The organism is Archangium sp., from assembly GCF_057119385.1.
In genome coordinates, this window is sequence record NZ_DBNGVP010000008.1 from 1 (window position 1) to 52,759 (window position 52,759).

A 52,759-nucleotide genomic window follows, 5' to 3' on the forward strand; every position below is an offset into this window, starting at 1 on the left:
AGTCTCTTTCTCTGTCTGCTCGCAAGTGGGGCCTCAAGCCGCGCGCGAGCGCCGCCTGCTCCGCCTGCTCCAAGTAGCGGAACACTGCAAGCTACCCGTCCCCGCCTCATTCGGCGTTTGGTGCTAGAGCAGCACCCCCGAGCGGACTTCAACCTGCGCTACCTGATCACCAGCGTGGGACATCATGGACACCAACCCCAGGTGCTGGAGGAGGAGGCGCAAGGGGGAGCCTTCAGCTACGGCAACTCCTTCACGTGCATGTCGGCCCAGGTTCCCTTCCGGCCGCCGAGGACGACGAACCGGCCCGTCGTGCGCGGAGTTCAGACAGCCACCGTCGTGGGCCCCGCAGGCGAGGAGATCCACGTCGACGAGCATGGGCGGGTGAAGGTGCAGTTCCACTGGGATCGGGAGGGCAAGCACGATGACAAGAGCTCATGCTGGGTGCGCGTGAGCCAGCCCTGGGGCGGCGAGATGTGGGGCGCCATGTTCATTCCGCGCATCGGCCAGGAGGTTGTTGTCGACTTCATCGAGGGAGACCCGGACCGGCCACTCATCACCGGGCGGGTATACAACGGGCTCAATCCCACGCCCTACCCTCTTCCCGAAGAGAAGACCAAGAGCACCTTCAGGACGAACACCTCCCCGGGTGGTGAGGGCTTCAACGAGCTGCGCTTCGAGGACAAGAAGAGCCAGGAGCAGGTCTTCATCCACGCGCAGCGCAACATGGATGTCCACGTCAAGAATGACTCCATGGAGAACATCCTGCACAACCGCCACCAGACCATCGGAAGCAACGGGAAGGATGGGAAGGTGGGTGACCAGAACGAGCTGATCTATCGGGACAAGAGCCTCAAGGTACACCGTCACAGCCAGGAGCACATTGGCGGGGATCTGAAGCTGCATGTGGGCGGTATCGACGGTGAGGGCAATCAGGACGTCATCATCGAGGCCGTGCGCAAGGAGAAGGTGGGTGCGGACAGCCACCTCACGGTGGGCGCCAACCGCAATGAGAAGGTTGGAGAGACCTGGTCCATCACCGTCGGGCAGGATCTCCAGGTGAAGGCGGGTGCCAACCATGCGCTGGAGGCGGGACAGGAGATCCACCTCAAGTCGATGAACATCATCATCGAGGCGGGCGCGGGACTGACGCTCAAAGGGCCAGGCGGCTTCATCACCATCGACGCGGCGGGGATCTCCGTCTCCGGGACGATCATCAACCTCAACAGCGGAGGCGCGGCCCTGAGCGGCAGCGGAGCCTCCCCCACCGAACCGGCGCTGCCCGCGGAGGCGCAACCCGTCGAGCCGACCCCCGCCGACAAGGGGCGTCCGTAAAACCCGGGAGGAGGCACGACAATGGCGAGGAAGAACGCGGTGGAGCGGCGGCTCGAGCTGCTGCACGACCAGTGGACGGAATTCGCCCAGCAACCCGAGGCACGCCTGCTGCGCTGGGTGGTGGAGCCGGACGAGGTGCGGATGGTGGAGGCCTTTGTCCGCAAGGAAGAGGATGAACGGACGGGGGAGTGTCCGGACCTCTTCATGCGATTTGACGAGCCCTTCGAGGACGCGGAGCGGTACGGGCACTCGCTGCGTGAGGCGATGGTGAAGCGGCTAGAGGAGAGCCGGGCCGGGTTGGAGAAGGAAGGGGCCGTGTGGCAATGCCCACCGGTGGTGGAGCGCGACACAGGCCTGGAGTCCTTCCTGCGGGCATGCGGCTCGCTGCGCCACCACTACGAAGGGGTGTGCGAGCATCTGGTGGCGGTACTGGTGCCGGCGCGGGTGGAGGAGGCGAATGCCTGGCGGAAGTGGCTCGGCGGCGCAGTGCAGCAGCTCCAGGGTCCGCACGTGCGACTGGTGGTGCTGGACGATGCGCGCACGCGGGAGCTGGAACCGCTGGCGAAGGACCTGCCGGGCAAGATCGTGACAGTGGCGGCGAGGCTGGACATGGCTCGGGCGATGGAGGAGCTGTCACAAGAAGCGGGACACCTGGACACGCCAGGAGGGCGCTTCCGCGACCTCCTCGTGCGCATGAGCACCGCGGCCACCAAGGGGGACGTGGGCAAGGTGGAGCGGCTGGGAGAGCAGGCCGTGGCACTGGCCAGGGAGCAGGGCTGGCACCCCCTCGCGGTGGCTGCGCACTTCGTGGTGGGCGGCGCGCTGCTGGGCACGAAGCGGCACCAGGAGGCGCTTGCCCACTACCAGAAGGCAGAGGATGCGGCGACCGAGGCCCAGAGCCAGGGAGACACGCAGGGAGCCATCCTCCGGCTCAAGTCGCGCATGGGGCGGGGCTGCGTGCAGGTCACGGCGGAGCAGTACCCACAGGCCGCCGTGCTGTACGAGGAATCGGCCCCCCTGGCGTGCGAGCTGAAGGATGCGCTCATGGAGCTGGAGTGCTGGCGCATGGCCAGCTGGTGCTGGGAGATGAGCAAGGAGTGGGAGCAGGCATGGGCCTGCGGAAGACGGGCCTGGGAGGTGGGCCTGGGCATGGAAGCGCGGGCTCGCGCGGGCTCGACGCTGCCCTTCCTGGGTGAGGCGCTGGTGAGGTTGAGCCAGCAGCGACAGGGAGAGAGCACCGCACGGCAGATGGAGTCGGAGGTGGTGTCGGTGCTGGGCGAGGACTGGCGGCCGAAGACGTCCGCCGTGGGAGGACAGCACGCATGATGCCCGCGGTGAAGCACCTGGATCCGGTGCTGGGAATCGATATCCACCTCATCATCACCCCGCCAGGCCCGGTGGTGCCCATTCCCCACCCCCACATCGGCCTCGTCTTCGATCCGTTCGACTACCTCCCGCTCATCGGCTCCACGGTCAACGTGAATGGCCTGCCGCGAGCGCAGGCGGGCACGGGAGGCGTCGCACTTCCGCCGCACTTCCCCATCGGTGGCGTCTTCGCCAGGCCTCCGGGCAACGAGAACGAAACCTTCATGGGGAGCTCCACGGTCGTCGTGGACGAGGAGCCCTTCACCTACATGATGCTGCCGGTGCTGAGCTGCCAGGACATCGGCATGCCCTCGCCGCCGCGCAAGAAGGGACCCGGGGCCAAGACGCTGCTGCTGCCCACGTCCATCGCGTTGTCCATTCCCGCGGGGCCACCGGTCATCGTGGGGGGACCGCCTACCATTTCCATGGCGGGCCTGCTCTCTCAGCTGGCGATCGGCGTACTGCTCAAAGGGCTGAAGAAGCTGCGCAAGTTGCAGAAGGCCAGCCGGAAGATGAAGGCCTTGTCCGAGCGCATCCACAAGGCGGCGGACAAGGTGATGGACAAGCTGGGGCTGGGTGAGCGCGCGCGCAATCGCGTTCACCGGGCCGTCTGTTCCTTGACGGGCCACCCGGTGGACATCGCCACGGGCAAGGTCCTGACGGAAGACACCGATTTCGTGCTCCCGGGGCCATTGCCCCTGGTCTGGCGCCGCGTCTGGTACAGCACCTCCACCCATACCGGCGAGCTGGGCCACGGCTGGCACCATTCCTACGATCTGGCGGTATTTCCCAGCGCGGAAGCCATCGTGGTGAGGCTCGATGACGGCCGGCACGTGCCCTTCGCGCCTCCGCTTCCGGGCGGCTCCAGCTGGAATCCGCAGGAGCGCCTCACCTTGAGGCTGGGGCCCTCCGGCTACGTGCTCCAGACCGACACGGGAGTCCGGTTCCATTTCCAATCCCCCTCCCCGAAACCACCAGAACTGGCGCCCTGGCCGCTCGTCCGCATCGAGGACCCTTGCGGCAATGCCATTTCCATCGAGCGCCAGTATGGCCGTATCTCGCAAATCATCGACAGCGCCGGACGAAGGTTGTCCTTTCAATGGGATGCCTCGTGGCGGATCTCCGCGATCCATGGCCCGGATCCCGCGAACCCGCAGCAACGCCAACCCCTGGTGCGCTACGATTACGACAAGGTCGGCGATCTCGTCGCCGTCCATGACGCGACCGGCGCCGCGCAGCGGTTCTCCTATCTCCATCACCTCCTGATCCAGGAGACCGGCCGGGACGGCATCTCGTTCTACTTCGAATACGATCGCCATGATCCCAGTGGTCGATGCATCCATACCTGGGGGGATGGGGGGGTCCTCGAGCGATGGCTCACCTATGATCTGCCGGGCCGGACCACGACCGTCCAGGACAGCCGGGGCGCGCGCACGACCTACGAATGGAACGAGCTGGGCCTCGTCACCCACCAGCTCGACGCGCTCGGAAACGAGCTCCGGTACACGTACGACCATGCCGGCGCCCACCTATCGCAGGTCAACGCCCTGGGTGAGCACACACACTACATCCGTGATGAGCACGGGCGGGTGGTCTGCATCGAGGAGCCTGCGGGAGTCACGACCCGCTTCACCTACGACGCACGCGGTGGCTTGACGGAGGTTCTCTCCCCGGACGGAAGCAAGAGGTGCCGCGCCTACGACGAACGCGGAAACCTGGTGGAGGAGAAGGAACCCGGAGGCGCCGTCTGGCGTTACGAGGTGGATGCACGCGGACTGCGCACCAAGGAGGTGGATCCCAACGGAAACACCTTCACCTACTCCTGGGACGCCGCGGGGGATCTGACTGTCATCCAGGACCCGCTCGGCCAGCGGACCGTGAGACACCACGATGCCCTGGGACGGCTCGTCAGCAGGAAGGATGCACTCGGCCAGGAGACGCGGTTCGAGTACGACGCGGCCGGCCGGCTGACACGCCTCGTGGAGCCAGGCGGCACGGTGCGGCTGTTCAGCCATGACGCCGCCGGACGCATCATCAAGCAGACGGACGCGCTGGGACACACCCGGCATCACCTGTATGGACCCCTGGGCCGGTGTGTCGCGACGCTGGACGAGACGGGCGCCCATACCCGGTTCGAGTACGACAAGGAGCTGGAACTCATTGGCATCCGCAACCCGGCCAATCACGAGTACCGGCTGCAACGGGACATCCTCGGCCGCATCGTCGAGGAGGACGCCTTCGGCCGGCGCCATCGCTACACGTACGATGGAGCCAACCGGCTCGTCTCCAGGACGGACGCGCGCGGCCTGAGTACCCGCTACGAACATGATCAGCTCGGGCGCTGCACGAAGCGGGTCCGCGACGACGGTCAGGAGGAGACCTTCAAGTACGATCTGGCCGGGCGCTTGCTCGAGGCCAGGAACTCCGCGACCCGGGTGTTGAGGAAATATGATGGAGCGGGCCGCCTCGTGGCCGAGCGCATCAACGGCGAGGAGGTCCGCTTCGAGTACGATGCGGCCGGCAACCGGGTTGCGCGTGGGTCATCGCTGGGTCACCGCCTGAAGCTGACCTATGACGCCTGTGGCCAGCTCGCCGAGGTCGCGGAAGCCAGTGGTCCCCTGCTCCGGATGCGGCATGACGCGCTCGGCCGGGAGAGCGAGCTGCGGTACCAGGGAGGAGCGGTCCGGCGCCGGGAGTACACCCCCGCGGGCCGGTTGCGCACCAGTGTCATCAGCCGGGAGAGCGAGCCGCTCACCTACTCCGCCTATTCCTATGACGCCGCCTCCCAACTCAAGGCCTTCGGGGATGAGGCCTCCGGAGGCATCCAGCTCACTCACGATGACACCGGCCGTCTGGTCCGCGCCCGCTACGCGGACCAGACCGAGGAGCTCTATTCCTACGATACCGCCGGCAACAGGCTCGGGGCGCCCGAGGGCAAGCTCCTCGCCGAGGGCCCCTGTGAGCTCACCCAGGAGGTCTTCCAGCTCCGGTATGACGAGGACGGAAACCTGACGGAGAAGCAGACGCCGAAGAGCAGGCTTTCCCATGACTACAATGCGGCGGGCCAGCTCAGCCGCACCGTGGTCACCCCTGCCTCCGGTAACAAGACGCAGGTGGAGTACAGCTACGATCCATTCGGGCGTCGTGTGCTCAAGCGCGTGCGGGAGGGCACCCAGGTCGAGGAGGTCGTGTTCCTCTGGGACGGGGACGTCCTGCTCGGCGAGAAGCGAACCGCCTGGCGTGAGGAGACGGAAGGTCCGGCGACGGGCTCCCCCCCGGCGGGAGGAACCCTCTCCCGGAGCACGCGGGAGTTCCTGTCACAACCCGGGAGCTTCGAGCCCCTGGCAGTCTTCGAAGCGAAGCAGTGCTACTTCATCGAGTCCGATGCGAATGCGACGCCGAAGCTGGCGATCGACACGGCGGGCCGCGTTGCCTGGCGGGCCGAGTTGTCTGGCTTTGGGATGGTACGCAGGCGCACGGAGCTCTCGGTGGATGTGCCGCTGCGCTTCCCTGGACAGTACGAGGATCGGGAGACGGGACTCTTCTACAACCGCTTCCGCTATTACGACCCGGCCCTGGCGATGTACATCAGCGCCGATCCGCTGGGCTACCAGGGGGGCTTGAACCTCTGGAACTATGTCCCAAGCCCGGCGGACGGCCTCGACCCGTACGGGCTGGTCCACGAGAGCACTCCCGGGTATTCCGTCTACGGCCTGTACGATCCACCCGGACCTCCCACGGAAAAGCCCTACTACATCGGCATCAGCAATGATGCCAACCGGCGATTGGATGAGCACATCGCCGACGGCCGGTTAGACCCCACGGCGCAGCAACGGGGCGGCGGACTCATCGAACTCGATGGCGGCGTCTCCTATGGTACCGCCCGTGGCTACGAGCAGGCCTATATCGATCACCATGGAACCCGGACGGGCGAGATCGGAGAACCTGTCTCCGCGAAGAACCGGGGCAACAAGCTCAATTCGTTCGTGGACAACCCAAACCGTCCTCCCGCCAGGCAGGCGCACTTCGAGCGCGCCCGCCAGGAGAAGATGGACAAGCTGGCGAAGAGCAGCACGGTGTGCAGTTGAGGAAAGGAGAGGAGTGACGATGGGATGGTTCGACTCCGCTGGACACGAAGGTGCCGTGCTGGGTGACGAGGTGCTGGATGAGACCTACGCATTCCTGCGCAAGCTGTCGCGGATGTACGAGGGGGCCCTTGGGCGGAAGATGACCTGCGAGGAGTTGCAGGTGCTCTTGGAGACGAGTCTGCGGGCCAATGCCGATGACACCCTCTTCTCGGGGTTCGAGGAGCGCAAGGTCGCCTCGGTCCAGATCAAGACCGCCAAACGTCCGAAGCGGCAGACGTACAAAGCCGGAGACGTGTTCGCCATTCCCCTGAAGGACGGGCGCTTCGCGTTCGGACGCATCATGGAGGCCGGAGGCTCCCACGGCGAGATCGTGGAGGTCTTCAAGGCCACCTCGCGCAGTGCCGTTCCCACCTCGACCATCCTTGAATCCGGACGGCTCTTCCACCCCGTCCATGCCAATGGCACACGGGCCTTCCGGGATCTGGCCTACCCGATTGTCAGCTCGGACCCGGACTATGCACCGGAGGACCTGGACAAGCTCGAGTTCCTACTGGGGGTTCCGGGTGACTACAAGATCAGGACCGGCTCCAAGTACCGCCCCGTCAGCAACGAGGAAGCAAAAGGAGTGGAGCGAGCGGGCCTCTGGACCCACGAATCCTTGACGGCGCGTGTGGAGGAGGCCCTGGACAGGAAGTGAACGGCGACTACCGGCCGCGAGCGGCGGGCAGCGCCGAGGCCCCACGCACCTGGGCCGCACCCGCCTCCAGCGCTTCAATCCGCTTGCGCTGACGGTGACGGAGGATCTTCTCGTAGGCCAGGTTCAGCTCGCGCATCTTGGCCTCGGAGCCACCGCGGTCCGGGTGGCGCTCGAGCGCCAGCTCGCGGAAGCGGGCCCGCACCACCTCGGGCGAGTCCGAGGGCGACACCCCCAGCACCCGGTACGGATCCTGGTCGTCGATGGCCGCCAGCCACGCCTCCAGCCGGTCCTTCACGGCCAGGAACTGGGCGTCCCCGTCCGTCTTCTCCTTCACCGGGTGGGTGCGCATCTTCGCGTCCGCGCGGAAGACGTCCGTGTAGACGCTGGAGACCCAGCGGTGGCACGAGCCGCAACGGAAGTACTTGACCCGTGGCCCCGAGTGGCCCGTCATGCGCACACCGCAGTGGGTGCACTCGACCTCCACGTTCTCCAGGGTCCGCCAGTTCCAGCTCGTCGCAGCCGCCGCGCTCATGGTGCTCTCGACCTCTCCGTTCAGGCGCTACAGGCCTGTAGTGGGTGTCAAGGTCCCACGATCCGATCTCCCGTCAAGAAATCTGCAACCAGACGGTCGCGCTGGTAGAAGCCGGGGGATGCTCGACAAGACGATCGCCTTCCTCGGCGCCGGCAACATGGCCGAGGCGCTCATCAAGGGGCTGCTGCGCGCCGGCAACGCGAAGCCCGAGTCCCTCATCGCCACCGGGCGCCGGGGGGATCGGCTGGAGACGCTCCAGCGCACCTACGGGGTGCGGACCACGACGGACAACCTGTCCGCGGTGCGCGAGGCGGACGTGGTGGTGCTCTCCGTGAAGCCGCAGGCGCTGGACAAGGTGCTCATCCAGGTGGCCACGGCGGTGGATCCGGGCAAGCTCATCATCTCCGTGGCGGCCGGCGTGCCCATCGCGGCCATGGAGCGGCGGCTGGGGGCCGGGGCGCGCATCATCCGCACCATGCCCAACACCCCGTCCCTGGTGGGCATGGGCGCCTGCGCGCTGTCCCCGGGCGAGCACGCCAGCGAGGCGGACCTGGCGGTGGCCACCCGCATCTTCCAGTCCGTGGGCACCACCACCGTGGTGGACGAGAACCTCCTGGACGCCGTCACCGGCCTGTCCGGCAGCGGCCCCGCCTACATCTTCCTCATCATCGAGGCCCTGTCGGACGCGGGCGTGAAGGTGGGCCTCCCCCGCTACACCGCGCTCAAGCTGGCCGCGCAGACGGTGTTGGGCAGTGCACAGCTGCTCATCGAGACGGGCGCCCACCCCGGGCAGCTCAAGGACCAGGTGACGAGCCCCGGGGGTACGGCCATCGCCGGCCTGCATACCCTGGAGGCAGGCGGGCTGCGCACCACCCTCATCAACGCGGTGGAGGCCGCCACCCGGCGGGCCAGGGAGCTGGGGGAGCAGTTCCTGGAGAAGTCCTAGGGCTGGCTTATACTGGGGGGCATGAAGATCACCCCGCTCGACATCCGGCAGAAGCGCTTCGAGACGGCCCTGCGCGGCTTCTCGAAGCGGGAGGTGGAAGCGTTCCTGGAGCTCATCGCCGGCGAGTTCGAGGAGGTGGTGAAGGAGAACATCGGCCTGAAGGAGGAGCTCAAGCGCACCCAGCTCAAGCTGGAGCAGCACCTGGAGCGCGAGCGCACCCTGCAGGAGACGATGGTCACCGCGCAGCGCATCAGCGAGGACATGAAGGCCGCGGCCAAGAAGGAAGCGGAGATCATCCTCGCGGACGCCGAGCACCAGGCGGAGAAGATCGTCCACGGCGCGCACCAGCGGCTGGTGCAGGTGGTGGAGGACATCAACGAGCTGAAGCGCCAGCGCGCCCAGTTCGAGTCCCAGGTGAAGTCGGTGGTGGAGGCGCACCAGAAGCTGCTGGAGACGTTCAGCGGCCGCACCTTCGCCGACAAGGACTACGCCCGCGTGGAGGACAACGTGGCGTACCTCACGCAGAAGAAGGCGCAGAACGCCGATTGACCCATGGGTGCTCCCTGGGTGAAGGAAGTGCCCGGCGCGGTGGAGCTGGCCGTGGTGGTGCAGCCGAGGGCCTCGCGCACGCGCGTGGTGGGCGAGCACGACGGCCTGCTGAAGATTCAGCTCGCCGCCCCACCGGTGGATGGCGAGGCCAACGCGGCGCTGCTGGAGTTCCTGGCGAAGCAGCTGGGGGTACCCAAGCGGCAGGTGAGCCTGGTGTCGGGTGACACCTCGCGTCGTAAACGGGTGCGAGTCGAGGGGCTTGGCGCGGCACACGCCGAGGCTGTTATGTCTGGAGCCACGTGAGGCTCCCATGCGCCACCTGCTCCTGCTCCTGATGCTGTTGCTGGCCCCGCTCGCGCGGGCGCAGGAGCTCACCCTCCCCACGCCGGAGGCCGGCCACGCCAATGGAGGCGTGGAGCCGGCGATGGTGCCCCTGCCCCGCCCGGCGCTGGTGGTGGGCGAGGTGGCCACGCCGCGCTTCCGGCTGCTCTACACCGTGAAGTCCGAGGGCTCCGCGCGCCAGCTGGCCGGCGGCATCGAGTCCATCCGGGACGGCTTCGTGAGCGTGCTGGGGCGGGACTGGCCGGGGGTGACGGAGATTCGGGTGGGCGTGGGCCGCGAGGAGTTCGAGGCGCTGGCGCTGCCCGGGGGAGCGCCTCCGGGCTGGGCGGTGGCGCTGGCGTACCCGTCGCACCGGATCGTCCTGCTCAACGCGCTGACGATGGCGGGCCCCGAGGGCATGGTGACGCTGCGGCACGAGCTGGCGCACGTGGCGCTGGGACAGCTGGCGCGCGGCTGGCCCCGGTGGTTCCAGGAGGGCCTGGCGCAGAACCTGACGGGCGAGAACTGGTCCATGACGCACTACGCGACGCTCTTCCGGGCGGTGAAGCAGGAGAAGGTGTTCCGCTTCGAGCACCTGTACGACGCGTGGCCGGACCTGCCGTCGGACGTGGAGATAGCGTACGCGCAGAGCGCGGCCTTCGTGGCGTGGCTGTCGGCGAAGTACGGCCCGGAGGGCATGGGCCGGCTGGTGGACGAGGTGGCCACGGGCCAGCCCTTCGAGCAGGCCTTCGGCAAGGCCTTCAAGTCGTCGCTGTGGGTGGAGGAGATGGCGTGGCGCGAGGGGCTGGCGGCGCGCTATGGCTGGCTGCCGCTGACGACGAGCTCCTCGCTGCTGTGGCTGGGGATGACGGGGCTGGTGGTGGCGGCGTACGTGCGGCGGCGCAAGCAGAAGGAAGAGCACCTGGCCGAGATGGAGGCGCGGGACGAGGCCGAGGAGGCGGAGCTGCGCGCGGCCCTCGAGGCGGAGCTGGCCCAGCAGCGCGCCCTGCAGATGCCCCCGCCGCCACAGCCGGTGGACGGGGTGGAGGGTGCGGACGCGCCGAAGCCGGCGGACGCCCTGGCCCCCGAGTGGAACGAGCCCGTGGAGCCGAGCGTGACGAACGGCCAGGAATTCGAGGACGACGAGGAAGGCGAGCCGCGTCCGCCCAAGCCGACAGTGCATTGAAACGGGGGCCGCGCCGTGTCCTTCCGGTGGGAAAAAACCTGCCCACGGAAGAGACCGCGCGCCCCACGGCCCTGCCCTTTGCGCGGGCTCGGCGAAAAAACTACAGCCCGCCGGGACTCCCGGCGCCCAGGAGCTGAGCCAAACGGCTGATTTCACTGTCCACGCGCGACGAGCGGTCGTTGGCAACCGGCTTGCTTTAGACGGCGCCACGAGAGCGGAGGGCAGCGGAATGGTGGAGCGGGCACGGCGGGGAGCAGGGGTGGCGAGGGTGTTCGCGGGGCAGCCGGAGCGGCTGGCCGCGGCATGGCGCCGGGTGCGCTTCGCCGAGGCGCGCAAGGACGGGGGGCCGCCGCGCAACCAGTTGGACAGCGTGGTGGAGCCGTTCATCCGCGAGGTGGGGAAGAAGCTGGAGGGCAAGGAAGGCAGCCCGTGGAGCCGGACGCGCGCGGTGCTGAGGCTGGCGCCGGGGCGTGGGGTGCGCGCGCTGCACGAGGAGTTCGCGGCGCTGCGCCGCTGCCTGGTGGACGCGGTGGAGGCGCTGGGGGGAGGCGACACGGAGCGGGCGGTGGTGAACCAGGCGCTGGACGAGGCGGTGGACTCGTCGGTGGCGCTGATGGAGCGCCTGGGCAATCCGCTGGCGCCGAGGCCGAGGGTGCCCTTCGCGGGCCTGGTGGTGCAGATCTTCGAGAAGCAGCCGGTGGCGATTCGCGAGCGGCCCTCGGTGAGCGAGGAGCACGAGCGGGTGGCGATGCATTGAGTTGAGGGGGGTGCCGACCCGTCCGGCTTGACTGCTCCAATGCTGGGAGGAGTCCGAGGGCCGACGGTTGAAGGGGGCGCGCTGACGGGCCAATTGGGGGGCCCGAGGCGCGAAAAGGGGGCGTGTTCCCGCGCGGGGGTGCGGTGAGCGCGCAAGGAGTGGCCGTTGGAAGCCGCGTGAATGGGGGTTCACGCGCCTCGACGGCCGGACGGGTCGGCGTTGTTCTCCGGGCGGACGCGTACGTCGGTATGCGTCCGCCCGAGTCTTTTCAGACTTCGCGGACGTCAGGCTTCACGGAGCCGGAGGCCAGTCATGCCCGCGCGCTCCATGGCCAGCTTGACGCGCTCGGTGAGGATGATGGCTCCCGTCCATCCCCAGGGACGGCAGATGCTGAGGTCTCCCATCCTGGCCGGGTCCACCTTCAATCCACTGACATTCTGATACTTGCCGACCAGTTCTGGCTCTCCATCCTCGGGCCTCCAGTACGACACCTCCTCGCATCGGGCGTCATCGATGCAACGGATGACGTTCAAGACATTGAGAATGAAGTAAGGCTCCGTGTGCCCTTCCACTTGAGCTGGAATGAATTGGACCTCGTTTCCAAGCTCCAGCTGCTCGAAGAGTGAGACGAAACGCTCGGTCACCACGGGCGTGGCAAGCTCGGTCAGACTGAAATCCAGCGGAACGCCGGGATGGGCGATGCCGAGAACGGGCCGCCCATCCAGATGAAGCAGTGTCCCTCTCTTGAATTGCCAGGGGTCCAACTTCCGCCCATGGTCATCAATGTCTGTCTGATACAACACCCAACGGCACGGCACACTCATTTCGTCCCACAGCTCGAAATAACGCGGAGGAGCGCCCATGGCTTGATCCTGACCGCTCAAACTCCCGTGAACCTGGTGCCGGTAATGGCCGCATCTTCCATCGCCAGTTTGATGCGTTCGGAAACAATGAGGGTAACCGTCCACCCCCATGGACGGAAGATGTTGGAATCTCCCACTTTCGTCGGATCCACTCTTAAACCTCTTATATTTCGATACTGGCCCAATTTGTCCGGGCGGTTGTCCTTGGGCAGCCAGTAGAGAACCTCCTCGCAGCGAGCATCGTCAATGCAGCGGATCACACGGAGGGCATTGAGCAGAAAGTAAGGCTCGGTGAAGCCATCCACTCGAGCCGGTATGAATTGCACCTCCTGCGCAAGACCCAGGTGCTCGAAAAGAGAAACGACGCGGCTATTGACCAACGGCACCGTCAAGCCAGTCAGACTGAAATCGAGAGGAGCTCCTGGGCGGACCATTCGCAGCACTGGCGCAGCCTCCAGCTTGATGACCTCTCCATCCTTGAATTGCCATGGATCTATCTCTCGCCCATGCTCATCTACGTCGGGAGCGCTCAAGTGCCACCGCCCAGGGACGTACAGGTCATCCCACAAATCGAAATATTGCATCGGAGAATTCATGGCTTTTTTGTGAGAAGCTTATTGAGCACCGATCCTGGCTTGCAGATGTCAGCTGCAATCTGATCGAGTTCCTCTACGATTTTGGCCCGGCACTCAACCTTGCCTCGGCATCTCCCAAGCGCAGTCTCCAAGCGAGTGTAGATTTCTTGGTGGTATGCCTCGGGATGTGGACCCTGATGGGCGATGAGATAAACGATATTCGCCGGGTCATCCAGGCTCATGGCAGCACGAGCGAAGAGAATCTCGAAGCGAGGCGTCCAAGGACCGCCGCTGACATCTGATATATCGTTCTTATTCGTGGCGAGGTGATGTGCCTTGGCCTCGCCTTTGTCCGAGGCATCCCGGCAGGCACCTGACGTCCGAGCGGAAGTGACTGCAGCAGAGACAGCGGTGGCCGCCGTATTCGCGGACACGCCCATGAGGACCACCGTGCCGTTCGCCACGTTCACCTGGGCACGGGTCCCCCCCCCTACTGAGAAACCGCCCCGAGCGCCCCCTCCCGCGAAAGCGAAGCGTGGAGGTGAAAAGCGTGCCCACATCCCGCCCTTTGGCACCTCCGGCAACCCCTTGGCCAGCTTCGCCCCGGCCACCGTCACCAGCACGCGCAACCCTACTCCCCCGATTGCCCTACCAAAGCGCTCGGCGGCGGCCTCGAGTTGCTCCTGCGTCCTCGCCGCCTCCGCCTCCCGGTAGAGGTTCAGGCATGCCAGACCCACGGTGTAGAGCTCCGCCGCGCTGTAAGTCAGCAGCAGGCCCAACGTGATGGCTCCAGCCAATGCCTTGCTGAACACTGGCTCGGGCGCGGCCCACGCCGCCATGTACAGCATCATGGACAACGCCATGGAATACGCGACGGTCGGTGAGCTGAGCAGTTCCACGGCCGCCGCGCGCACGCCCTCGTCCATGTAGCGAGGTGAGAGTTTGAGTGCATGGAACCACCGGCTGCTCTCGAGGGAAGACAGCAGCGGCATGGACGGAGGACCGTATAGCTGCGCGTATGCCTCACGCACACGTCTCTCCAGATCAGACAAACGTGCGCCTGGCGATGGTTCCGAGAAAAGGTCCACCGTCACCGTGGCCCGAGGACGTCCCGACTCAAAGGACCTGACCGACCGTGGCATGGGCATCTGGAATGCCGTCTCCAGGGCCTCCACGAATGCCCGTGCATCCTCCACTGCGAGCCGTGCCAGGGCCGGGTCCGGCCCGAGCGGCTTGAAGGTGAGCTCGAGCCCATGGCCATACGTGGGGCTGTGGTGTCCGCTGACCGCCACGCCCTCCAGCACGGAAAGGCGTGACTCGGATTCAGGTGAAGCGGCCCGGGCCCACCGCGGCACCAGCAACAGCAGACCCAGAGCGAGAACCAAACGCGGAGACATCAGTGCGCGTCCGCCCACGTCTTCCCCGCCCCCACCTCCACCTTGAGGGGCACCTTGAGCTGCATCACCGCGTTCATGCACCGGCGCGCCAGCTCCTTCACCTGCTCCACCTCGGCCTCCGGCGCCTCGAAGAGCAATTCGTCGTGCACCTGCAGCAGCATCTGCGTGCGCAAGCCCTGCTTCCGCAGTTCCTCGTCCACCGCCAGCATCGCCTTCTTGATGAGGTCCGCCGCCGTGCCCTGGATCGGCATGTTGATGGCGGCGCGCTCGGCCGCCTGCACCACCTGCCGGTTCTTCGCGCGCAGGTCCGCCATCGGCCGGCGCCGCCCGAAGAGCGTCTCCACGTACCCCCGCTCCCGCGCCACCCGCACCGTCTCCTCCAGGTAGCGTTTGATGCCCGCGTAGCGTTTGAAGTAGCGCTCGATGATGTCGCGCGCCTCCTCGTCCGGGATGTTCAGGCGCGTGGACAACCCGTACGAGCTCAGGCCGTAGGCGATGCCGAAGTTCACCGTCTTCGCCACGCGGCGCTGATCCCTCGTCACCTGGTCCTGCGCCACGCCGAAGATCTCCGCCGCCGTGCGGCTGTGGATGTCCTCGTCCCGGGCGAAGGCGTCGATGAGCACCGGATCCTCGGCGATGTGCGCCAGCAGCCGCAGTTCGATCTGGCTGTAGTCCGCCGAGACGAGCTGATTCCCCTCCTCCGCGATGAAGGCCCGGCGGATCTCCATTCCCAGCTCGGTGCGGATGGGGATGTTCTGCAGATTCGGATCCGACGAGGACAGCCGCCCCGTGGCGGTGGCCGCCTGGTGGAAGGTGGTGTGGATGCGCCCGTTCCTCGCCAGCTCCGGCAGCGTGTCCAGGTAGGTGCTCTTGAGCTTGGACAGCGAGCGGTACTCGATGATGGCGCGCGGCAGCGGGTGCACCTCGGCCAGCTTCTCCAGCACCTCCTGATCCGTGGAGGGGCCCGTCTTCCCGCGCTTGAGGACCGGCAGCTCCAGCTTCTTGTAGAGCACCTCGGCCAGCTGCGGGTTGGAGCCCACGTTGAACTCGGTGCCCGCGAGCGTGTGGATCTCCTTCACCTTCGCCTCGCAGTCCGCCCCCACCTTGTCGGAGATCTGCCGCAGCACCTTCACGTCCACCTTCACGCCGCGCGACTCCATGCGCGCGAGCAGCGGCACCAGCGGCAGCTCCAGCTCCCGCGCGAGCTTCGCCAGGCCCAGGGGCTCCAGCTCCTCCCACAGCCCGGGAGCCAGTTGCCGCGCCGCTTCCGCCCGGAGCGCGTACGCCAGCGCCACCTCCTCGGGTGTGTACTCCTTCAGCGCACGGGCCTTGCGGCCACTCGTGGTGGGCAGCTCGGGCAGGTCCACCTGGAGCCGCTCGCGGGCGAGGAACTCCACGCTGTGATCCCTCCGCGAGGCATCCAGCAGGTAGCTGAGCAGCTCGACGTCGTCCTCCCCTCCCCTCAGCTGGATTCCCTCGCGGTTGAGCAGCAACCAGAGGGCCTTGAGATCATGCCCGCCCTTCTTCACCGCCACGTCCTCCAGCACGCCCTGGAGCGCCGCCTTGAAGTCCGCGGGCCGCACCTGCTCCACGCCGAGCCCCTCGTGCGCCAGCGGCACGTAGCGCGTGGTGCCGTCCTTCAGCGCCACCCCCAGGCCCACCAGCGACGCGGCGAAGGGCAGACCCTCGTACGCGGGCACCAGCGTCACCGCGCCCGCCTCGCGCACCGCCGTGGCCAGCGCCTGGAGCGCCTCCTTCGTGGTGACGATCTCCGTCTTCGCCGGCAGCTTCGCGGCAGTCCTCGGAGCCTCGCTCGCGCCCGTGCCCTCCGCGGCGGCCTCTCCTCCCGTGGCGGCCTTCGGCGGCAGCTCGCGCAGCAGCGCGGAGAACTCCAGGTCGGTGAAGAGCTGGCGCAGCTGCTCGTCATGCGGCGGCTGGCGCTTCAGCTGCTCGATGGACACGTCCAGCTGCAGGTCCGTGCGGAACGTCACCAGGTCTCGCGCGCGCAGCAGGCTCTCGCGGTGCGCGGCGATGGCCTCGCGCATCTTCGGCTTCTTCACCTCGGAGAGCCGCTCGAGCATCGCGTCCACGGAGCCGAACTGCGTCAGCAGCTCCACCGCCGACTTGGGGCCGATGCCCGGCACCTTGGGGACGTTGTCCACGGCGTCGCCGATGAGCGCCAGGTAGTCGCGCATCTGCGTGGGCTCGATGCCCAGCCGCTCCTTCACCTCGGCGGGGTCCGTGTAGCGCTCGTTCTGCGGATCGTACAGGTGCACGTCCTTGTCGACGATCTGCACGAAGTCCTTGTCGCCGGTGACCACCAGGACGCAGAAGCCCTCGGCCGTGGCGCGCCGGGCCAGGGTGCCAATCACGTCATCCGCCTCCCAGCCGGCCACCTCCAGCACGGGCAGGTTCAACGCCTCCACCACCTGGCGGATGAAGGGGAACTGCTGCGCCAGGTCCTCCGGCGTCTCCTTCCGGTTGGCCTTGTAGTTGGGATCGATCTTCTGGCGCTCGGCGCGGCTCTCCTTGTCGAAGGCGAGCGCCACGTGGGTGGGCTTCAGCTCCTTGAGCGCCTTGAGCACCTGCCGGGTGAAGCCCAGGGTGGCGTTGGTGGGCACACCCTTGCGGTTCGTCAGGGGGGGAATCGCGTGATAGGCGCGGAAGATGAAGCTGGAGGCGTCGATCAGGACGAGGCGGGACGAGCCGCCCGGAGGGCTGGGAACCATAGGTCCCCGGCCATAATCGAGCCCCCGCGCCCTGTCCATGGCGGGGACGCCCTCTGGGAGCACCCGTCAACGCTCCCGGGGCGTCCCGGGGTTCAGCAGCCGTTCTCCTTCTTCGTGGCCACCACCTTCTCCTCGAGCCCGTCACCCGGCACGGCGAGGTCCAGCACGGCATCCAGATCCTCGCAGGTGGCGGCGGCCTTGAGCGCCTTGAGGCCACGCGTGGAGCAGCGGCCCACCTGGTAGTTCAGGTCCGTGTTGCCCGCGTAGAAGCGGAAGCCCAGCTTCCAGATGCGGCAGGCGCGGCGCTGATCTCCGCGCTCATCCCAGAACGTGCCCCGCGTGATGGCCTTGGAGGCCATGTCCTGCTGGATGTTGCGCTTGTAGAAGGACGGGCGGGTGTCGGCCATATCGCCCATCAGCCGCTTGTCCACCTCCAGCGCCTCCTGCAGGGGCTCGGCGGCCTTCTCCACGTCCTCGTTCTGCAGGTGGCCCTGGCCGATCTTGAAGAGCTGATCCACGTTGCTCACGTCCGTGAGCAGCTTGTCCGCGTCGTTGTGGTACTGGGCCAGCTCGTAGTTGGAGCGCAGCTTCTGCAGGGTGGCGACCGCCTCGCCCCCGCGTCCACTCCAGTAGTCCATCATGCCCGCGACCAGGAACTTGTGGGACAGGCGCTGCTTGAAGGTGTCCTCCACGATCTTCTTCGGATCCGGCGCGGCCTCGTCCTGGAAGAAGATGTCCGACACCGGGCAGAGCCACGGAGCGGCATTGGGCTCCACCTTCTTCCGGGCGATGAGGAAGTCCAGGTAGATCCTGTCCTTGGGCCGCCACTCGTTGCGCCCCAGCCGCTTCTTCTTCTCCAGCACCAGGTTGAAGCCGATGGGGGGCTCCAGCTCCTCGCGGGACATCTTCTGGCAGGCGAAGCCCATGTAGCGGCCGCACGTCTGCACCGCGGGAGCCCACTGGGCGTCGCGCAGGTAGCGCTTGCAGTCGTCCTCGGCGCGCTTCACCACCTGGGCCACCGCCTCCTGCACCTTGGGCTTGGCGCGGCGGAAGTAGGCGCTCTCCTTGGGAATCTTCTTGAAGATGTCCAGCGCCTCCTCCTCCTTCAGGCGCCCGAGGGCCTTCTGGCCCTGCACGTAGAGGTCGGCCGACTCCTTCTCCAGCTTGATGCGGCGCATCAGCGTGTTGGCTTCGGCGTTGATCGGATCGATGTCCAGCGCCTTGGAGCAGGCGGCCTCGGCCTTCACCCAGTCCGGCTCGCTGCCCTCCATGGAGGAGTAGGAACGGCACTGGCTGAGCGACTCCTGCACCAGCTCGGTGGGGCTCGGAGGCGGAGGAGCCAGTTTGGCGGGTGAGGTACCCGGGCCGCTCCCCTGGGTGCTCTTGACGATCCCCGCCACCAGCAGCAGACCCACCACGCTGGCGGCCACCACCAGCAGCCGCTTGCGCGAGGCCGGAGCACCTCCCGCCTCCGCCTCGGCCGCTGGCGCCGCCTCCGCGCCCGTGCCACGCCGCGAGGGCACGTCCCGCCCACGCCGCACGGGCAGGTGGGAGGCCCCGGCGGAGCCCTCGACCTCCACCTCCACCATGCCGAAGGTGATGACGTCGCCGGGCTGCAGCACCACCGGCTGCGTGCCCATGGGCTCGCCGTTGACCAACGTGCCGTTGGCGCTGCCCAGGTCGCGCAGCACCGCGCCCTCGGGCGTCTGCTCCACCTCGGCGTGCTTGCGGCTCACCGAGTCGTCATCCAGCACCACCGTGGCGGGCGCCTGGCGGCCCACCACCAGCTTGCCCTGCACGGGGTAGCGCTTGTTGGCCCAGGGCCCGGTGAGGCCCTTGAGCACCAGACCGCCCGTCTCCGCGCCCTCGCTCGCGCCCGGTGCCGCGGCGCCGGGGCTCCCGGGCCGGGGACGCTTCGCCAGGGCCGAGGGGCCTCCAGCACCCGGCGCGGGCCGCTTGATGGCGGGCATGGCCCGGGTGGCGGAGCGGGGCATGGGAGCGCCGCCACCCTCCTCCGCGGGCTCCGCCGGCTTGCGCGCGCCGGTGGTGCGCGGGCCCGCGGCCGCCTTGAGCCGCAGCTCGTAGTCGCCCAGCAGCACCTGGGACTTGGGCGTGAGCACCGTCATGCCGGTGATGCGCTGGCCGTCCACGAAGGTGCCGTTGGCGCTGCCCACGTCCTCCACCATCACCTTGCCGCCCTCCACGACGAAGCGGGAGTGGCGGCGCGACACACCGCCCTCGGCAAGGACCAGATCATTCTGGCCTTCCTGGCGGCCGATCTTCAGCTCACCGGAAAGCTCGTGCTCGCTCTCGCTGCCGTCGGGGTGACGGACGACCAGGGTAGGCATGGGGGCGTCAGTCCTCGCGGAAGATGCTCATGTTGACGGGGATGCCCTTGCGCTGCAGGTCATCGTAGAACTTCGGCACGAAGCCGCTGGCCACGTAGCGCCCGCGCACCTTCCCGTCTTCCGTGAAGCCTTCCTGCTTGTAATAGAAGATGTCCTGGAGGGTGACGATGTCCACCTCCATGCCGGCGATCTCCGTGATGAAGCAGATCTTCCGCGTCCCGTCCGAGAAGCGCGTCTGCTGCACGATGATGTGCACGGCGCTGGCGATCTGCTCGCGGATGGCCTTCACCGGCAGCTCCATGCCGCTCATCAGCACCATCGTCTCCAGCCGGGCGATGGCGTCGCGAGGCGTATTGGCATGCAGCGTGGTGAGCGAGCCGTCGTGGCCCGTGTTCATCGCCTGGAGCATGTCCAGCGTCTCGCCCGCGCGGCACTCTCCCACCACGATGCGGTCCGGCCGCATGCGCAGGCAGTTCTTCACCAGGTCGCGGATGGAGATGGCGCCCTTGCCTTCCAGGTTGGGCGGGCGGCTCTCCAGCTGCACCCAGTGATCCTGCGGCAGCTGGAGCTCGGCGGCGTCCTCCACCGTGACGATGCGCTCGTCCTCGGGGATGAAGGAGCTGATGATGTTGAGCGTCGTCGTCTTGCCCGAGCCCGTACCGCCCGAGATGACGATGTTCTTGCGCGCCTTGACGCACATCTCCAGGAACTCGGCCATCTGCGCCGTGACGGTCTTGTACTTGATGAGATCCTGGATCTTCAGCGAGTCCTTCTTGAACTTGCGGATGGTGATGCAGGGCCCCTTGAGCGCCAGCGGAGGGATGATGGCGTTCACGCGGCTGCCGTCCTTCAGGCGCGCGTCCACCAGCGGGCTGGACTCGTCGATGCGCCGGCCGATGGGCGCGACGATGCGTTCGATCACGCCGAGCACCGCCTGGTTCGAGCTGAACGTCTTCTCGGACAGGACGAGCTTGCCCTTGCGCTCGATGTAGATCTGGTTGGCGTGGTTCACCATGATCTCGCTGATCTCATCCGACGCGAGGAACGCCTCGAGGGGCCCCAGGCCCAGCGCCTCGTTGATGACGTCGGTGAGCAGCTCTTCCCGGTCCACCTCGGGCGGGAGCTCTCCGTCCGCTTCCATCTGATCGATGATGTCGCGGATGGCCTTCTCGGTGCGCCGCCACAGCTCGTCGTCGCCGAGCCGGTCCATGTCCATGCGGCGCAGATCGAGGTACTCGATCAACCGGTCGTGGATCTCCTTCTGGAGCCGGGTATAGGCCTCGAGCCGGGGGTCCACGCGCTTCTTGTTCTTGGCCAGCGCCGAGGCCAGCGAGGCCGGCATGCGCGCGTTGGCGGCCGGGGCCGGGGGCGGAGGCTCCGGCTCCTCCTCCTCGTAGGCGCCCTGCCCGCCGTCGTCGTAGCCCTGCTCCTCCTCGTAGTACTCCTCCTCGGGAGGCGCGGTGCGCGTCATGGAGCCCTGCTCCTCCAGGGGCTCCACGTTGATGATGTAATCGCCGATGAAGATCTGATCGGCCGGCTTCACCACCTGCGGACCGGCGATCTTCTTGCCGTTCACGAAGGTGCCATTCGTGGACTTCATGTCCACGACGATGAGCTTGCCGTCCTTTTCGACGATCTTCGAGTGGTACTTGGAGACGTTGCCCTTGGCGAGGACGATGTCATTGCCAGCGAGGCGGCCGATGGTGATCTCGTTCTTTTCGAACTCGATCTGCTCGGTACCTCCGCCCTTCTCCTCGAGCGTGACGAGAAACATGGCGCGGATGCTACCAAGCACGCACGTCCCCTCAAAGAGGAGGCAACGCGTTGGGCCAACAAAGCAGCGAGGCCGGCGCCCATCCCCTGGGGGACGAGGCCGGCCTCAAGCAGCCGAGCAGCCGTGCGGGCGCTCAGTCGAAGATGTTGAAGTTGACCTCGGAGCGGGCCTGCTTGTAGCGGCTCTTCACGTCCTCGATGATCGTCCGGATCTTGTCCGAGTCCGGGTTGACGATGCGGGGCGTGACGAAGATGACCAGCTCGCGCTTGGTGGAGTCGAACGCGCGGTTCTTGAAGAGCTCGCCGATGATGGGGATGTGACCCAGGCCCGGCAGCTTGGAGACGGCCTTCTGCTCGTCGTGGCTGAACACGCCCGACAGGACGATCGTCTCGCCGTGGCGCACGGTGACGTTCGTCTTCACCTTGCGGGTGCGGAAGCCGGGGATGGCCGAGGAGCTGCCGAAGGACACGGCCACCGAGGTGTCGATCTCGCTCGCCTCGGCCTCGATCTCCGTCTGGATGTTGCCGTTGCGGTCCGCGGTGGGGCGCAGGTTGAGGATGACGCCGTAGGGCTTGTACTCCACCGAGAACTGGTTCTGGGTGATGAGGGGGATGGGCACCTCACCGCCCGCGAGGAACTCGGCCTTCTCGCCGCTGGCGCACACCAGCTTGGGCTGCGCCAGGAGCCGGCCGTAGCCGTCGTTGCCCTGGAAGCCGATGGAGAAGTCCGAGCCGCCGACGATTCCCATCAGGCCGCTGCCCGAGCCGAACGTGCCGGGATAGAGGCTCTGGGTGAGCGAGGTGGTGGCGGACACGCTGCCGGTGATGTCGGTGGGGTACTTGATGCCGTAGCGGTCGCGCGAGTTGCGGCGGATCTCCACGAACTGCACCTCGGAGAGGATCATCCGCTTGATGCCGACGACGAGCAGGTTCTCCACCTTCTCGCCCACCGCCTTGACGATGAGCTCGGACTTCTGCAGGTCCTGCTGGCTCTCCACCGAGCCCTCCAGGAAGATGGTGGAGCCCACCACGTTCACCTGCACGTTGCGCAGGCCCGCCTTCTGGAAGGCCGCGGTGAGGTTCTGCGCCACCAGCTTCTTGGCGTTGGGCGCCACCTTCACGAAGCTCTTCACGTTCGGGTAGAGCGACACCACCTGATCGATGCGCTCGGCGTCGCCCGCGGTGTACGCCTGCCCTTCCAGGTAGATGCGGTCACCCACCATGCGCACGGACACGCCTTCAATCTCCCCGAGCAGCTTCTTGAGCTCGGAGATGACCTCGTTGGGGTCCTGCTTGCGCACGGTGACCAGGTAGCTCACGCGCTGGCCGGAGCTCTTCCAGACGAGCAGCGTCGTCTTGCCCTCGGCCTGGCCCTGCAGGAGGATCTGGTTGTTGCCGATGACCTTCACCTCGGCCACGCCCGGATCTCCCAGCGCGATGCGGGTGGTACCGGGCACGGTGATCACCTTCTGGGTGCCCACGCCGAGGTTGATGGTGCTGCTATCCTGGGCCCGAGCGGAGCCCGCGGCGAACAGGGCCAGCAGGGTGCCGAGCGCGGCCACCTGCGTGAAGCGTCCAAGCATCGTGAGAGTCCCTTCGCGTCGCATCCGAACTACCCCAGTTTGTCGTGCTGCCAGTACATGGCCCAGAAAGTACCCAGTGCGATCGCCACGCCGTAGGGGATGTGGTGCCCCGGTGCGCTGACCGCGCTCTCGTCCATCAGCCGGACCCGGACCGCCCACCGCCGCACCATGTGGCCCATGGTCTCCCAGACGGCGCCGTGCCACAGCAGCGTCACCACCGCCTGCAGCGCACCCGCCAGGGAGATGAAGGCCGCCGCCGCCATCACCGTGGGAAAGCCCAGCACCGCCCCTACCCCCGCCATCAACTTCACGTCGCCCCACCCCATCTTCCCGCCCCTCGCCGCCGGCACCAGCAGCAGCGCCAGCCCCAGCCCGGACACCACGCCACTCACCAGCCCCGTCTCCAGGCCGCCCACGCCCTCGGACCACAGGCGAACGCCCAGGGCCACCGCCATCAACGGGTACGTGACGACGTCCAGGATCCGGCGGCTCAGTACGTCCGTGGCCACCGAGATCACCAGCGCCACTCCCAGGACGGTCCAGAGTGCGATGTGAGAGGAAGTCATGTTCAATCCGCCTCTCAATCCGGAAAGAGGCGGATTTGGGAACTAAATCAGGGAGGGCCGCTCTCCGTCAATTGGCCAACAGCCCGGTCCCCGGCGCGGAAGCAGGCGCTCAGGCGTAGGAGAGCCGCACCCGCTCGCTGCAGATGAAGTACTCGTCGCCGTCCTCCACCTTGCGGCGTTTGATCCGCTGCTTGTTGAACCAGGTGCCGTTGGAGGAGCCCAGGTCCTCGATGAAGAAGTCGTCGCCCTCGCGGACGATGACGGCGTGCTCGCGGCTGACCTTGCCGGAGTTGATCATCAGGTCGCAGTGCTTGCCGCGGCCGATGACGAAGCGGTCCTTGGTGATCGTCTGCGGCTCGGCGTTGTCCATGGCGAGGATGAGCGCGGCACCGCCCGGCTCGTCCATGGGCTCGTCGTCCATGGGCTCGTCCTCGTCCATGGGCTCGTCCTCGTCCATGGGCTCGTCGGCGGCCATGTCCATGCCGGAGTCGTCCGAGTCCTCGGGGAGCGGCTCCTCGTCGATCTCCTCGCGGGGCTCGTTGCTCTTGCCCTTGATGAGGCGCTCGAGCTCGGCGGCGGTCTCCAGGACGCGCTCGGCGACCTCGCGGCGGGCGGGGTCGTTGTCCAGCGCGTTGGCGGGAGGACGCTCCTCGGCGGCGGCGGCGCGGGAGGGCCGCTGGGGGGCCGGGGCGGGCAGAGGGGTGTCGTCGCGGGGAGGAGGCGCCGCCTTGGCGGACGCGCCCCCGGCGACGGGCTGAAGCACGGGCGGAGCGGACTTGCTGGGGGCCGCGGCGGCCACGCGCGGGGCGGGCGCCTCGGAGCGGTCGTTCCGGGCCACCTCGATGAAGCCGTTGAGGCGGGCGAACATGAACAGCGCCTGGTTGATGAGCGCGTCACGATCCGAGCCCATCTGCTGGGCCATGTCTTCGTAGGTCTCCCACAAATGGTCGGCGATGCCGACCTTGCGGGCGGGGCGGGAGTTCTGGTCGATCATCTGTCTTGACTCGCTAATCCTGGTGCCCCGGACTCTAGCAGAGCCGCCCAGGGACGCGAAATCTCACCGGAACGTGGACAGGCCGTTGCTGTTGGTCACGCCCGCGGTAATGGCCGTCAGGTCCACCTCGAGCACCCCGTTGGCCGAGGGATAGGCGATGTAGGCGTAGTCCTTGTTGCCCACCGTCGCCTGCACCACGGGCCCGGGCAGCCGGAAGAAGAACAGGTCCTCCACCTGCGCCACCGAGATGAGGTACGGGAAGAAGTGGGAGTCGGTGGAGATGACGTAGCGCTCCCCGCGGACGAGGCCCCGGGTCGGATCGTCCAGGTTGGCCCGGGTGACGCGGAAGCGCAGCACCACGTCCTCGGTCTGCCCCTGATAGCCCGGGGGGTGGAAGAAGTACGGGCCCCGGATCTCATAGGGCTCACCCGCGGCCACCCGATCGATGTAGTCCTCACTGCCGCTGGAGAGCACGAGCGGCCTGGTGCCCGCGGCGCGGACCTGGAAGAACGGGAAGTCGGCGCACGCCTCCGGGAGCGCCCCCGAGGGGATGAGGGTGGCCCGGGTGCCGCCGTCGGCCGGTGGCACCACCGAGCCCACCGGCACGGCCGTGGCACACGTCTGCCCGCCCGTGCGCGCCGACAGCAGGATGATGAGGTCCCCGGGGAACACCACCTGTCCCTTGCCCACTCGCGGCACGAAGGGGACCTCGAACGCATCGTTGTTCTTCGTGTTGCGCTCCACGGCCTCCATCTCGGGCAGGAGCCCCTGGTACACCAGCACGTACGTCTGATCCCGGGTGACGCCGAACGTCAGATCCTGCTGGTCCCCCGTCGCCGTCGCGGTCTGGTTGACGAAGACGTCCGCGGAGGCATCCGAGGAGGCGCCCAGGTAGTTGATGAACGAGACGGTGGCGGTGACCGTGTTCTCCGTCTGCCCCTCGCCCCAGACGGCGTCGGTGTTGAGGTGCGTCAGCCTCACCGCGTCGAAGAACAGGATGGTCCCGTTGGAGAGCGGCACGATGCCCAGCACGGGCACGGTGAGGCCGCGTTGCCTGCGGGCGGTCACGGTGGGGTCGGGGTCCAGGCGATCCGTGGGCTCCCCCGCGTCGATCTGCAGGTTCCTGTCCGTGGCCAGCGACAGGCCCGTGGGCAGCCCGGTGCCCGCGCCGATGGGCAGCATGTCATACAGGCGCGCGGCATTGCCCAGCGCATCCCTGCCCGAGAGGTCCTTGGACACCTGGCCCGTGTCCACGTCCACGGCCAGTACGCCCGTGCACTGGAGCCGCACGCCGCAGTCGGACGGATCCAGGATGCCGAAGATGCGCGAGCCGGCTTCCACGACCTGGACCTCCGTCTTCCGCGTCGTGGCATCGAGCTGCCGGACCTCGGGGTATTCCACGCGTCCATGGGTGGCGAGCTGGAGCACCTGCGCGCCGCCGAAGTTCAGCTCCTGGACCACCGGGGAGGCCCCCTCCGTCCCCAGGTTCATCCTGTACACCCGACCCGCCCCGCCCCGCGTGGCGCGCGTGGCCACGGCGAGCACCCCGCGATGGGACACGCCCAGCGGGTTGGGCAGCACGAGGAGGGAGTTGACGGCCACGCCAGCGGGCAGCCCCTCCCCCGGCAGCGGCGTCGCCGTGACCGTTCCGGAGCCCAGGCCGTTCCGGGCCGGCAACTGCGCCGACCACAGCCGGGCCCCGGTGGTCTCCTGGGTCGCGAAGTAGAGCGTGGTGCCGCCGTTCTGCTCCTCGGGAGCCCTGGCCGCGAAGGCCGTCACCGGACCCTCCGAGGGGGAGCCCCCCGCCTTGGTGATCACCTGGGTGTCCAGCCGCCGCACCTCCTTGAGGACCTCGCGGTCCGCGTCCACGACGGAGATCAGCGTCGAGCCGCTGCTGCGCGCGAACACGAGCCGGCCGGACTGCTCCACCCCATGGCCGTCGTAGCGCACGTCCCGCGTGAGCGCCTGGGGCCGGGGCAGCACCGGGATGGCGAGCGGCTGCAGCGGATTGGGGGCTCGCAGGAACTTCCGATCCGCCAGTTCCTTCACGAGCGAGAGCACGCGCAGCTCGTTGTTGTCCGTCGAGGTGACGAACAGCAACTGCTCCGGCTCATCCCCTTCCTGCTCCGGCGGATAGCTGACCAGGGCCACGTCGTACGTGCCCGCCAGACCCGCGTTCTGTTCGAACTGCGTCTCCTCGGTGCAGGCGGACGACAGCGCCCCGGCCACCACCATCAACGACACGATCAAGCGCTTCACAGCTGCTCCTCCTGGCACTGCGCGGACTCGCCCTCGTCCTGCCGGACTCCCAGATGAGCCACCAACCGGGCCAGCTGCGGGCTGCCGAGCTCCTTGATGTCGATCACCGAGATGCGCCCATCCCCGAAGTTGCTGGCGAAGATGCGCGCCCCACCGCCCTGCTGCTGCACGGCGAGCCCGAAGGGCTGGGGCGACTGCGTGCCGTTGACCTCGCCCACCGCCACCTGCGCCACGACCTGGCCCACCTCGGGGTCATAGATGGCCACCACGCCGGCGTCGGTGCAGGACACCAGCACCAGCTCGCTGCGCGACTCGCCGCGAGACACCAGCTTCACCTGGGAGGGACCGTTGGGCAGGGGCACCGCGCCCACCACGGTGAGCTTGGGCGTGTTCGACGCCGTCTCGATGCCCTCCACGTTGACGATGAGCAGCGTATCCGGCTCGCGCACGGCCACGTACAGCCGCCGGGGGGCCGAGGGCGTCAGCGTGGACCGCGGGGTCAGTGCGAGCCCGCGCGCCTCCGACGCGGCGAAGCCCAGATCCAATCCGGGCTCGATGAACTGGTTGGCCTCCAGGTTCTGCTTGTCCAGCACGCGCACCAGCGTCCGCCGGGACAGCGTGGTATCCGAGATGCGGGTGTTGCTGAGCCGGCCCGTGAAGAAGACGTACCGCTCATCGGCGACCACCGAGTTGGTGCCGCCGATGGGGAAGCCCGCGAGGTTCAGGGGGTGGAAGTCCGCGCTGGAGAGGCCGGGCTCCTGTCCGGGCACGTCCACCAGGTACGACTCGTAGTTCGTCTGCGACCGCTGGGGCGAGTCCACGGGGTTCAGGTGGGTCACCCACACGCGCACCCCCTCCTTCCCCTCGTCGGGATCGGGGATGCCGGAGGTATCCACGGAGACGCCGAAGGGAGCGTCCGCGCGCGGCTGCCCCTCCTGGGCTCCCGCCACTCCCGAGGCGAGCGACAGGGCGCCAGCGGTGCAGTCGTTGCTCTGCGGGCTGTTCGCGCAGGTCAGCTGCGTCGGCGCCGTGATGTCCACGTAGTGGAGATAGTTTCCGTCCCCGCGGGTGGGGATGAAGAGCCGGGGCGAGGCATCCGTGCGCTCCCAGAGGGCCATCTCTCCCGCGAAGTTGTCGATGTAGCGGAACGACTCCGGGGCGACGTTGAGCTGTCCGAGCTCCGCCGTCTTGGCGGCAGGGTCGTACTCGCCGAGGGACTTCAAGCCATCGCCGCCGGAGCCCGACACCCGATCCAGGTCGACCGCCATCACGGTGCCCTGGTCGAAGCACCGGTCGAAGTTGGCGCTGGCCACGTAGAGGATGCCGTTGGTGGAGCCGGGCACCGAGCGGTGCACGAGGCCGCTCGGATAGACGAAGCGATCCGTGGGCGGCGGCCGCTCGTCGGTTCGGGAGCACGCGACGGCGGACAGGAGCGCGAGACTGAGGAGAAGGGGGCGCATGTAAGGGGGGCGGAGTGTAGAAACCGCTCCGACGCCGGGCAACTACAAAGGTCCCCGGCTATTCCCTACCTGCCATACGCCCCCACTGGAGGTTGGCTACCCTCCAGCCGAGATCATGCCTCGGCCTGGATCTTCGAGAAGTCGGCCACCTGGTTGAACAGGGTGCCGATCTCCACGAGGAGCCGGATGCGGTTCTCGCGCAGGTCCTTGTCCTCGGCCATCACCATGACCTTGTCGAAGAAGGTGTCCACGGTGGGCTTGAGGCCGGTGATCTCCTTGAGGGCGCCGGAGAAATCATCGGCCTTGACCTGGTCGGTGACGCGGGAGCGCGCCTGCACGTAGGCCGAGTGGAGCTGGCGCTCGGCCTCGTCGGTGAGGCGGTTGGAGTCCACCCCGCCGCGGGACACGTCCTTGCCCTGCTTCTCGACGATGTTGACCACGCGCTTGAAGGCGGCCGCCAGGGGCGCGAAGTCCGCCTGGCCCACGATGCTGGCGAGCGCCTGCAGCCGCTTGTGGGCGGCCACGAGGTCGTCGTAGCCGGCGGACAGCACGGCCTCCACCACGTCGGTGCGGTACTGCTCCGTCCACAGCGCCTTGAGGCGGCCGCGGAAGAACTCGAGCACCTGCTCGCGGGGCGCGGGCTCCCCGGCCTTGCGCTTGACGTTGGCGATCTTCGGCGCGAGCTGCTCCAGCGCCGCATCCACCGCCTGGGAGAGCGAGAAGCGGTAGCCGCGGCCCAGGACGATGCGGATGACGGACAGGCAGGCGCGCCGCAGGGCGAACGGATCCGCCGCACCGCTGGGGCCCTTGCCGATGGCGAAGATGCCGCAGAGCGTGTCCAGCCGGTCCGCCAGGCCGATGAGGGCGCCGGCGTCCTGCGTGGGCAGCGAGTCCTCGGCCGTGCGAGGCAGGTAGTGCTCGAAGATGGCCAGGGCCACCGCCTCGGGCTCGCCACCGGCGCGGGCGTACTCACGGCCCATGACGCCCTGGAGCTCGGGGAACTCGCCCACCATGCCGGTGACGAGGTCCGCCTTGGCCAGGGTGGCGGCGCGTTCGAGGGTGGACGTGAGGCCCGTGTGGCCCGTCCACCCGGCCAGCTTCACGGACAGGGAGCGGAAGCGCGCCACCTTCTCCGCGTAGCTGCCGAGCTGACCCTGCCACACCACGCGCCCGAGCTTCTCGGTGCGGCTCTCGAGCGGCGTCTTGCGATCCTCGTCGAAGAAGAAGCGCCCGTCGGCCAGACGCGAGCGCAGCACGCGCTGGTAGCCGCGAAGGGACAGGTTCACGTCGCGCACCGGCGTGTTGGACACGGCGATGAAGCGCGGCATCAGCTTGCCGTTGCCGTCCACCACGGAGAAGTAGCGCTGGTGGCTCTTCATCTCCTGCACCAGCACCTCGGGGGGCAGGTCCAGGTGCCGCTCCTCGAAGGAGCCCACCACCGGGTTGGGCAGCTCCACGAGGTGGGTCACCTGGTCCACCAGGGACTCGTCCTCCATGAGCTTGCCACCGGCCTGCTGGGCGGCCGCGCGCACCTTCTCCACGAGCTGGGCCCGGCGCTTGGAGATGTCCGGCACCACGTTCGCCTTCTCCAGGGCCGCCTCGTAGTCCGAGGGCTTGGAGATCTCGATGGGCGCGGGGGACAGGAAGCGGTGGCCGTAGGTGGTACGGCCGCTCTTCACGTCACCGAGCACCACCGGCAGCACCTCGTTGCCCAGCAGCGCGATCATCCACTGCACGGGCCGCGCGAAGGCCTGGTCCACGTCGCCCCAGCGCATCGTCTTGCGGAAGTTGATGCCGTGCACCGCCGCGTGGAGGATGTCCTTGAAGATGTCCGCCGCCGGGCGGCCCTTCTCCTCCACCTTGGCGCCCAGGTACTCGCCCTTGGGCGTCTGCACGCGCAGCAGCGCGTCCACGGAGAGCTTCTGGCTCTCGGCGAACTTCTCGGCCGCCTTGGTGGGCTTGCCGTCCTTGTCGAAGGCCGCCTTCGCGCTCGGGCCGAGCACCTCGCGGGTGATGTCCTCGCCCCGCTCCGCCACGTCCTTCACCCACACCGCCAGCCGCCGCGGCGTGCCGTAGGTGCGCACTTCCCCGTGCTTCAGCCGGGCCTCGGCCGCGCGCTCGGTGATGATGCGCTCGAGGTCCGCGAGCGCCGGGACGATGAACGACGCGGGGATCTCCTCGGCGCCGATCTCCAGGAGCAGATCACTTGCCACGGGCCACCTCCGCCTCGGCGGGCTTGTTGAAGGTCACCGTCTTCCAGTACTCGCTGGCGGCCTTGCCCTCGAGCACCGGCGGCTGCTCGCCCACCGTCCAGGGCGTCTTGAGCAGCGGGAAGCCGAGCTTCTCGCGCATCTTCAGGTAGCCCTCGGCGCACAGGCGCGCGTTGTCGCGCACGCGCTTGATGAAGTTGGCGCGCTCCGTCACCGAGATGGCCCCGCGCGCGTCCAGCAGGTTGAAGGCGTGCGAGCACTTGAGCGCGTAGTCATACGCGGGCAGCGGCACCTCGCGCTCGATGAGGCGCTTGCACTCCTTCTCGTACGCGTCGAACAGGCTGAACAGCATCTGCGGGTCCGACTCCTGGAAGGCGTACCGACTCATCTCCACTTCGTTGGCGTGGAAGATCTCGCGGTACTTGACGCCCTTGACCCACTCGATGTCGTAGATGTTCTCCACGTTCTGCAGGTACATGGCGATGCGCTCGAGGCCGTACGTCAGCTCCGCCGCGACGGGCCGGCACTCGAAACCCCCGCACTGCTGGAAGTAGGTGAACTGGGTGACCTCCATGCCGTCACACCAGACCTCCCAGCCCAGACCCCAGGCGCCCAGGGTGGGCGACTCCCAGTCGTCCTCGACGAAGCGGATGTCGTGCTCGAGCGGATCGATGCCGAACGCGCGGATGGAGTCCAGGTAGAGCTGCTGGACGTTCTTGGGCGCGGGCTTGAGGATGACCTGGAACTGGTGGTGCTGGAACAGGCGGTTGGGGTTCTCGCCGAAACGGCCGTCGGCGGGACGCCGCGAGGGCTGCACGTAGGCCACGTTCCAGGGCTCGGGGCCCAGGGCGCGGAGGAAGGTGGCCGGGTGCATGGTGCCCGCACCCACTTCGAGATCATAGGGCTGGGTGATGATGCACCCTTGCTTCGCCCAGTGATTCTGGAGCGTGAGGATGAGATCCTGGAAGTACATGGCGCCGCGGACCCTAGTGATGGGGTCCGGGAGCGTCAAGGACAGCCGTGACGCTCACTGCGCTTGCCAGTCGGGAAGATCGGAGATGCGCACCGTCATGTCCGTCACCTGACCTGGCTTGATGGGAACGGACAGCATCTTGTTGACGCCGTCGGGGTCAACCACCAGCAGCCGGTAGGTGTCCACGGGCAGCGGCACCTTGCGCAGCGGTGTGGTGCCGAGCTGATTCTCACCATCGAACACCGCGGCGCGAGGAATCGTGCGGAGCGTGAGCCAGCCGAGCGCCGCCTTCGCCGCGCCCTTGGCGGTGCTCGTGTCGATGATCTCGGGCTCGCCGTCGACCGGCGGCTCGGCGTCGGCGGTGGCCGGTTTCGCCGGAGCGGCGGCCTTCGGCTTGGACTCCGGCGCGGGATCGACGGACTTGCGCGTCCGCTTGGAGGTGGCTCGGGTGGGCTCCGGCGTGGGTTCCGCGGCCTGGGCCACCACCGGCGCCTGCTCCGCCGCGGGCCGCGGCGTGGGCTCCGGGGACGGAGTCTCCTGCCCTGCCGCCTGAGCCTCTGGCTGCGAGGACAGGGGTACGGGGAAGCGTTCCGCCGGAGGAGGCCCGTGAGGCGGCTCCTCCCCCTTCAGGCGCTCGAGCGCGGTGGCGAACAGGGGGGTCAACCGGGCCCGCGTCGGCGGGTGGTAGAAGGCGACGCCCACGGCCACGAGCAGCAGCACCAGGAAGAGCCCCCCACCCCAGCCCCTTCGCTGTTTCGCCAGCTCCGCCTGGGCCTCCGGGGACAGCCGGGCACGCGGGGACGGCAGGGTCACCTCGCGCTCCTCGGTCCCGGCGGCCTCGGCCTCGGGCTCTTCCGGGATGGCCACGGGCCGGAATCCTCCGGGGGCCCTGCGGACCGGCTGCGTCTTCTCGAGCGGATCCTCCTCGTCCTCCTCCGGCTCGGCGGCCACGGGACGGGAGACCGCCGCCCGGGCAGGTAGCCGCGCGGGAGCGGCCACGGCAGCGGCCCGGCGAGGAACGGGAGCGGGCGTCTTCGCCGGAGGAGCGGCCACGGACGCCATCTGCCCCGAAGGCGGCTTCGCGACACGCGGTGGAGCCACCGGGGCTGGAGGTGGGGGCCGGCGCATCCGCTCCGTGGGATCTTCCTTGTCGGGAGCACCGAGCGGCACGGCGGGTTTCTCGACCCCCGTGTCCCGCTCGAGGCCATTGGCGCTCTCCAGCAGCGCGCGCGTCTTCTGGAGCTTGTCCTCGAAGAGCTGGCGCATCACCGTGGCCAGCTGCTCCTCGTGGAAGAGCTCCGGTCCGCACGCGGCCTCGATGGCGCGGGCCATCTCCCGGCCCGAGGCGAAGCGCCGCTCCGGCTCCCGCTCCATCGCGCGCATCACCACCTGGGACAGCGCCTCGGGCACGCGTGGGTTGAGGCTCGAGGGCGAGGGCACGTCCGCCGCGGAGATCTTCAGCATCACCGCGCCCTCGTGGGAGCCGGCGAACAGCCGGCGTCCGCAGAGCAGCTCGTGCAGGAGGATGCCGGCGCAGAAGAGGTCGCTCCGGCCGTCGAGCTGCTCGGAGCCCTGCACCTGCTCGGGAGACATGTAGCCGGTGGTGCCCTTCACCATGCCCACCTGCGTGCGGCCGAGCCGGCCCTTCACCTTGGCGATGCCGAAGTCGATCACCTTCACGTGGCCATCGAAGGTGACCATCACGTTCTTGGGCGACACGTCCCGGTGCACCACCGGCCGGGGCTTGCCCGAGGGATCGGTGAAGTGGTGCGCGTAGTGGAGCCCGAGGCACGCATCCCTCACGGCTCGGGCCGAGAAGCCCAGGGGGAGCGGACGCTGCTGCTTGATGGAGGCCTGGAGGATCTGCTCGAGGTTCTGCCCGGCGAGGAACTCCATGGCCAGGTACAGCTCCTCGTCCTCCTGGCCGAGATCGAAGACCTGGGCGATGTTCGCGTGCGCGAGGGCGGCGGTGATGCGGGCCTCGTCCAGGAACATGCGGACGAAGTGCTCGTCCTTGTGGATGTCCGGGAGGATCTGCTTCAGCGCGACGAACTTGCGGAACCCACCGGGCCCGGCGGTGAAGGCGAGGAAGAGCTCGGCCATCCCGCCGACGGACAGACGGGTGACGATCTCGTACTTGCCGATGCGGCGTCCGCGGTCGGGGTCGAGACCCGCGTTTCCTGGGTCCCCTGAGTAGGCCATTGACGCCGCATTCTAGCGGTTGGGTGGAACCGGGTCGACAACGTGGCTCAAGCCGGGTCCTGTAGCCAGGGAGGCAACACGCCCGCCATCTCCTGCCGGCCGGGCAGGCCCGCCACGGCGCCGAGGTGCTCGACCACCCGGGAGCCCACCGCACAGCCGAAGGTGGCCAGCGCCTCCAGGTCCTCGCGAGAGGCCTTCGCGAGCGCCGCGTCATCCGCGTAGCGCCGCGAGAGCCCATGGAGGAAGGCCGCCGTGAAGCCATCCCCTGCCCCGGTGGTGTCCACCACGCGGACGCGGGGCGCCGGAACGCGAACCACCTCGCCGCGCCAGAGGAAGACGGCGCCGGCCTCGCCCCGCGTCACCACGGGCAGCGTCACGCCCAGTCCCGAGAGGTGACGCAGTGCATCGTCGGGGTCCGTGCGGCCGGTGGCGAAGGCGATCTCCTCCTCGGAGAGCTTCACCACCGAGCACCGGGGCAGCAGGAGCCGGAGCTGCTCGCGCAGCACCTCGAGGTCCTCCCACGCGTGGAGCCGGAGGTTGGGGTCACAGCTCACGATGCGCCCCGCGGCGCGAGCGGCCTCCACGGTGCGCAGCATGGCCGCCCGGGCCGTGGGCAGCTTCAACGAGTTGGTCCCGAAGTGCACCACGCGCGCACGGCCGAGGAAGGCCGGGTCCACGTCCCGCTCGCTCAAGAGGAACTCGGCCGAGTTCGTGCGGAAGTACGTGAAGCTGCGCTCGCCGCGCGCGTCGATGGAGATGAAGACGAGCCCCGTCCTGGCCTCGGGCGTCTGGCGCACGTGGCTGACGTCCACGCCCTCGGCGGCGAGGCGCTCGCGCAGGAAGTGGCCGAACTCGTCCTCGCCCACCACGCCCACGTAGGCCGAGCGGCCGCCCAGCCGCGCCACGCCCACGGAGACATTGGCCAGCGAGCCACCGATGCTCGGCATCCACGCCGTCACGTCGCGCACGCGCTGAGCGGACTCCGCGGGGAGGAAGTCCACCAGACTCTCCCCGACACACACCACGTCCATGAGCCGCCTCCTGGAAGCCGCCCGTCAGTCCAGCCCCACCTGGGCCATGAAGTCCACGCTCTTGAGGCGGCGGCCGAGGTGGTGGGAGATGAAGACGTTGAGCACCCCGCGCGCCCGGGCCCGGAGCTCGGCCGGCAACGGGGTGCGCTGGCCCTCCTGCAGCGCGCGGAGCCCGGACAGCAGCTCGGCGGGGACGGCCACCGCGTCGCGCGCCCGGAAGCCACAGGGCTCGCACACCGCGCCGCCATGCGCCTGGTCGAAGCGGGGCCGCTCGCCCGGCGGGCCACCACACAGCGCGCACGAGTCGAAGCGGGGCATCAGCCCGGCCTGGGCCAGGGCGGACAGCTCGAAGGCCAGCAACGAGGTGGGCCCGGCCTCCTTCGCGTCCAGCTTGCCCAGGTACTCCTCCAGCAGCTCGAAGAGCTCCAGGTGCGGCTCGTGGTCGCGCGTCAGCTCGCGGCACAGCTCCACGGCATACAGGGCGCGAGCGATGAGGGAGAGGTCCTCGCGGGCCCCGTAGTAGCCGGCGACGATGTCGGCCGAGTCCAGGCGCACCGTGGAGCCACGCGTCTCCACCAGCTGCACGCGCAGCCGCATGTAGGGCTCCAGCGCGCCGGCGAAGCGCCGCTTGCTCTTGCGGGCCCCGGCCGCGAAGGCCGTCAGCTTGCCGTGCTCGCGTGTGAGGAGGGTGACCAGCCGGTCGGACTCTCCGTAGTCCACCGTGGAGAGGACCAGCGCCTCATCGACGAAACGCTCCATGAGTCCGGTTCAACGCGCGAGGGGGTTGGGAGCCTTCCCGGTCATCACCAGGGCCACGTACGCCCCCACGCCGAGCGCCACCACCAGCAGCACGGCGAGCGCCAACCAGGCCCGCTTCCGCCGCTCGCGCTCCAGCACCACGGGGCTCGGCTCCGGCGTGGCCTTGTCCACCTCCTCGTAGCGGAGGATGGCCTCTTCCGGGGCCAGGCCGATGACGGTCGCGTAGGCGCGGATGTAGTTGACGACGAAGACGCGCGAGGGCAGCCGCTCCATCTGCCCTTCCTCGAGGGCGGCGATGAGGCTCGGGGAGATCTTCGTCACCTGCGACACCTCGTCGCGGGACAGGCCGCGCAGCTCGCGCTGCTGGGACAGGTATTTGCCGAATTCGACGTGGTCCACGGGGGTGGGACTTTCTGGTTACAAGGCCTCGAGGAGCCGGTGGCAGTCGTCCTTGAGGACCTGGCTCCTGGCCTTGGCCTCGCAGGCGGTGAAGCTCTGCCGCGCCTCTTCCATCTTCCCCTGCTTCACCTGGCAGGCGCCCTCGCGCAGGTAGGCATCGGCTACGTCCGGGCAGGCCTCACGATAACGGCCAAAGTAGCGGCATGCGTCGGAAACGTTACCCGTCTCCTCGTAGATGACACCCAGGTTCTTGTAGCCCATGCAGAAGCCGGGGTTGGTGGTCACCGCGGCCTTGATGTTCTGCAGCGCGCGCTCCGTCTCGCCCTTCTTGTAGAGGGCCCAGCCGAGGTTTCCCTGGGCGATGAAGGGCGTGGGGTAGAGCATGTCGTTGAGGGACGCCTCGTACAGCTTGATGGCCTCGTCGTAGCGCGCCTGGGACAGGTACACGTTGGCCAGGTTCGTCTTGGCCTCGGAGAAGCCGGGACGGTACTCCAGCGCCTTCTTGTAGTGCTGGATGGCCTCCTCGGGGCGGTTGAAGGCCAGGTGCAGGAGGATGGCCATGGCGTTGTGGGCCTCCGGGTACTCCGGATCCAACGCCAGGGACTTCTCCATCTCCTTGTAGGCCTCCTGCACGTTGCCGGCTGCCTGGGCCTGGAGGCCGATCTCGTAGCGGAGCTCGGCGCCGCGGCGCTCCTGCTCGGTGGGGACGTGCTTGCAGCCCACGAGGGCGAGCGCGAGGAGCCAGGCGGAGGAAAGGCGGCGGTGCATGGGGTCGGTTCTTCTCTTCACGGCGGGGTCAGGGGTGATTCAGAAGGAGGCCAGCAGGCGGCCCAGGTTCATCGAGGCGGTGCGCTTCTCGTCGGCGCGGCTCTTGGCGGCGCCCGGCACCAGCTTCGGGTCCTTGTAGAAGACGGGCAGCGTCTTGAGCAGCTCGTCCTGGCCGGCGGGCTGCAGGGAGCGGAAGTGCGCGTCGTCCATCATGAAGCCCATGGACTCCACGAAGGCGAGCGCCTCGGCCTCGTCCTGCTGGTAGTCGTCCTGGCTCGCGGCGCGGCGGCCGGGGACGTACACGGCGCAGTCCTGGGCCTCGGGGAGATACAGGTAGATGAAGACGGCGAAGCCGCCCGAGCCGCGCAGCCCCAGCACGAAGGCCTGAGCCGGCCCCGCCTGCTTGCCGGGGATGGCCAGGTGCGGCGAGTTGATGGACTGGTACAGCGCGAGGACCTGCTCGCGGCTGGCGGGCAGGCCTCGGAACCGCTCGTCGATGGAGAACACGTTCGGCGCAACCCCCGCGCTACCGCGTGGTGAGGGTGAACTCCTCGGACTGATCTTCCGTCTCCGCCGCGGTGCGCTGGTAGCGGATGAGCGGGTTGTCGATCATCACGTTGCCGCCGCCCTCGTTGCCCTCTCCGATGATGACCTTGAACACGTGCTGGGGAGATTCGCTCCGACGCGAGCCGGACGCCACTTTGTGGGCCATCATCAACACGGTGTTCTTCCCCGGCTGGAGCAGGTGGGTGATCTCCGTGATGACCTGGTCCTCGGCGCTGCGCAGCTTCCGCACCCAGCGGGAGTTGACGTAGAGGTCGATGTCGTACTCCGCCATGCCCACCACGGGCTGCTCCGTCACGAGCCAGTAACGGCGGGTGATGCGCGCCGGGGCGGTGTCCACCGGAGCGGGCGCGGGAGCCGGGGTCGCCACGGCCGGAGCGGGCGCCGGGGCGGGCGTGGGAGCCGGAGCGGGAGGCGGGGCCACGGGAGCCACCGGGGCGGGCGCGGGAGCCGGAGCCGCGGCGACGGGCGCGGGAGCCGGGGCCACGGGGGCGTTCACCAGCTTCACGGCATAGGCGGGAGCGTCGATGTAGACGTTGCCCTTGTCGTCGATGCGGACGGAAGCGACCTTCTCGAACTTCTGGTTCGTCACGCCGTCGATGCGGACGCCGTTGAGGAACACCGAGCCGGCGAGAGCCGACATGGGCAACAGCAGGGCCGAGAGGACGAGGGCGGGGATGGAGCGGCGCGGCATGATGAAGACTCCTCCGGGGTGAGAGCGATAGCGCACCCGCCCGGGACGGACAAGCGCGCCTCACCGGAGACCGGGGCAGCCGCCTGGAAATTCAGACGGCTGCCTGCTCAGGGAGACTTCTCTTCGGGGCTCTTCTCCAGGGCCTCCCGCTGGGCGAGCGCCCAGTCTCCACCCAGCCCCTCCCCTTCCCGGAACCGCTTGAAATCACGGCGGACGAGCCGGGGATAGCGCCGGAAGGTGTCCAGCTCCCCCGCCTTCTTGGCCTGCCAGATGCGGGTGGGGCCGGCGTTGTAGGCCATGAGAGCCAGGTCCAGGTCGCCGAAGCGGTCGTTCAGCTCGCGCAGGTAGCGGATGCCCAGGCGCACGCCCAGGGCCGGATCCGAGGCCACCTCCTCGCGCGACAGGCGCAGCCCCTGCTTCTCCGCGAGGAAGTGCAGCGTGCTGGGCTTGATCTGCATCAACCCCCGAGCGCCCTTCTCGGAGACGGCCTCCTCGGTGAAGTCCGACTCCACGTCGATGATGGCGAGGATCAGCAGCGGGTCATACCCCGTCCGGCCGGACTCCTCGGCGATGGCGTGGACGATCTGCCGGCGCAGGGTGAGACCGAGGTCCGGGGCCCGCTTGGCGAGCACCGCGTCGATGAGCGCCGCGTCGGGGGGCGTCACCTCGAAGCGAGAGGGCTCGGCCACGAGGGGCACCTCGGGAGGGGCGAACAGGGGCACGGCCCGGGCGGAGAGCACCAGGGCCACTCCAGCCACCAGGGGCAGCTTTCCACACCCCGAGCCGAGTGCATGAAGCCAGCGGAACAGCCCCTCCCCACGCCGCCCGCCTGGAGCGGAGGGGGTGGCCATCACTTGCGCTGCCCCAGAGCGTCGATGCGCTCGGCCAATCGGATCAGCCGTGCCTCGATGTCCTGGATATCCTCCCTGCGGGGAATCTTGATGGTGAGCAGGGCGCGCTTCACACCCTCCTCCACGTTGTGCTCCAGGTCCTTGCGATGACCCGCCAACCGCTCCGTCAGCAGACGGCCCTGGCGGATCATCTCCTCCTGGCTCCACCCGGCCAGCTCGGCCACGCGCTGCACGGTGCGGGCGGCCTCGTCCTCGGCGGTGGACACGGCCAACAAGGCCTGGCTCCACACCCGCTCGAACGTCTCGGCCAGCGGGCGCTTCTGCGGGGTCTCCACCTTGTCCATGCAACGCTCTCCAGCACGGCTCCCCGGGCCCGAGTCCCGGAAAGCGGGGTAAGGACAACCGAGGTAAGCACAGCCCTCGATTGAAGGAAACGCCTCCCACGCTCGCCCGCCTGCTCCAGGCGTCCACTGCTGGATGCTCGCCCGGTGAGCCCGGGTCGACCTCCATGGTTCCCTTCGGATTAGTGCACCAGCGCGTCACCCGTCAAGCCGTGAAACCGTAAAGAGCCGAAAAGAAAACCGCCACCCCGGAACAACCGGAGCGGCGGTGGGAACTTCAAGACAGCGGGTGCGGACTAGGCGGCACCGCTGGTCTGGGAGCCCTCGGGCCGGCCGCCGGTGGGGGGCAGGCTCGGAGCGACATCGTCCTCGTGGGCGATGGCCAGGGCGGCCTCCATCTCGGAGATCTCGTCGGCGGGGCTCTCCACCTCGATGTCGAGGTACTTGTAGTTGGGGAGACCCGTACCGGCGGGGATGAGCCGACCCATGATGACGTTCTCCTTGAGGCCGCGCAGGTAGTCCACCTTGCCGTTGATGGCGGCCTCGGTGAGCACCTTGGTGGTCTCCTGGAAGGAGGACGCCGAGATGAACGACTCGGTGGAGAGCGAGGCCTTGGTGATGCCGAGCAGCAGCGGCTCGCCGACGGCGGGACGCATGTCCTTGGCCATGACCTTCTCGTTCTCCTCCTCGAACACGTACTTCTCGACCTGCTCGTCGACGAGGAAGCTGGTGTCGCCCACGTCGGTGACGCGCACGCGGCGGAGCATCTGCCGGACGATCACCTCGATGTGCTTGTCGTTGATCTTCACGCCCTGGAGCCGGTAGACCTCCTGCACCTCATCCACCAGGTAGCCCGCGAGCGCCTTCTCGCCGAGCACCTTGAGGATGTCGTGCGGGTTGGCCGAGCCCTCCATCAGCGCCTCGCCGGCCTTGACGCGGTCACCGGCGTGCACGTTGATGTTCTTGCCCTTGGAGATCAGGTACTCCTTGGCCAGGTCGGTGCGCAGCTCGCCGTTCACCTCGGGGGTGAGGATGAGCTTGCGCTTGCCCTTGGTGTCCTTGCCGAAGGACACCACGCCGTCGATCTCCGCGATGGCCGCGGCGTCCTTGGGCTTGCGGGCCTCGAAGAGCTCGGCCACGCGGGGCAGACCGCCCGTGATGTCCTTGGTCTTCGTGGTCTCGCGAGGCACCTTGGCGATGACCTCACCGGCGTGGATCTCATCGCCGTCGTTGACGGTGATGATGGAGCCCTGGGGCAGGAAGTAGCTGGCCGGCGCCTTGGAGGACACGAGGTTCTTGGTGTTGCCCTCCTCGTCGCGCAGGGTGATGCGCGGACGGGCCTCGGGGTCCTTGGACTCGACGACCGTCTTGCGGCTGAGGCCGGTCACCTCGTCCAGCGACTCGTTCATCGTGACGCCTTCGATGATGTCCTCGAAGCGCACGGTGCCGCCCACCTCGGTGAGGAGGGGGATGGCGAACGGATCCCACTCGGCCAGCAGGGTGCCGGCCTCGAGCTTCTGGCCCTCCTTCACGAGGATGCGGGCGCCGTAGATGACCTGGTAGCGCTCGCGCTCGCGGCCGGTCTCGTCGACGATGACGAGCTCGCCGTTGCGGTTCATGGCGACCAGGCTGCCGTCCTTCTTCTGAACCGTGGCGAGGCCGGAGAACTTCACCGTACCCGCGTTGCGGTTCTCGAGGCTGGACTGCTCGGCGCGCCGCGTGGCCGCACCACCGATGTGGAAGGTGCGCATCGTGAGCTGGGTACCCGGCTCGCCGATGGACTGCGCCGCGATGACGCCGACGGCCTCGCCCACGGACACCTTGCGGCCACGGGCCAGATCACGGCCGTAGCACTCCACGCAGATGCCGCGCTTGGCCTGGCACGTGAGCACCGAGCGGATCTTCACCTTGTCGAGGCCGCTGTTCTCGATCTTCTTGACGCGGTCCTCGTCGATCTCCTCGTTGGCGCGCACGAGCACGTCGTTGGTGACCGGGTCGAGGATGTCATCGAGGGCCACGCGGCCCAGGATGCGCTCGCCGAGCGGCTCGATGATCTCTCCGCCCTCGACGAGGGCGCCGATGAACAGGCCGTCCATGGTGCCGCAGTCGTACTCGTTGATGATGGCGTCCTGCGCCACGTCGACGAGACGGCGGGTGAGGTAACCGGAGTTGGCCGTCTTGAGGGCCGTGTCCGCGAGACCCTTACGGGCACCGTGGGTGGAGATGAAGTACTGGAGCACCGAGAGGCCTTCACGGAAGTTGGCCGTGATGGGGGTCTCGATGATTTCACCGGACGGCTTGGCCATAAGGCCGCGCATACCGGCCAGCTGACGGATCTGCTGGGCGGAGCCGCGGGCACCGGAGTCGGCCATGATGTAGATGGGGTTGAACGACGGCTGCTTGCGCACCTCGCGCTTGCCGTCCTTCTCGCCCACGGCCTCGTCCTGGGAGATCTGCTGCATCATCTCGGCGGCCACCTTCTCGGTGATCTCCGCCCAGATATCGATGACCTTGTTGTAGCGCTCGCCGTCGGTGATGAGGCCCTCGAGGTACTGGTTCTCGATCTCGGCCACCTCCTTGCGCGCGAAGTCCAGGAACTCCTGCTTCTTGGCAGGAATGATCATGTCCTTGAGCGCGATGGAGATACCGGCACGGGTGGCGTTGGTGTAGCCGAGCGACCGGATGCGGTCGGCGAGCAGCACCGTCTCCTTCTCGCCGGTGAGGCGGTAGCAGAGGTCGATGAGGCCACCGAGCGACTTCTTGTCGAGCACCTTGTTGATGGCGTCGAAGCCCACCCGGCGCGGCACGATGTCCCAGAGGAGGACGCGACCGACGGTGGTCTCCTTGCGCTTGCCGAGGATGCGGCAGACGATCTTCGCCTGCAGGTGCACCTCGCCGTGGTCGTACGCGGCGCGGACCTCGTCGGGCGAGGCGAACACACGGCCCTCGCCGTGAGCGAACTCGCGGGCGCGGGTCATGTAGTAGATGCCGAGCACCATGTCCTGCGTGGGGACGATGATGGGCTTGCCGTTGGCGGGGCTGAGGATGTTGTTGGTGGACATCATCAGCACGCGGGCCTCCATCTGAGCCTCGATGGAGAGCGGCACGTGGACGGCCATCTGGTCACCGTCGAAGTCCGCGTTGAAGGCGGCGCACACCAGCGGGTGCAGCTGGATGGCCTTGCCCTCGATCAGCACGGGCTCGAAGGCCTGCATGCCGAGGCGGTGCAGGGTGGGGGCGCGGTTGAGGAGGACCGGGTGCTCGCGGATGACGTCCTCGAGGATGTCCCAGACCTCGGGACGCTCCTTCTCCACCATCTTCTTGGCGCTCTTGATGGTGGTGACGTACCCCTTCTCCTCGAGCTTGTTGTAGATGAACGGCTTGAAGAGCTCGAGCGCCATGATCTTCGGCAGGCCGCACTGGTGCAGGCGCAGCTCGGGACCGACGACGATCACGGAACGGCCGGAGTAGTCCACGCGCTTGCCGAGCAGGTTCTGACGGAACCGGCCCTGCTTGCCCTTGAGCATGTCGGACAGGGACTTCAGCGGCCGCTTGTTGGGGCCGGTGATCGTCTTGCCGCGGCGGCCGTTGTCGAACAGCGCGTCCACGGCCTCCTGGAGCATCCGCTTCTCGTTGCGGATGATGATGTCCGGGGCGTTGAGCTCCTGGAGCCGCTTGAGGCGGTTGTTGCGGTTGATGACGCGGCGGTACAGGTCGTTGAGGTCCGACGTGGCGAAGCGGCCACCGTCCAGGGGGACGAGCGGACGCAGGTCGGGCGGGATGACGGGGATGACGTCGAGCATCATCCACTCCGGCTTGTTGCCGGACATCCGGAAGGCCTCGGCGACCTTGAGGCGCTTGGCGTACTTCTTCTTCTTGGCCTCCGAGTTGGTCTCGCGCATGTCGCGGCGGAGATCCTCGGACAGCCGGTTCACGTCGATCGACTTGAGCAGCTCGCGGACGGCCTCGCCGCCCATGCCGGCGGAGAAGGACTCCTCACCGTGCTCCTCGTAGAGCCGGTGGAGCTTCTCCTCGCTGACGAGCTCGCCGCGCTGCAGCGGCGTCGCCTTGGGGTCGATGATGATGTAGCTCTCGCAGTAGAGGACCTTCTCGAGCTCCTTGAGCGTGATGTCGAGCAGGTTGCCGATGCGCGAGGGCAGCGACTTGAGGAACCAGATGTGCGCCACGGGCGTGGCGAGCGTGATGTGGCCCAGGCGCTCACGGCGCACCTTGGACTGGATGACCTCCACGCCGCACTTCTCGCACACGACGCCGCGGTGCTTCATGCGCTTGTACTTGCCGCAGTTGCACTCGTAGTCCTTCACGGGGCCGAAGATGCGGGCGCAGAACAGGCCGTCCCGCTCCGGCTTGAAGGTGCGGTAGTTGATCGTCTCCGGCTTCTTGACCTCGCCGTGCGACCACTGCCGGATCTTGTCCGGCGACGCCAGCGCGATGCGGATGGCGTTGAACGAGAGCGGATCCTTCGGCTTCTCGAAGAAGTTGAAAATGTCCTTCACGGTGCCTCCGAATTTCTTCTGAGCGCGTGAGCGCGAATTCGTTTCGCCTGGCCGCCAGCGCCCGCCCGCTGAGGGAGCGGGCGCCGGGGGTCAAGCACGCTGGGACTAGGCCTCGGTACCGGTCTTCACGCGGTCCTCGCCATCGCCACCACCACCACCGAAGTCTCCGGAGAAGGAGCGCTGGCGCTCGGGCGGAGCGCTCTCCAGCAGCTCGACGTCGAGCGCGAGCGACTGGAGCTCCTTGAGGAGGACGTTGAACGACTCGGGCAGGCCGGACTCGAGGACGTTGTCGCCCTTGACGATCGCCTCGTACATGCGCGTGCGGCCCACCACGTCGTCGGACTTGACGGTGAGGAACTCCTGGAGCGTGTACGCCGCGCCGTAGGCCTCCATCGCCCACACTTCCATCTCTCCCAGACGCTGGCCGCCGAACTGGGCCTTGCCGCCCAGGGGCTGCTGCGTGACGAGCGAGTAGGGCCCGATGGAGCGGGCGTGGATCTTCTCGTCCACCAGGTGGTGCAGCTTGAGGATGTACATGACGCCCACGGTGACGTTCTGGTCGAACGGCTCACCGGTGCGGCCGTCGAAGAGCACCATCTGGCCGGTCCGCGGCAGGCGGGCCTCGTCGAAGAGCGAGTGGATCTCCGTCTCGCGCGCGCCGTCGAACACCGGCGTGGCGACATGGATGCCCTTCTTCAGGCGGTAGCACAGGCTCTTGACCTCGTCGTCATTGAGCCCGTCCACGAAGTCGCCGAAGGCCTTGTCGTCGTAGACGGTCTTCAGCTGCTTCTTGAGGTTCTCGCCGCTGTAGTTCTCGTCGATGTAGCGCTGCAGCTGCTCGCCCACGCCCTTGGCGGCCCAGCCCAGGTGCGTCTCGAGGATCTGCCCGATGTTCATGCGCGAGGGCACGCCCAGCGGGTTGAGCACGATGTCCACCGGACGCCCGTCCTCGAGGTACGGCAGATCCTCCTCGGGGAGGATGCGGGAGACGACGCCCTTGTTACCGTGGCGGCCGGCCATCTTGTCGCCCACGGCCAGCTTGCGCTTGATGGCGACGTACACCTTGACCATCTTGATGACGCCCGGCGGGAGCTCATCGCCCTTCTTGATGCGGGCGATCTTCTCGCCGAAGGCCAGCTTCACGGCCTCGGTGGTCTCCTCCAGGTTGCGGAGGATGTCGCGCAGCTTGCCGTCGAGCGGATCGCCGACGGAGATCTCCGTCCAGTACTTGTACGGGACGGTGGCCAGCAGCTCGTCGGAGACGATGTCCCCCTTCTTCAGGAGGATCTTGCCCTTGTCGTCCACGAGCTTGCCCTGGATCTCCTTGCCACGGAGCATGATCCGCAGGCGGCCGTAGGCGCTGTCGCGCAGGACCTTGATCTCGTCGTTCTGGTCCTTGAGGAGCTTGGCCTCCTCCATGGACTCGATCTGCTTGGCGCGCTCGTCCTTCTCGACGCCCTTGCGGCTGAACACCTTGGCGTTGATGACGGTGCCCACCACGCCGGGGGGCACGCGCAGCGAGCTGTCGCGCACGTCGCCGGCCTTCTCACCGAAGATGGCGCGCAGCAGCTTCTCCTCGGGGGAGAGCTGGGTCTCGCCCTTCGGGGTGATCTTGCCCACGAGCACGTCGCCGGGCTTCACCTCGGCGCCGATGCGGATGATGCCGCTCTCGTCCAGGTCCTTGAGGGCCTCCTCACCCACGTTCGGGATGTCGCGGGTGATCTCCTCCTTGCCGAGCTTGGTGTCGCGCGCGATGCACTCGAACTCCTCGATGTGGATGGACGTGAAGACGTCCTCCTTGAGGATGCGCTCGGAGATGAGGATGGAGTCCTCGAAGTTGTAGCCCTGCCACGGCATGAACGCGACGACCACGTTCTGGCCCAGCGCGAGCTCGCCGGTCTCGGTCGCGGGACCGTCGGCGATCACGTCACCCTTCCGCACCCGGTCGCCCTTGCGGACGATGGGCTTCTGGTTGAGGCACGTGTTCTGGTTGGAGCGCTGGTACTTCAGGAGGTTGTAGATGTCGACCTCGCTGGAGATGTCGAACGCGCCCGCGGCGGAGTCCGCCTTCACCACGATGCGGCTGGCGTCCACGCTCTCCACGATGCCGTCGCGCCGGGCCACGCAGGTGACGCCGGAGTCGCGGGCCACAATGGCCTCGATGCCGGTGCCCACGAGCGGAGCGGCGGTGCGCAGCAGCGGAACGGCCTGGCGCTGCATGTTCGAGCCCATGAGGGCGCGGTTGGCGTCGTCGTTCTCGAGGAACGGGATGAGGGAGGCGGCCACCGACACCAGCTGGTTCGGGGACACGTCCATCAGGTCCACTTCCTCGGCCTTGGCCTGGACGAACTCACCGCCGCGGCGAGAGGACACGAGGGCGTTGACGAACTTGCCCTTCTTGTCGGTCTCGGCGTTGGCCTGGGCGATCGTGTGCTTCTCCTCCTCGAGGGCGGAGTAGAAGGCCACGTCACCGGTGACCGAGCCGGCCTCCACCTTCTTGTACGGCGTCTCGACGAAGCCGAACTCGTTGACGCGAGCGAAGGTGGACAGCGACGCGATGAGGCCGATGTTCGGACCTTCCGGCGTCTCGATGGGGCAGATGCGGCCGTAGTGCGTCGGGTGCACGTCGCGCACCTCGAAGCCCGCGCGCTCGCGGGTGAGGCCGCCGGGCCCGAGGGCGGACAGACGACGCTTGTGCGTGACCTCGGACAGGGGGTTCGTCTGGTCCATGAACTGCGACAGCTGGCTGGACCCGAAGAACTCCTTGATCACCGCCGTCACCGGCTTGGCGTTGATCAGATCGTGCGGCATGAGCGTCTCGATCTCCTGGAGGCTCATGCGCTCCTTGATCGCCCGCTCCATGCGCACCAGACCGATGCGGTACTGGTTCTCCAGCAGCTCGCCCACCGCGCGCACACGGCGGTTGCCGAGGTGATCGATGTCGTCGATCACACCCTTGCCGTTCTTGAGGTCCACCAGGTAGCGGATGACCTCGAGGATGTCGCGCTTGGTGAGGATCTGCCCGTCGAGCGGCTCCTCGAGGCCGAACTTGAAGTTCAGCTTGAGGCGGCCGACCTTGGACAGGTCATAGCGCTCGGGGTTGAAGAAGAGGTTGCTGAACAGGTTGGTGGCCGTCTCCGGCGTCGGGGGATCACCCGGGCGCAGGCGGCGGTAGATCTCCATGATCGCCTGCTCGGGCGACTCGATCTTGTCCAGCATCAACGTCTCACGCAGGTAGGGACCCACGTTGAGGTTGTCGATGAAGAGGACCTTGAACTCCTTGATGTCGCGCTTGAGGAGCTCGTCGATCTTCTCCTGCGAGACTTCCTCGTTGCACTCGAGGATGACCTCGCCGGTGTTCTCGTCCACCACGTCGTAGGCGGACACCTTGGTGAAGAGCTCGTCCGCGTCGATGGGGAGCGTCTTCATCTTGGCCGCCTCGAGCTTCTTGATGGCGGCGCGGGTGAACTTGCGGTTCTTCTTGACGATGATGTCGCCCGTCTTGGTCTTGATGTCGCGCGTGGCGCGCTGACCGGGCAACAGCTCCAGCTCCACGGACTTCTCGAAGTCGGTGTTGCTCTGGAGGTAGATGGTCTCCGTGGCGTAGTAGTAGTTGAGGATCTCCTCGGTGGAGCCACGGAACTCCAGCGGGTTCTTCTTGGCGGTGTCGGCCACCGCGCCCAGGGCGCGGATGAGCACCGTGGCCGGCAGCTTGCGGCGCCGGTCGATGCGGACGTACAGGATGTCCTTGTGGTCGAACTCGAAGTCGATCCACGAGCCGCGGTACGGGATGATGCGGGCGTTGTAGAGCAGCTTGCCAGACGAGTGGCTCTTGCCCTTGTCGTGGTCGAAGAAGGCACCCGGGCTGCGGTGCAGCTGGCTGACCACCACGCGCTCGGTCCCGTTGATGATGAAGGTGCCGTTCTGGGTCATCAGCGGGATTTCGCCGAAGTAGACCTCCTGCTCCTTCACGTCGCGGATGGACTGGGCGCCCGTCTCCTCGTCCTTGTCCCACACGACCAGGCGCACGACGACCTTGATGGGCGCCGAGTAGGTCATGCCACGCTGGTGGCACTCATCCACGTCGTACTTGGGCTTCTCGAGGTGATAGCTGACGAACTCGAGCGAGGACGTCTCGTTGAAGTCCCGGATGGGGAAGACCGACTTGAAAACTCCCTGAAGCCCGATGTCCTCACGCTTCTCCGGCGGGATATCAGCCTGGAGGAACTTCTCGTAGGACTGCTTCTGGATATTGATGAGGTTGGGAATGTCGATGGTCTTCGCGATCTTCGCGAAGGTCTTCCGCACTCGGAAGTTGTTCTGGATCTGCGTCGGCATTCGAACTCCGGGGCGAGCAAGCTCAGGCGGGGCGAGCTTGGGTAACGCGCAGCGGCAGCGGAAAATTTAGAGATACGGAAAGGGCAAAGCCGGCGCACCCTTTCCGGGCACGCCGGCCTGCTCATCCGGTCAGGAGGCGGCGGGAATTTTCCGAAACCCGTCGCCAACCTGAGACACAGCAAACTACTTGATGTCGACCTTGGCGCCAGCCGCGGTGAGCTGGTCCTTGATCTTCTTGGCGTCGTCCTTGTTGACGCCCTCCTTGACGGTCTTGGGAGCGCCCTCGACCAGGTCCTTGGCCTCCTTCAGGCCCAGGCCGGTGATGGCGCGGATCTCCTTGATGACGTTGATCTTGTTCGCGCCGGCGTCGGCGAGGATGACGTTGAACTCCGTCTTCTCCTCGGCGGCGGGAGCGGCGGCGCCACCAGCGGCGGGGCCAGCGGCCACGGCCACGGCGGCGGCGGAGACGCCCCACTTGGACTCGAGCTGCTTCACGAGCTCGGCGGCCTCCATCACCGTGAGGGTGGAGAGCTGGTCAACGATTGCATTCAGGTCAGCGGCCATTTCGATGTCCTTCTTTTTCTAGCGGCCTGTCTCCCCATGGGGAGGAAAAGGCCAGAGGGTTGCGGTGGGTTTGCTTCTGGGGGCTATTACTTGGGCTGCTTGTCCACGTTCGCCTGGAGCACGCGGGCCAGCTGGGAGCCGGGGGCCGCGATGGTGCGAACGAGCTTGCCGGCCGGCTGGTTGAGCATGCCGAGCAGCTGGGCGCGGAGCTCGGGCAGACCGGGCATCTTCGCCAGGGCCTTCACGCCCTCGACGTCGACGCGGCGGCCCTGCACGGACGCGCTGCGGACCTTGATGGTCTCGAGATCCTTGATGAAGTCCACGAGGATCTTCGCCGGAGCCACGACATCGTCGTAGCTGATGGCGATGGCCACGGGCCCCACGAAGTCCTGTGCAATGACCTCCACAGGCGTACCCTTCGCGGCGCGCTTGGCCAGCGTGTTCTTCAGGACCTTGTAGTCCACCTTGCCGTCGCGGAACTTCTTGCGCAGCTTGGTCACGGTCTCCACGTTCAGCTTGGAGAACTCCGCGACGATCGCAGTCTGAGCCCTCGAGAACTTCTCGTTGAGCTCCTTGATCAGTTCTTCCTTCTCGCTCTTGATCACTTGGTTTCACCTCCTCACGACACCCACCCGAAGGCGGGCTGGATTACCTGGGCCACAAGTGGCAGAGCGAGAGGAGCCCCGGAAGGCACCACACCGCACCTCCAGTCTCGGCAGGGCGACTCCACGAGTCGTTTGAACCCTGGGTGGTCTTCGTGGCTCCGACCGGTTGTCCGGTTGCCAACGGAGGGCACGAGTCCCACCCCGGGTCCCTGCTGTCTGGGACCAGGGATGTCTGAAGCGTCCCGTCTCATCGACGTGGCGCCTCAATTGCAAAAGCCGGGGCGCTATACCCGCGGCTTCGCGAAACGTCCAGCAAATTATGACTGCGGGCGTCAATCAGACGACGAAGGGGGCCTCCTGGATGAAGAGGCCCCCCTCCGTCTGAACCGACGACTCCCCTGCCCTACTTCTGACTACCGGTGGCGGGCGAGGATCTCGTTGGTGTCGATCTTGATGCCCGGGCTCATGGTGGCGGAGATGGCCACGCCCTTGAGGTAGACGCCCTTGGCGGTGGCCGGCTTGAGCTTCATCACCAGGTCCACCAGGGTGTTGAAGTTCTCGGTGAGCTTCTCCGGGGTGAAGGAGGCCTTGCCGACCTTGACGTGGACGATACCGGCCTTCTCGGCGCGGAACTCCACCTTACCGCCCTTGGCGTCACGGACGGCCTTGGCCACGTCCATGGTCACCGTGCCCACCTTCGGGTTGGGCATGAGGCCACGGGGACCGAGCACCTTACCGAGGCGGCCGACCACACCCATCATGTCCGGGGTGGCGATGACGGTGTCGAAGTCGAGGAAGCCGCCCTCAATGCGCTTGGCCAGCTCGTCGCCGCCCACCACGTCGGCGCCAGCACCCTCGGCCTCGGTGGCGCGCTCGCCCTTGGCGAACACGGCCACGCGCACCGTGGCACCCGTACCGTGCGGGAGGACCACGGCGCCACGGACCATCTGGTCCGCGTGCTTGGGGTCCACGCCGAGGTTGAGCGCCACTTCGACGGTCTGGTCGAACTTGGTGGCGCGGGTGGCCGTGGTCTCCTTCAGGAGGGCGAAACCATCGGCGATCGTGTAGCGCTTGTTGCGGTCCACCTTCGCGATGGCCGCACGGAACTTCTTACCGGTCTGAGGCATGTGAAATATCCTGTTTCAGAAGAGGTGGAGGTGGAAGGTCAGACGACGTCGATGCCCATGGAGCGCGCGGTGCCAGCGATGGTGCGCTTGGCGGCCTCCAGAGAACCGGCGGTCGTGTCGTCGATCTTCTTCTTGGCGATCTCCTCGAGCTGCTTCTGAGTGATCTGCCCCACCTTCTCCTTGCCCGGCTTCTTGGCGCCCGAGCCCTTCTTCTTCTCGGTGTGCAGGCCCGCCGCCTTCTTGATGAGGACGGCCGCGGGAGGCGTCTTCAGGATGAAGGTGAAGGAGCGATCCGCATACACGGTGATGATGACCGGGATGATCAGACCTTCCTTGGCCTCCGCCTGGGTCTTGGCGTTGAACTGCTTGCAGAACTCCATGATGTTCACGCCCTGCTGACCGAGCGCGGGGCCGATCGGCGGAGCGGGGTTCGCCTTGCCGGCGGGAATCTGCAGCTTGACCTGTCCTGTGACCTTCTTCATTTGCTGAGGACTGCCTTTCGAGACGGTGGTTCGTACGGGCCGCTTGACGGGCGGCCCTCCCACCCTGGGTATCCCCGAGCGCTCACGCGCCGGGGAAGACTGCTAGCCGGTGGTCTTCTCCACCTGCATGAAATCGAGCTCCACCGGGGTGGCGCGGCCGAAGATGCTCACGAGCACCTTCACGCGGCCCTTCTCGGCGTTGACCTCTTCCACCGTACCATTGAAGTTGGCGAAGGGGCCGTCGATGACGCGGACGGTGTCGCCGTCGGAGAACTGCACCTTCGGCTTGGGCTTGAGCGTGCCCTCGGAGATCTGCGAGGTGAGCCGGGCCACTTCCTTGTCGGAGATGGGCGTGGGCTGCTCGTTCTGCGCCGCACCGGGGAAACCGGTGATCTTCGGCGTGTTCTTCACGAGGTGCCAGGAGCGATCATTGAGCTCCATCTGCACGAAGATGTAGCCCGGGAAGAACTTGCGCCGGGATGTCTTCTTCTCGCCCTTCACCATCTCGACGACCTGCTCCATCGGGATCAGGATTTCGCCGAACAGGTCCTGCAACCCCTCGAGACGGATCCGCTCCTCCAGGCTCTTCTTCGCCTGGTTCTCGAAGTTCGAGTAGGTGTGGACCACGTACCATTTCATCGCCATTACAACTTCCCCCAGATGGCGGGTATCCACTCAACCATAAGGTTGTAGGCGAGGGTGTCGATGCAGAAGAGCAGGACGGCCGCCACGACGGAGGCGACGATGACCGCCACGGTCGACGCCTTGGTCTCCGCCCAGGAAGGCCAGGTGACCTTCATCAACTCGGAAGCGACATCGAGCGAGAGGGCGTGCGTCTTGGGATTCACGTAGGCCCCCACCGCGAGCCCCGCGGCGAGCAGGAAGCCCACCAGGGTGGAGACCTGCCAGTCGACGCCGTCGATGATGACGGGGTCGCTCCAGCCGGCCCGTGCCCAGATGAGGCCACAGACGTGCTCCAGGAAGAGCGCGAAGATGATACCCGCGATGAGGAAGAAGATGACCACGAGCCGCTTCGGGTCCATCCCCGAACGGTTCGCCTGCTGGCTGGCCTCGGATGCCGCTGCCATGATTCCTCGCTGACTGAAAACTGCCTGATCCCGGAAACACAGGGACCCCCGGTACGTGGGTACCGAGGGTCCCTGCAACTAACAACTGGCAGGCCAGGAGGGATTCGAACCCCCAACACGCGGATTTGGAGACCGCTGCTCTACCGTTGGAGCTACTGGCCTAAACACCCGACCACAACAACCGAACTAGACCTTACCTTCCTTATGGACGGTATGCTTCCGGTCGCGGGGGCAGTACTTGCTCAGCTCGAGCTTGTCCTGGCTCTTCCGCTTGTTCTTGGTGGTGTAGTAGTTCCGCTCCTTGCACACCGTGCACTCGAGCGAGATGATGCTGCGGTTACCCTTGGGCATGACTTGAACTCGATAAGCACGAGGGGAAAGCCGTTTATCACAGCTCCCCCTCGGGGTTAACCACCCTGTTGGGACGGGCAGGAAGCCCGCCAACCAACTAGGCGATGATCTCGGCCACGACGCCGGCGCCCACGGTACGGCCACCCTCGCGAACAGCGAAGCGCAGCTCCTTCTCCATGGCCACAGGGGTGATCAGCTCCACCTCGATGGCGATGTTGTCGCCGGGCATCACCATCTCGACGTTGTCCGGCAGCTTCACCGTGCCGGTCACGTCCGTGGTGCGGAAGTAGAACTGCGGGCGGTATCCCTTGAAGAACGGGGTGTGACGGCCACCCTCTTCCTTCGACAGGACGTAAATCTGCGCCTTGAACTTGGTGTGCGGCGTGATGCTGCCCGGCTTGGAGAGCACCTGGCCACGCTCGAGGTCCTCACGCTTCAGACCACGCAGCAGCGCGCCGATGTTGTCGCCCGCGCGGCCCTCGTCCAGCAGCTTGCGGAACATCTCCACGCCCGTGACGACCGTCTTCTGCGTCGGGCGCAGACCCACGATCTCGATTTCCTCGCCCACCTTGATG

General features: G+C 67.4%; 42 protein-coding genes and 1 tRNA gene. 9 read left to right on the forward strand and 34 right to left on the reverse strand.

Translation table 11 applies throughout. The features are described from left to right. Positions 1–120: 120 nt before the first annotated feature. From tssI to AC16DP_RS02800, 4 genes are read left to right on the forward strand one after another with little or no spacing between them, the layout of a single operon-like run. Positions 121–1,332 (forward strand): type VI secretion system tip protein TssI/VgrG, encoded by a 1,212-nt coding sequence (gene tssI, locus AC16DP_RS02785; protein ID WP_329732165.1) that lies wholly within the window; start codon positions 121–123, stop codon positions 1,330–1,332. A 21-nt stretch (positions 1,333–1,353) separates the two neighbouring features. Continuing rightward, positions 1,354–2,658 carry a tetratricopeptide repeat protein gene (locus AC16DP_RS02790; protein WP_329732164.1) on the forward strand — a complete coding sequence of 435 codons (1,305 nt, stop codon included), beginning with the start codon at positions 1,354–1,356 and terminating at the stop codon, positions 2,656–2,658. After that, positions 2,655–6,785, forward strand: a complete 4,131-nt coding sequence (locus tag AC16DP_RS02795) for a DUF6531 domain-containing protein (protein WP_329732163.1) — start codon at positions 2,655–2,657, stop codon at positions 6,783–6,785. Before AC16DP_RS02790 ends, AC16DP_RS02795 begins: the two co-directional genes overlap by 4 nt. Positions 6,786–6,804: 19 nt before the next feature. After that, complete coding sequence (locus AC16DP_RS02800) at positions 6,805–7,482, forward strand: Imm26 family immunity protein (protein WP_329732162.1); 678 nt, start codon at positions 6,805–6,807, stop codon at positions 7,480–7,482. A gap of 7 nt (positions 7,483–7,489) precedes the next feature. On the opposite strand, the gene AC16DP_RS02805 is transcribed toward AC16DP_RS02800, so the two are convergent. Further along, entirely contained in the window at positions 7,490–8,014 is a 525-nt protein-coding gene (locus tag AC16DP_RS02805) for a J domain-containing protein (RefSeq protein WP_329732161.1), read from the reverse strand. Positions 8,015–8,132: 118 nt separating this feature from the next. Here AC16DP_RS02805 and proC point away from each other — a divergent pair, with 118 nt between their 5' ends. From proC to AC16DP_RS02830, 5 genes are all read left to right on the forward strand, one after another. Beyond that, positions 8,133–8,960 carry a pyrroline-5-carboxylate reductase gene (proC, locus tag AC16DP_RS02810; protein WP_329732160.1) on the forward strand — a complete coding sequence of 276 codons (828 nt, stop codon included), beginning with the start codon at positions 8,133–8,135 and terminating at the stop codon, positions 8,958–8,960. A 21-nt stretch (positions 8,961–8,981) separates the two neighbouring features. Continuing rightward, positions 8,982–9,509, forward strand: a complete 528-nt coding sequence (locus tag AC16DP_RS02815; protein WP_329732159.1) for a DivIVA domain-containing protein — start codon at positions 8,982–8,984, stop codon at positions 9,507–9,509. A gap of 3 nt (positions 9,510–9,512) precedes the next feature. Beyond that, on the forward strand, positions 9,513–9,812 hold the full coding sequence (locus AC16DP_RS02820) for a DUF167 domain-containing protein (RefSeq protein ID WP_329732158.1): 300 nt from the start codon (positions 9,513–9,515) through the stop codon (positions 9,810–9,812). Between the two features lie 7 nt (positions 9,813–9,819). Then, complete coding sequence (locus AC16DP_RS02825) at positions 9,820–11,016, forward strand: peptidase MA family metallohydrolase (RefSeq protein ID WP_329732157.1); 1,197 nt, start codon at positions 9,820–9,822, stop codon at positions 11,014–11,016. 259 nt (positions 11,017–11,275) lie between these two features. Then, the gene (locus AC16DP_RS02830) at positions 11,276–11,773 is read left to right on the forward strand and encodes a hypothetical protein (protein WP_329732156.1); all 498 of its coding nucleotides are present in this window, start codon (positions 11,276–11,278) and stop codon (positions 11,771–11,773) included. A gap of 284 nt (positions 11,774–12,057) precedes the next feature. On the opposite strand, the gene AC16DP_RS02835 is transcribed toward AC16DP_RS02830, so the two are convergent. The 33 genes from AC16DP_RS02835 to AC16DP_RS02995 all read right to left on the reverse strand — a co-directional run. Further along, positions 12,058–12,636: an imm11 family protein gene (locus AC16DP_RS02835; protein WP_329732155.1), complete on the reverse strand. Its 579-nt coding sequence runs from the start codon at positions 12,634–12,636 to the stop codon at positions 12,058–12,060. A 17-nt stretch (positions 12,637–12,653) separates the two neighbouring features. Next, entirely contained in the window at positions 12,654–13,220 is a 567-nt protein-coding gene (locus AC16DP_RS02840) for an imm11 family protein (RefSeq protein WP_329732154.1), read from the reverse strand. Between the two features lie 8 nt (positions 13,221–13,228). Then, on the reverse strand, positions 13,229–14,608 hold the full coding sequence (locus AC16DP_RS02845; protein ID WP_329732153.1) for an AHH domain-containing protein: 1,380 nt from the start codon (positions 14,606–14,608) through the stop codon (positions 13,229–13,231). After that, complete coding sequence (polA, locus tag AC16DP_RS02850) at positions 14,608–17,337, reverse strand: DNA polymerase I (RefSeq protein ID WP_329732152.1); 2,730 nt, start codon at positions 17,335–17,337, stop codon at positions 14,608–14,610. Before polA ends, AC16DP_RS02845 begins: the two co-directional genes overlap by 1 nt. A gap of 92 nt (positions 17,338–17,429) precedes the next feature. Then, the gene (locus AC16DP_RS02855; protein ID WP_329732151.1) at positions 17,430–19,685 is read right to left on the reverse strand and encodes an FHA domain-containing protein; all 2,256 of its coding nucleotides are present in this window, start codon (positions 19,683–19,685) and stop codon (positions 17,430–17,432) included. A gap of 7 nt (positions 19,686–19,692) precedes the next feature. Continuing rightward, positions 19,693–21,459 carry a TadA family conjugal transfer-associated ATPase gene (locus tag AC16DP_RS02860; RefSeq protein ID WP_329732166.1) on the reverse strand — a complete coding sequence of 589 codons (1,767 nt, stop codon included), beginning with the start codon at positions 21,457–21,459 and terminating at the stop codon, positions 19,693–19,695. A gap of 133 nt (positions 21,460–21,592) precedes the next feature. Further along, on the reverse strand, positions 21,593–23,041 hold the full coding sequence (locus tag AC16DP_RS02865; RefSeq protein ID WP_329732150.1) for a type II and III secretion system protein family protein: 1,449 nt from the start codon (positions 23,039–23,041) through the stop codon (positions 21,593–21,595). 29 nt (positions 23,042–23,070) lie between these two features. Beyond that, on the reverse strand, positions 23,071–23,607 hold the full coding sequence (locus AC16DP_RS02870; protein WP_329732149.1) for an A24 family peptidase: 537 nt from the start codon (positions 23,605–23,607) through the stop codon (positions 23,071–23,073). 109 nt (positions 23,608–23,716) lie between these two features. Then, positions 23,717–24,601, reverse strand: coding sequence for an FHA domain-containing protein (locus AC16DP_RS02875; protein ID WP_329732148.1), 885 nt, complete (start codon positions 24,599–24,601; stop codon positions 23,717–23,719). A 63-nt stretch (positions 24,602–24,664) separates the two neighbouring features. Beyond that, on the reverse strand, positions 24,665–26,860 hold the full coding sequence (locus AC16DP_RS02880) for a hypothetical protein (RefSeq protein ID WP_329732147.1): 2,196 nt from the start codon (positions 26,858–26,860) through the stop codon (positions 24,665–24,667). Next, a complete protein-coding gene (locus AC16DP_RS02885; protein WP_329732146.1) occupies positions 26,857–28,320 on the reverse strand; it encodes a YncE family protein in 1,464 nt (487 codons plus the stop codon). The genes AC16DP_RS02880 and AC16DP_RS02885 overlap by 4 nt, the downstream gene beginning before the upstream one ends. A gap of 113 nt (positions 28,321–28,433) precedes the next feature. Continuing rightward, positions 28,434–30,533 (reverse strand): glycine--tRNA ligase subunit beta, encoded by a 2,100-nt coding sequence (glyS, locus tag AC16DP_RS02890; RefSeq protein WP_329732145.1) that lies wholly within the window; start codon positions 30,531–30,533, stop codon positions 28,434–28,436. Then, positions 30,523–31,503, reverse strand: coding sequence for a glycine--tRNA ligase subunit alpha (glyQ, locus tag AC16DP_RS02895; RefSeq protein ID WP_329732144.1), 981 nt, complete (start codon positions 31,501–31,503; stop codon positions 30,523–30,525). Before glyQ ends, glyS begins: the two co-directional genes overlap by 11 nt. 54 nt (positions 31,504–31,557) lie before the next feature. Continuing rightward, positions 31,558–33,705: a protein kinase domain-containing protein gene (locus AC16DP_RS02900; RefSeq protein WP_329732143.1), complete on the reverse strand. Its 2,148-nt coding sequence runs from the start codon at positions 33,703–33,705 to the stop codon at positions 31,558–31,560. A gap of 47 nt (positions 33,706–33,752) precedes the next feature. Further along, the gene (locus AC16DP_RS02905) at positions 33,753–34,736 is read right to left on the reverse strand and encodes a carbohydrate kinase family protein (RefSeq protein ID WP_329732142.1); all 984 of its coding nucleotides are present in this window, start codon (positions 34,734–34,736) and stop codon (positions 33,753–33,755) included. Between the two features lie 24 nt (positions 34,737–34,760). Beyond that, complete coding sequence (gene recO, locus AC16DP_RS02910; RefSeq protein WP_329732141.1) at positions 34,761–35,495, reverse strand: DNA repair protein RecO; 735 nt, start codon at positions 35,493–35,495, stop codon at positions 34,761–34,763. A 9-nt stretch (positions 35,496–35,504) separates the two neighbouring features. After that, on the reverse strand, positions 35,505–35,894 hold the full coding sequence (locus tag AC16DP_RS02915) for a helix-turn-helix domain-containing protein (RefSeq protein ID WP_329732140.1): 390 nt from the start codon (positions 35,892–35,894) through the stop codon (positions 35,505–35,507). An 18-nt stretch (positions 35,895–35,912) separates the two neighbouring features. Next, positions 35,913–36,662, reverse strand: coding sequence for a social motility TPR repeat lipoprotein Tgl (gene tgl, locus AC16DP_RS02920; protein WP_329732139.1), 750 nt, complete (start codon positions 36,660–36,662; stop codon positions 35,913–35,915). 39 nt (positions 36,663–36,701) lie between these two features. Next, positions 36,702–37,169, reverse strand: coding sequence for a social motility and stimulation tgl protein (locus AC16DP_RS02925; protein ID WP_329732138.1), 468 nt, complete (start codon positions 37,167–37,169; stop codon positions 36,702–36,704). Positions 37,170–37,188: 19 nt separating this feature from the next. Then, the gene (locus tag AC16DP_RS02930; RefSeq protein WP_329732137.1) at positions 37,189–37,920 is read right to left on the reverse strand and encodes a hypothetical protein; all 732 of its coding nucleotides are present in this window, start codon (positions 37,918–37,920) and stop codon (positions 37,189–37,191) included. A gap of 107 nt (positions 37,921–38,027) precedes the next feature. Next, positions 38,028–38,771 (reverse strand): lytic transglycosylase domain-containing protein, encoded by a 744-nt coding sequence (locus tag AC16DP_RS02935; protein ID WP_329732136.1) that lies wholly within the window; start codon positions 38,769–38,771, stop codon positions 38,028–38,030. Continuing rightward, positions 38,771–39,115 carry a phasin family protein gene (locus tag AC16DP_RS02940; protein ID WP_329732135.1) on the reverse strand — a complete coding sequence of 115 codons (345 nt, stop codon included), beginning with the start codon at positions 39,113–39,115 and terminating at the stop codon, positions 38,771–38,773. The genes AC16DP_RS02935 and AC16DP_RS02940 overlap by 1 nt, the downstream gene beginning before the upstream one ends. Positions 39,116–39,408: 293 nt before the next feature. Continuing rightward, on the reverse strand, positions 39,409–43,629 hold the full coding sequence (rpoC, locus tag AC16DP_RS02945) for a DNA-directed RNA polymerase subunit beta' (protein WP_329732134.1): 4,221 nt from the start codon (positions 43,627–43,629) through the stop codon (positions 39,409–39,411). Between the two features lie 105 nt (positions 43,630–43,734). After that, entirely contained in the window at positions 43,735–47,967 is a 4,233-nt protein-coding gene (gene rpoB, locus AC16DP_RS02950) for a DNA-directed RNA polymerase subunit beta (RefSeq protein ID WP_329732133.1), read from the reverse strand. A 183-nt stretch (positions 47,968–48,150) separates the two neighbouring features. Beyond that, on the reverse strand, positions 48,151–48,531 hold the full coding sequence (rplL, locus tag AC16DP_RS02955; protein ID WP_329732132.1) for a 50S ribosomal protein L7/L12: 381 nt from the start codon (positions 48,529–48,531) through the stop codon (positions 48,151–48,153). Between the two features lie 86 nt (positions 48,532–48,617). Next, positions 48,618–49,136 (reverse strand): 50S ribosomal protein L10, encoded by a 519-nt coding sequence (gene rplJ, locus AC16DP_RS02960; protein WP_329732131.1) that lies wholly within the window; start codon positions 49,134–49,136, stop codon positions 48,618–48,620. A gap of 413 nt (positions 49,137–49,549) precedes the next feature. Beyond that, positions 49,550–50,263: a 50S ribosomal protein L1 gene (gene rplA, locus AC16DP_RS02965; protein WP_329732130.1), complete on the reverse strand. Its 714-nt coding sequence runs from the start codon at positions 50,261–50,263 to the stop codon at positions 49,550–49,552. 38 nt (positions 50,264–50,301) lie between these two features. Then, positions 50,302–50,745: a 50S ribosomal protein L11 gene (rplK, locus tag AC16DP_RS02970; RefSeq protein WP_329732129.1), complete on the reverse strand. Its 444-nt coding sequence runs from the start codon at positions 50,743–50,745 to the stop codon at positions 50,302–50,304. Positions 50,746–50,847: 102 nt separating this feature from the next. Then, positions 50,848–51,390: a transcription termination/antitermination protein NusG gene (nusG, locus tag AC16DP_RS02975; protein WP_043392853.1), complete on the reverse strand. Its 543-nt coding sequence runs from the start codon at positions 51,388–51,390 to the stop codon at positions 50,848–50,850. Further along, positions 51,390–51,833 (reverse strand): preprotein translocase subunit SecE, encoded by a 444-nt coding sequence (secE, locus tag AC16DP_RS02980; protein WP_329732128.1) that lies wholly within the window; start codon positions 51,831–51,833, stop codon positions 51,390–51,392. Before secE ends, nusG begins: the two co-directional genes overlap by 1 nt. A gap of 86 nt (positions 51,834–51,919) precedes the next feature. Next, positions 51,920–51,995, reverse strand: a tRNA-Trp gene (locus tag AC16DP_RS02985). 24 nt (positions 51,996–52,019) lie between these two features. Beyond that, positions 52,020–52,184 (reverse strand): 50S ribosomal protein L33, encoded by a 165-nt coding sequence (gene rpmG / locus AC16DP_RS02990; RefSeq protein ID WP_043392848.1) that lies wholly within the window; start codon positions 52,182–52,184, stop codon positions 52,020–52,022. Between the two features lie 97 nt (positions 52,185–52,281). Beyond that, positions 52,282–52,759, reverse strand: a 478-nt coding sequence (locus AC16DP_RS02995; RefSeq protein ID WP_483956612.1) for an EF-Tu C-terminal domain-related protein, incomplete at its 5' end; no start/stop codon positions are given.

Bases quoted from the DNA above. Each gene is read 5' to 3' on its own strand.
- AC16DP_RS02790 (WP_329732164.1), top strand. From the start codon at position 1,354: ATGGCGAGGAAGAACGCGGTGGAGCGGCGGCTCGAGCTGCTGCACGAC.
- AC16DP_RS02795 (WP_329732163.1), top strand. From the start codon at position 2,655: ATGATGCCCGCGGTGAAGCACCTGGATCCGGTGCTGGGAATCGATATC.
- AC16DP_RS02800 (WP_329732162.1), top strand. From the start codon at position 6,805: ATGGGATGGTTCGACTCCGCTGGACACGAAGGTGCCGTGCTGGGTGAC.
- AC16DP_RS02805 (WP_329732161.1), bottom strand. From the start codon at position 8,014: ATGAGCGCGGCGGCTGCGACGAGCTGGAACTGGCGGACCCTGGAGAAC.
- proC (WP_329732160.1), top strand. From the start codon at position 8,133: ATGCTCGACAAGACGATCGCCTTCCTCGGCGCCGGCAACATGGCCGAG.
- AC16DP_RS02815 (WP_329732159.1), top strand. From the start codon at position 8,982: ATGAAGATCACCCCGCTCGACATCCGGCAGAAGCGCTTCGAGACGGCC.
- AC16DP_RS02820 (WP_329732158.1), top strand. From the start codon at position 9,513: ATGGGTGCTCCCTGGGTGAAGGAAGTGCCCGGCGCGGTGGAGCTGGCC.
- AC16DP_RS02825 (WP_329732157.1), top strand. From the start codon at position 9,820: ATGCGCCACCTGCTCCTGCTCCTGATGCTGTTGCTGGCCCCGCTCGCG.
- AC16DP_RS02835 (WP_329732155.1), bottom strand. From the start codon at position 12,636: ATGGGCGCTCCTCCGCGTTATTTCGAGCTGTGGGACGAAATGAGTGTG.
- AC16DP_RS02840 (WP_329732154.1), bottom strand. From the start codon at position 13,220: ATGCAATATTTCGATTTGTGGGATGACCTGTACGTCCCTGGGCGGTGG.
- AC16DP_RS02845 (WP_329732153.1), bottom strand. From the start codon at position 14,608: ATGTCTCCGCGTTTGGTTCTCGCTCTGGGTCTGCTGTTGCTGGTGCCG.
- polA (WP_329732152.1), bottom strand. From the start codon at position 17,337: ATGGTTCCCAGCCCTCCGGGCGGCTCGTCCCGCCTCGTCCTGATCGAC.
- AC16DP_RS02855 (WP_329732151.1), bottom strand. From the start codon at position 19,685: ATGCCTACCCTGGTCGTCCGTCACCCCGACGGCAGCGAGAGCGAGCAC.
- AC16DP_RS02860 (WP_329732166.1), bottom strand. From the start codon at position 21,459: ATGTTTCTCGTCACGCTCGAGGAGAAGGGCGGAGGTACCGAGCAGATC.
- AC16DP_RS02865 (WP_329732150.1), bottom strand. From the start codon at position 23,041: ATGCTTGGACGCTTCACGCAGGTGGCCGCGCTCGGCACCCTGCTGGCC.
- AC16DP_RS02870 (WP_329732149.1), bottom strand. From the start codon at position 23,607: ATGACTTCCTCTCACATCGCACTCTGGACCGTCCTGGGAGTGGCGCTG.
- AC16DP_RS02875 (WP_329732148.1), bottom strand. From the start codon at position 24,601: ATGATCGACCAGAACTCCCGCCCCGCCCGCAAGGTCGGCATCGCCGAC.
- AC16DP_RS02885 (WP_329732146.1), bottom strand. From the start codon at position 28,320: ATGCGCCCCCTTCTCCTCAGTCTCGCGCTCCTGTCCGCCGTCGCGTGC.
- glyQ (WP_329732144.1), bottom strand. From the start codon at position 31,503: ATGTACTTCCAGGATCTCATCCTCACGCTCCAGAATCACTGGGCGAAG.
- AC16DP_RS02900 (WP_329732143.1), bottom strand. From the start codon at position 33,705: ATGGCCTACTCAGGGGACCCAGGAAACGCGGGTCTCGACCCCGACCGC.
- AC16DP_RS02905 (WP_329732142.1), bottom strand. From the start codon at position 34,736: ATGGACGTGGTGTGTGTCGGGGAGAGTCTGGTGGACTTCCTCCCCGCG.
- recO (WP_329732141.1), bottom strand. From the start codon at position 35,495: ATGGAGCGTTTCGTCGATGAGGCGCTGGTCCTCTCCACGGTGGACTAC.
- tgl (WP_329732139.1), bottom strand. From the start codon at position 36,662: ATGCACCGCCGCCTTTCCTCCGCCTGGCTCCTCGCGCTCGCCCTCGTG.
- AC16DP_RS02930 (WP_329732137.1), bottom strand. From the start codon at position 37,920: ATGCCGCGCCGCTCCATCCCCGCCCTCGTCCTCTCGGCCCTGCTGTTG.
- AC16DP_RS02935 (WP_329732136.1), bottom strand. From the start codon at position 38,771: ATGGCCACCCCCTCCGCTCCAGGCGGGCGGCGTGGGGAGGGGCTGTTC.
- AC16DP_RS02940 (WP_329732135.1), bottom strand. From the start codon at position 39,115: ATGGACAAGGTGGAGACCCCGCAGAAGCGCCCGCTGGCCGAGACGTTC.
- rpoB (WP_329732133.1), bottom strand. From the start codon at position 47,967: ATGCCGACGCAGATCCAGAACAACTTCCGAGTGCGGAAGACCTTCGCG.
- rplL (WP_329732132.1), bottom strand. From the start codon at position 48,531: ATGGCCGCTGACCTGAATGCAATCGTTGACCAGCTCTCCACCCTCACG.
- rplA (WP_329732130.1), bottom strand. From the start codon at position 50,263: ATGCCTCAGACCGGTAAGAAGTTCCGTGCGGCCATCGCGAAGGTGGAC.
- rplK (WP_329732129.1), bottom strand. From the start codon at position 50,745: ATGAAGAAGGTCACAGGACAGGTCAAGCTGCAGATTCCCGCCGGCAAG.
- nusG (WP_043392853.1), bottom strand. From the start codon at position 51,390: ATGGCGATGAAATGGTACGTGGTCCACACCTACTCGAACTTCGAGAAC.
- secE (WP_329732128.1), bottom strand. From the start codon at position 51,833: ATGGCAGCGGCATCCGAGGCCAGCCAGCAGGCGAACCGTTCGGGGATG.
- rpmG (WP_043392848.1), bottom strand. From the start codon at position 52,184: ATGCCCAAGGGTAACCGCAGCATCATCTCGCTCGAGTGCACGGTGTGC.